The sequence below is a fragment of the uncultured Prevotella sp. genome, assembly GCF_946407605.1.
GTDB lineage: Bacteria > Bacteroidota > Bacteroidia > Bacteroidales > Bacteroidaceae > Prevotella.
In genome coordinates this window covers 57,672-108,799 of record NZ_CAMJOS010000007.1, presented here as the reverse complement: position 1 = coordinate 108,799, position 51,128 = coordinate 57,672, and the positions used below count along the sequence as shown (strand labels likewise).

Sequence of the window (51,128 nt, the reverse complement as noted above, 5' to 3'; positions counted from 1 at the left end):
GTCCAAAAACAAAGCGTCAGTAACGCCTTTCAATATGTAGTGCTCCACCCAGCGGCTCCGTCCTCCTCAAAGAACATCACAACCACCAAGGGCAGATAGCAAGTGCAAAGATACAAAAAAGTTTGGAAAGAAACAAGGTGAACAGACAATTTTTAAGTCAAATTTAACGAAAGACTTCAGAAAACATTGTAAAAACACTAAAACCACCTTAATGTCACAAAGTCACGTAGTCACGAAGTCACGCTCATGAACAAAAAGAAAATCCGCAACCTCTTGTGGGAGATTGCGGACGGAGAGAGATTAAGGTTTACAGTTCAGATGGGATTGATGGTTCAGATGGCGAGTGGGCCTTGACCCATGCAACTGGTGGTTCCGAGGGCAGTCAGGGCTGCCGTAAGGATGCTCACAATCAACTGAATGACGGTCTTCCAAGTTTCTTTCTTCATAGCATTAAATTATTAACTTTCAATTTTCAATTTTTCAATTTTCAAGAAGTAGAGGGCTGCGGCCCTCATACTTCGTTTAATTGTATCCGTCGTCACCTTCGTTGCCGCCAGAGTTGCCTCCAGTGTTGTCGCCACCGCTGTTGCCGCTACCGCTGTTCTGACCACCGTTCTGGGTGCCGCCGTTGCCTCCGTTCTGGTTATCGTCGCCGCTGGTCTCAGGGTCTTCGATGTCGCCGCTGTCGCCAGAGGTGACGCGCTTCAGCACGTTGCCGTCCTCGTCCAGACAGGTGATTTGGATGGGGGTGTTCTTCAGCTCGTCCTTCACGTCCACGCTGGGGGTGAACACGATGCGGCGGGTACTGATCAGACTGGTCTTTACATCGTCCAGACCCTCGACAGCCTTCGAGCGGACTCCGAAGCGCATGTGGCCCAGACCAGGCAGGGGTACGCTGTGACCCTCGGTAGCCCACGTGCGGATGACCTCACCGGCTGCATCCCAAGCCGCCTTGATGACTCCTGCGCTGATGCCGCTGTGGGTGGCGGCCTCCGTGAATACTTTCTTCTCGGTGAGCGACGTGTAGAGCTCAGGGCGCATCACGAACTTCTTCACTCCCGGATTCTTGCCGATTTTAAGCACTCGGCGCTGTGCAATAATACGAATTGCCATAGTTTAGTTTGTGTGTTTTTTAAGGGTTAAACATTTAGTTTAGTTCTCGTGTTTTTGCTCGGATTAATCCTCGCAATTTTTTGTCTTAATAGTAGCAGCTGCAGCGCTTAATTTTTGACAGTACAAAGGTACAAAAATTTCATTGCGCATCCAAATCCGACGTGCCCTGCAGTGTGAAAATCTGTTAAAGCAAGAATTGCTGGGGCTCCAATAGACGGACAGCCCGATTTGTGACAGTGACTTCGTGACTTTGTGACATTAAGCACATTCCAATATGCAGCGTATCCCTATAATGAATATTAATATATTATAATATATTAATATTTTAATATACTACTAAGACTGCTTTACCTTTTCATCTCCATCTGACTTCGTTGTCAATTGTGAACATCTTAAATTTGCGTGAGCAAGGTCAAGCACGCAGGGTGCTTAATGTCACAAAGTCACGAAGTCACGATGTCCTACTTTTAAAATTATTTGTACAAAATCCGTTGGGGCGAGCAAGACATTATGGATGTCACAAGCACAAAGGGGTTCCCTGTCGTTAGAATTGAGGAAGTAAGGCCATCTGTAAATAATTCATAAATTCCCGAGGAGCTGATTAGAATCTCGGGATTTCTTTGTACCTTTGCCTTCAAATAAATTTAAGATGATATGGAAACTCAGATATTGAATCTAAAAGAGCCGTATGAGTACATTCACTGTAACGGCGAGGTGGGTAAGCATATTGCCACTTTGATTGTATATGAAACCACAAAGGGGGAGGACGGAAGCTACAAGCTGGAGTCGCATAGTCATCCCATAGTGAAATATTGGAATGCACCTGGAGGTGTGGTATGGAACAACGCCGAGCTGACCGATTGTGACGTGCTATGTAGCGACGATGATAAAGAGGTAGATATTTATTACTTCTTCCGCATGGTTCGTCGCAATTGGGGCATTGAGAATGAGACCGACTATTTGGCAAAGGCCAAGTCGCTATATGAGGCACTGCTCGATAACGAGATTAAATTCATGGACTTAAGTGCTATCCCCAAGTTTCGTGGCACGTTGCTCATCAAGCAATATAATCACGAAATCTTGCTCATATTCGAGGAGAAGGACAACAAGATTATCTGTCGCGATAACGGTAAGAGTCAGTACCCAATCTATTGTGAGGCTGAGACTCGAGAAGAGTTGGAAGACAAGTTAGCTGACTTGTGCTACGATTGGGAGCACTTTACCGACCGTCGTGTAAACATCCACATAAAGACAGAGCAGAAAGAGTACGAGGAAATAATCAATCACATTGAACTTGATCGCCTAACCTGGGATCAATGAGGATAGATATTCCCACCGAAGGGATTGAGGAGTTGATTGCTTCACTGGGATTCGATGATGCAAGAAATGTGCTGGCTGGCAGAGCCATGAGTGTAGCTCAACGCAGTATCGATGCCTGGATGGAGCAGTTTGCCGAGCGACGTGAAGCTCGGCAAGGTGGGCGTATTGTCGGCAATCCGGCATCGGCTAACAACCAGTCGCGTCCATCGGAGCCATCACCAATGTATCGCCCAGACTTAAACTATTTTGCCCCGAAGAAGATTCTTCAGGATTTGCTTGCAATGGATTGGTTCAACAAAGTGTGCATGGACAAGAAACGGTTCTCGGCGGAATGGCGTAATCAGCTGATAGAAGACCTGATGAAGTCGGAGTATCGCGACGAGATTGCCGAGGCATGGGCGAAAAAAGAGTTGAGACTTCAGGTGAAGGGTCACGTAATGGGGGCACTTGCAGCAGCAGGTGTATTTTCAAAAAAAGCACTGGCTATAGCACGTATATATTATGGTACGGGCGCGGATAATACTAAAGAGGTGAAAACTTTAGCAAAATATATGGGCGACAGCCGAAAAGAGTATTATACGGACTGGATTATCGAATACGTAAAACAGCATTAGCCAATCGAAAAACAGTAAAAATCGGGCTGTTTTCAATCGAAAACAGATTACAAGCGATAAGCGGGTATTTTCTGCAAAAGAAAATGCCTGCTTTTTTTATTTGTAATTCTTTGATTATCAGTCATCTTACATTATATCCAAATAATATATAAGAAAAACACCTGCACGAAATTTTGTCGTCGCCAATCGAATTCTACCTTTGCACCAGAAAATTAAAGTTGCAGCGGCAACGGCGATGTGGCGAGCCATCCGTAGGGTTCGGACAGCGTGAGTCTTTGACATGTTGATACATTTTGAGTCCCTTGGTCGCTCGACGCTTTGCGGCGCTTATTCGAGCTTGCGAGTCTTAAGAAGGGGCGGCTATAAAGCAGGGTTATCCCCTATACACATACATTATTCATTCATAACTTAGAGGTCGCCTTAAAGGGGGCGACGTTAAATAAATCATTCATTATGAGTCGTACAAGAAATCTTATCAAAATCGCACGAGGCACAATCGCAGACAATGCACGTCGTCAGTTTTCACTGATGAATCAGTGTCGAATGCCGAACCCAAAGAAGAATGACTTTCGCTTCATGAACCACTAAGAAAAGGATAGTCAACAACAAAAGTATTAATCTGGGCGAAGTGAGCTGAAGAAATCTCATGAGTTAAAGCTGGCCAGCGTTTCCAAAGGCTTCTTCACTCGCAAAAACCCAACAAAATGAAACCAATTTTTAAGAAACAGCTTTTAGTTCAGAACGTCCAGATGGACGGCAGTATTAACTTCCAGACCAACGGCGACATCAATGTCTATCCGTGCCCTTGGGAGAGTGACAAGGAGGTGACCAATGGCAGCCGAGTGCGCTACCGTGCAGGCATTGAGGTTGATGCAGATGGTCGAACCCGAGTAAAGCGTGTTAACGACGGGTCAAAGGGCCCCAAGTACCTGACCATCTTTGAGACGGCCCACGCCGTAGTGAAGATGACGCGCGAGCACTCGAAACACAACCCCAATCGCGGTTGCCTGAAGGTGGAGTTCACTTTCCCCAAGAAGTACCCGTTGGAGCTGATGAAACAGCTTTTCCGTGACGAGACTCTCGAAGTGGCGGCTTATCTGGCTACCCGCAAGACAAACACTTTATGGACTAATAACCAATAAGAAAGGAGGACTATATTATGGAGAAATCAATGATTATGACCATGAAATTCACATGTATCGGCAAGGGACACGGCGCTCCTTGCCTCCCTGCCACCAAGGAAGACTGGGAGAATCTTCGCCGCGAATCGTGGCTAGCGCAGATGTGCGCACGTATAGAAAAAGGAGACGAGCAGTTGAAGCATCGTTTGCCAGTATGGACTCCGCATTGCGCAGAGTTTAAGGATAATCATCGAGCCATAGCTGATGCCGTGAAGCCGCTGAACCGACTGATGTTGGACTTCGACGAGAAGGGGCATACGGATGAAATCTGTGCCCGACTCTTAGAAAAGTCGCCATTGGTACCGCTGCTTATTGAGGAATCTGTTCGTCGTGGTACTCATGTGCTGGTGGAATTGCCGGAAGGGATGACACCTGAACAGGCACAGGAATTGATGAAAGAAGCTACGGGATTCACACCCGATGCGGCTGTAAAGGACGTTTCGAGGTGCATCTATATGGTGCCGGAAGATCATACGAAGTATGTTAATCCGAAGTTGTTCGAGGTGTCAAAAGAACGTGAGCTGAAATCTCAGCCGACGTCCAACGAGGGAAATTCTTCCTTGGTTGCCAACGAGCTCAAATCTGAGCCGGTTGAACAAGAGCTCAAATCTGAGCCGTCGTTCAAGGGCATTCCCTATACCTCTATTATATCTGAGTGGTGGCGTAGGAATGGTGGTGAGCCTGCCGAGGGTGAGCGTAACGTAAAGTTGCACAAATTGGCCGTCAATCTTCGAGCCATCTGCGACAATAAGAAAGAGGTGTTGATGCAGGTAATGCCTCGTTTCGGACTCTCTGACGTGGAACTGAAATCGGTTGTTGACTCAGCTTGCAAGGAAGAACCCAAGGGCGTTTCGAAGGTGATGCAGGGCATCATTGACGCCTTGGAATTTGGCATCAATCCTGATGAAATCGAGGATGCTGAAGCCGTAGCCGAAGAGACAAGCGTGAAGGTCAACGTGAAGGCTCTGCCAATCGGACTCAAAGAATCGTTGGTTGGTGTGCCGGTCTCGATGCACATGCCTGTACTTTGCGGCATTATGCCCATCTGCGCTGCTTATGCCGACCAGGTAACCGTTGAGTATTGCGACGGAAACACCCATCGATTAGGGCTGATGAGTATCATTCGAGGTGAGCAGGCCAGTAACAAATCGGTGGTGAAGAATGCCGTTGACATCTGGAAACATCAGTTGGATGAAGAGGACGCTCTTGCCCGCAAGCGCGAAGAAGAATGGAAGGAGCGCAAGAAAGGTCGCAAGGCCAATGAGAAGGCTCCCGAAGACCCACATGTGCTGATTCGCGTTGTGCCCGTAACCGTCTCTTGCTCAACGCTTTTGAAACGTTTTAAGAATGCACAGGGACATACCTTGTATAGCTTTGGCGAGGAACTTGACACCCTTCGCAAAACGAACGGTGCAGGCTCTTGGAGTTCGAAATATGACATCTATCGTTTGAGCTTTGACTACGGCGAATGGGGTCAGGATTACAACTCCGATCAGGCTGAATCGGGTGTGGTCAATGTGGCCTACAACTGGACGATGCTGGGCACCAACGGCGCCATGCGAAAGTGCTTCAAGTCGGACAACATTGAGAATGGTCTCAGCTCTCGTGTGCTTGTAGCTGAAATGCCCGATGCGTCATTCTCGAAAATGCCGAAATTCGGCAAGCGTTCAGCAGAGGACGAAGCACGTATTCAGCAGGCCGTTACCCGTCTACGTTCGTTCAGCGGACTCGTTGACACCCCTCGACTTCGCAAGGCCATAGAGGCTTGGGTAGAAGAGAAACGCGTAGAAGCAGCCAAGGACATCGACCACGTAAAGGACACCTATCGTAAGCGTGCGGCTGTCATCGGTTTCCGTTGCGGTGTTATCTTCCATATGCTGACCGGCAACACCAAGGAGAGCAAAGCCTGTCTGGACTTTGCGCTGATGATGGCTCAGTATTGTCTCGACCAGCAGATGAAAGCTTTCGGCGAGGCCTTGCAGAATCAGTATGTCGATGCTCAGGACGAGTGTCAGCGATACGGCGTCAACCACTCCATCTTCGACCAGCTGCCGCCAACCTTCACGATGGATGATCTGCGTCCTCTGAAACGGGGTTTCTGCTCAGAGGCAGCCCTCAGGAAAATCACTTCCCGTTGGGGTCGTGACGGCTGGATAGAGAAGGTGGACAAGACTCACTGGAGGAAGTTGAAAGTTGAAAGTTGAAAGTTGAAAGTTGAAAGTTGAAAATTGAAAGTTGGACAACGTGACTTCGTGACTTCGTGACTTTGTGACAATAAAGAGGTTAAGAGTTAAGAATTAAGAATTATGGAACTAATATTAACACGCATAGCAAAAAGGAAAACCTATACAATAGGCAAGCTTTACATCAAAGAGCAAGTAATGGACGAGTATCTGGGAGGTGAGAAACAGACTTACTTTTGCGATACTCTCGAACCAACGGCATTGGAGTTGAAGACAACGGTCTCGAAAGAAGCCGTGCTTCGTTCACCTAAGAAGGCAGAGTGTTTGAGGCCCTTCGCCATCCCAGAAGGCCGTTACGCCGTAGTCATCACGTGGAGTCCGAAATTTAAGATGTGGCTCCCTGTCCTGCTCGGTGGCCCCGACTTCAACCACCTTTTCAAGGGCATCCGCATCCATGCGGGTAATACTGCTAAGGACACCCAAGGCTGCATCCTCGTAGGTCGCAACCAGATTGTAGGCCAGCTCCTCGAAAGCCGCAAATGGCTCTATGAACTCAAACAAAAGATAGTCGAGGCTAAAGACAAAGGTGAAGCCGTCTGGCTGACCATCAAATAAAAGCAAGGTCGTGATTAAGTAACAGATTTCACGAATTATACGGATAATAAATGAAATTATTGGGGCAGATTGTTGGTGGTTTGAGAAAAGTTTACTAACTTTGCCCCAATAAATCATTCATTACTTAAACAAACTAAAATGGAAAACAACTCACAACTGATTGCCGAGTGCACCGCACGGGCAAAAGAATGGCTGGCTCCGGCCTTTGATGAGGAGACACGTAAGGAAGTTCAGGCTATGCTCGACGCAGAGGATAAGACAGCGCTGATTGATGCTTTCTATCAGAACCTGGAATTCGGTACTGGCGGTCTGCGTGGCATCATGGGTGCTGGTACCAACCGCATGAACAAGTACATCGTAGGTATGGCCACTCAGGGCTTTGCCAACTACATCAACAAGGCTTTCCCTGGCATCCAGCCCGCTGTGGTGGTTGGTCACGACTGCCGTAACAACGGTAGAATGTTTGCCGAGACCGTAGCCGACATCTTCTCTGCTAACGGCATTAAGGTATATCTCTTCGAGAGCCTCCGCCCCACCCCTGAGATCAGCTTCGCCATCCGTCAGCTGAAATGTCAAGCTGGTGTAAACGTCACCGCTTCTCACAACCCCCGCGAATATAATGGTTATAAAGCTTACTGGGATGATGGTGCTCAGGTACTGGCTCCACACGATAAGGGTATCATCGACGAGGTGAACAAGGTGACCATCGACCAGGTGAAGTTTGAGGGCAACAAGGACCTCATCGACATCATTGGTGGTGAGATGGACTGGGACTATATTCAGGCTGTCAAGGAGGCTATGGTAGATCAGGACGTCATCCTGCGTCAGAAGGACCTGAACATCGTTTACAGCCCAATGCACGGAACTGGTCGCGTCATCGTGCCTATGGCCCTGCGCTCATGGGGATTCCAGAATATCCACGTAGTGCCCGAGCAGATGGTTATCGACGGTAACTTCCCCACAGTAGTTTCTCCTAACCCCGAGAATGCCGAGGCTATGACGCTGGGTATGAAGCTGGGTACGAAGCTGAATGCCGACCTGGTGATTGCCTCTGACCCCGATGCCGACCGTCTGGCCATCGTTTGCCGCAATCCTAAGGGTGAGTGGGAAATCCTGAATGGTAACCAGACCGCCATGATGTTCTCGTGGTATATCATCGCCAACAAGAAGAAGCTGGGTCAGCTGAAGGGTAACGAGTTCCTGGTGAAGACCATCGTGACTACCGAGGTTATTGCCGAGATTGCCAAGAAGAACGGCGTAGAGCTGAAGGACTGCTACACAGGCTTTAAGTGGATTGCCAATGAGATTCGCGTCAACGAAGGCAAGAAGAAGTACATTGGCGGCGGCGAAGAGAGCTTCGGATTCCTGCCATTCGATAAGGTTAGGGATAAGGACTCCCCCGCTTCTATCTGTCTGATTTGTGAGATTGCTTCATGGGCTCGCGACAACGGCATGACTCTGTACGACCTGCTGATGAACATCTACAAGGAGTACGGATTCTCTAAGGAGGTGACCATCAACGTGGTTCGTCCTGGTAAGACTGGTGCCGATGAGATTAAGCAGATGATGACCGACTTCCGCAACAATCCTCCTCAGACTCTGGGTGGCTCAAAGGTTGTTCTGGTGAAAGACTATAAGACCCTCGAGGCTAAGGATGCCCAAGGTAATGTCACCAAGCTCGACATGCCCGACACCTCTAATGTACTGCAGTGGTTCTGCGAGGACGGCACGAAGGTTTCTGTTCGTCCTTCAGGTACTGAGCCAAAGATTAAGTTCTACACTGAGGTTAAGGACGCAAGCTTCTCTGGTGCAGCTGATTATGACCGATGCAGCAAGGATGGAGAGGCCAAGATTGAACTGCTGAAGAAGGACCTTAAGCTGTAGAATGTAATAATAAAATTATTGAAGCAGGGCGAGCCAAACGGTTCGCCCGCTTTTATATCTTTTATGATATAATTTAACAGATAATGGCGCTATTCTCAGAAAATCTTTGTACCTTTGCACCCAAAATGAGAAATATGAAGCCAATTAAAGCAAAATACTATCTGATTCCCGCGTTTATCTGCTTTGCGGCAGTAGCGGCTATAGTGTATTATTATTTCTTCGTGGCTTTCTCGGCACAGCAGCAAACCACCTATGTCTATATCGATAGCGACGATACCGCCGACTCGGTATATGCCAAGTTGGAGCCTGTGGCCAAAGGCAGCGCGCTGACAGGACTGCGCACACTGGCTCGCCACTACGACTACGACGAGAATATTCGTACAGGACGCTACGCCATTGAGCCCGAACAGAACACCATCCACGTGTTCCGCATGCTGAAGAACGGCAGACAGAAGCCCATGATGCTCACCATTCCTGAGTGTCGCACCATGGAGCAGATGGCAGCCCGTCTCTCTACTAAAATCATGATTGACAGCACTGAGATTATCAGGGCGCTGAGCAACAACGAGACCTGCCAGAAGCTAGGTTACGACACCTGCACCATCGCCTGTGCTTTTGTGCCCAACACCTACGAGGTATATTGGGATATCAGCATTGATAAGCTGTTGCTGCGCATGGTGACCGAGCACGACAAGTTCTGGAACACAGAGCGCAAGCAGAAGGCACGCGCCATAGGTCTGGAGCCTAACGAGGTAAGCACGCTGGCCAGCATCATTGACGAGGAGACGGCTAACAACGACGAGAAGCCCATGATAGCAGGCATGTATCTGAACCGACTGAAGAGTGGCATGCCCCTGCAGGCCGACCCAACAGTAAAATTCGCCCTGAAGGATTTCTCGCTCAAGCGCATCTATCATAACCACCTACTGGTGGAAAGTCCCTACAACACCTACAAGAACATTGGTCTGCCACCAGGTCCCATCAAGGTGGCATCTATCAAGGGCATCGATGCTGTGCTGAACCGCGTGAACCATCATTACTTATATATGTGCGCCAAAGAGGACTTCTCTGGTACTCATAACTTCGCCGTTACCTATCAGGACCACCTGAAGAATGCAGCACGTTATGCCAAGGCGCTCAACGAGAGAGACATCAAGTAAAAAAACAATAAGGTAATATATAAACAATGGAAGAGAAAATACTGAATGAAGGCACGGAAGAGAAGAAGTCCGTGAGTTTTGTGGAACAGATGGTGAAGGACGACCTGGCAGCAGGTAAGAACGGAGGAAGAATGCAGACACGATTCCCACCAGAGCCTAACGGTTACCTGCATATTGGTCACGCCAAGGCCATCGCCATCGACTTCGGACTGGCTAAGAAATATGGCGGCGAGTGCAACCTGCGCTTCGACGACACCAACCCCGTGAAGGAAGATACCGAATATATCGAGAGCATAGAGAACGACATCAAATGGCTGGGATTTGATTGGGCTCACGTCTACTACGCCAGCGACTATTTCCAGGAGCTCTGGGACTTTGCCGTATGGCTCATCAAGCAGGGCCGCGCCTATGTGGACGAGCAGAGCGCCGAGGTCATAGCCCAGCAGAAGGGCACCACCACCTCGCCAGGTACCAACAGTCCCTATCGCGACCGTCCCATTGAGGAGAACCTCAAGCTGTTTGAGTTTATGAATAGCGGTAAGTGCGAGCCCGGCACCTTGGTGCTGCGTGCCAAGATCGACATGGCCCACCCCAACATGCTGTTCCGCGACCCACTCATCTATCGCGTGCTCAACATCCCGCATGTCAAGACTGGCTCTAAGTGGAACGCCTATCCCATGTACGACTTCACCCACGGCCAGTGCGACTTCCTCGAGGGTGTCACACACTCGTGGTGTACGCTGGAATTTGTGGAGCACCGTCCCCTCTACGACCTCTTCGTAGGTTGGATGAAAGAATGGATGAAATCCCTAGAATCTCTAGAGAATCTAGGATATTTAGGTAATCTAGACAAGAACGCCCTCGACGCCTTCGAGGGTCCTCGTCAGACCGAGTTCAACAAGCTCAACTTGAACTATATCCTCCTCTCCAAGCGCAACCTGCGCATGCTGGTCAGCGAGGGACTTGTCAACGGATGGGACGACCCCCGCATGCCGACCATTTGCGGTTTCCGTCGTCGTGGCTACTCGCCCGAAGGCATCAAGAACTTCATGGAGAAGATTGGCTACACCAAGATTGATGCCCTTAACGATATGGCTCTCTTTGAGAGTGCCCTGCGCGACGACCTGAACACTCGCGCCCTCCGCGTCTCTGCCGTGCTCGACCCTGTTAAGGTTGTCATCACCAACTATCCAGAGGGACAGACCGAGCAGCTCACAGCCATCAACAACCCCGAAAACGAGGCTGACGGCACACACGAGGTGGAGTTCAGTCGCGAACTGTGGATTGAGCGCGACGACTTCATGGAGGTGGCCGAGAAGAAGTTTATGCGACTGGCTCCTGGCAAGGAGGTTCGTCTGAAGAACGCCTATATCATCAAGTGCGACGAAGAGCACCCCTGCGACAAGGATGCCGAGGGCCGCGTCACCACGATTTATTGTACCTACGACCCTGAGACTCGTAGCGGACTGCCTGGTGCCAACCGTAAGATCAAGGGTAAGACCCTGCATTGGGTCAGCTGCCACAACGCCGTCAAGGCCGAGGTACGACTCTACGAGCGTCTGTGGAAATATGAGAACCCACGCGACGAGCTGAAACGACTGGAGGAAGAGGAAGGTATCAAGGGAGCCGACGCCCTGCGCCAGATGATGAACCCTGACAACTTGCATATCCTCACCGACTGCTACATTGAGCCCTTTGCCGCCCAGCAGAAAGCCCTCAGCTATCTGCAGTTCCAGCGCATAGGATACTTCAACGTAGATCCCGACTCTACCACCGAGCATCCCGTATTCAATAAGACCGTAGGACTGAAGAGTTGAAAAATGAAAAAAACTGACGACGAATATTTCGACAGCAAGGAGTTCCAGGATTTGCTGGAAGCCTACGAGCACTCCGTAAATGCAGGCGAGCCTGTGTTTATGGATGCTGAAGAGTTGTCGGATATCGCCGACTACTATCAGTTTATAGGTCAGGCCGACGAGGCCGAGGAAGCCATCAACCTGGCACTCAGCCTCGCACCTGGAGCTATTGCTCCCCTCACCTACCGCATCCATCAGGCCCTGTATGAAGGTGACGTTGACAAGGCGCGTGAATACTATGACCAGATCATAGAGACAGACGATCCGGACTATATATACGACCGCGCCGAGATTCTCATTGCAGAGGGACGCATAGACGATGCCGACAACTATCTGCGTGAACAGTTCAAGCAGGTACCGCCCGACGAGTATCAGAACTATGTGATGGACGTTGCCAACATCTATACCGACAACGGACAGCCGCAGAAGGCCATGGAATGGATGGCGAGAGTCAGACACCAGCAGTCGCTTGACTTCAAAGAACTGATGGGCCGCGCCCTCTTCGGAATGGGGAAATATAAGGATAGCGAGCGTATCTTCAACGAGCTGGTTGACAACGACCCCTTCTCTATTCGTTACTGGAATGCGCTAGCCTCGGCACAGTTTATGAGCGAGGACTACCAGCAAGCCATACAGAGCAGCGAATATGCCATCGCCATCAATCCCAAAGACCCTGACGGGCTGATAGCTAAAGCTAACGGGCTGTTTCGCCTGAACAACTATGAAGAGGCGATGAAGTATTTCCGTCGCTATTCAGAGCAGGTACCCGACGACGAGTTTCCACTACTCTATGAAGGCATCTGTCTGCTCAACACCAACAGGCCGAAGGAGGCCATCGACATCCTGAAGAAAGCCGTCGATACGGCTCCTGCCGACTCGCCATCACTCACCGACATCTATCAGGAGTTGGCATTTGCCTATAGCGAAAACGGCCAGTGCGACGAAGCCATTCGTGTGCTCAACAAAACAAAAGATATAGACTGCGACCATGTGCAGATGGAGATTGTGAAAGGCCATGTCATGCTGACAGCAGGCAAGACCGCAGAGGCAGAGGCCTATTTCCGTACCGCCATCAGCCAAAGTGACGACGAATGCGATACATGGCTGCACATCATCCTTTCTTTTTACGACAACCACTACGTAGAGGCGGCTTACACGCTCTTTAAGAAATACTTCACCTATTGCGAGAAAGTCAAGGAACATCAGGATGACGAAGCGCCGCGGGGGTATGCCTATATGGCACTGTGCTGCTATGAGCTGAAGTATTACGGCGAGTTTCTCGACTACCTGAAGAAAGCCTGCGAAGTGAACCCCGAAGAGTGTCATCAGGCGCTGGCACATTTATTTCCCCAGGACCTGGAACCTGAGGGATATTATGAGTATATCAAGAAAAAGATTAATCGTTAAGATATAATGAATTGGATTTCAGCACTTTTAGGAAACCTGAACTACGGTACTATTCTGCTGCTCATGCTGTTGGAGAGCACCGTAATACCTGTACCCTCTGAGCTGGTGGTGGCTCCTGCCGCCTTTCATGCACATAGCGGCGAACTGAACGTCTTTCTCGTGGTGCTCTTTGCTACCATCGGTGCCGACCTGGGAGCATCCATCAATTATTTCGTGGCACTCTATGTGGGGCGTCCCGTCATCTATAAGTTCGCCAATAGCAAATGGGGCAAGATGTGTCTGCTCAACCAGAAGAAGGTGGAGAAGAGCGAGCAGTACTTTGACAATCACGGCGTGGTGGCCACACTCACCGGACGACTCATTCCAGGCATTCGCCACCTCATCAGCATTCCCGCAGGACTGGCTCGCATGACATACTGGAAGTTCCTGCTCTACACCACCATCGGCGCAGGCCTCTGGCATGCCATCCTCGCCGCCATGGGTTGGTATCTCGCCACCATCGTGCCCGAAGACCAGCTGGAAGATACCATCAAGGAATACAACCACTATATCGTGATTGTCATCCTCGCACTCGTGGCTCTCGCCATCCTCTATTTCGTCATTAAGCACGTAGTTAAGAACAAGAACGCTTAACCGACATAAGTCACGACATACACACCTATTTATAATATTTTCCGGGATTTGCTTGTCCATCTCGGAAAATTTGCGTAATTTTGCCGATTATTGAATAAAACGAGATTAATTATGCCAAAAATCAACAATCATCTGGTCATTATGGCTGGAGGCGTAGGCAGTCGCTTCTGGCCTATGAGCACTGCAGAGTGCCCTAAGCAGTTCATAGATGTGCTGGGAACGGGTAAGACCCTCCTGCAGCTCACCGTGGAGCGTTTTGGTTCGTTGGTAGCCCCCGAGCATATATGGGTGGTCACCAACGAGAAGTATGCCGACATCGTAGCAGAGCAGTTGCCCAAAATGCCTCGGGGAAATATCCTCTGCGAGCCTTGCCGCCGAAACACCGCTCCTTGCATCGCCTATGTATCGTGGCGCATCAAGGCGCAAGACCCGAAGGCCAACATCGTCGTGACACCCAGCGACCATATTGTGATGAACGTGCCTGAGTTCCAACGTGTCATCAAAGACTGTATGGACTTCACTGCCGACAGCGATGCCATCGTCACGCTGGGCATGAAGCCCTCGCGTCCTGAGACAGGCTACGGCTATATCCAGGCCGACCTCTCTGCATCGTCGCTGCGCAATAAGAGCATCTATCGTGTGGACTCCTTCCGTGAGAAGCCCGACCTGAAGACCGCCCAGCAGTATATCAAGAAGAACTATTACTTCTGGAATGCCGGCATCTTCATCTGGAACGTCAACACCATCGTCAACGCCTTCCGCGTCTATCAGCCCAAGATGAACAAGATCTTCGAGCAGATGCTGCCCATCTACGGCACACCGCAGGAGCAGGAGATGATCAACGAGAAATTCCCGCAGTGTGAGAATATCTCTGTTGACTACGCTATCATGGAGAAGGCAGAAGAGATATTCGTATGTCCAGCCGACTTCGGATGGAGCGACCTGGGCACCTGGGGCTCGCTGCTCACACAGTCGAAGCGCGACATCTACGGCAATGCCTGCATCGGCAACGATATCAATCTGTTCGAAACCCACAACTGCATGATTCACACGACTCAGGAGAAGAAGGTGGTCATCCAGGGCCTCGACGGCTATATCGTAGCAGAGAACAACGACACCCTACTTATATGTAAACTGTCCGAGGAACAGCGTATCAAGCAGTTCTCGGGCGAAAACTGATTTTTGGCATGAATAATAAAATAGCTCTCATCACTGGCATCACAGGTCAAGATGGTTCCTATCTGGCTGAGTTCCTCTTAGAGAAAGGTTACGACGTTCACGGCACCATCCGCCGAAGTAGTGTGGACTTCCGCGAGCGCATCGCACATCTTGAAGGAAAGCCTCATTTCCATCTGCACTATGCCGACCTGGGCGACTCGATGAGCGTGCTGGGCGTCATCGGCAAGGTGCAGCCCACAGAGATTTATAACCTCGCTGCACAGAGTCATGTGCAGGTCAGCTTCGACTCTCCGGAATATACGGCCGACGTCGATGCTGTAGGTGTATTGCGCATCCTCGAGGCAGTACGACAGTTAGGACTCAAGGATACCTGTCGCATCTATCAGGCCAGCACCTCCGAGCTCTATGGCAAAGTTGAAGAGGTACCCCAAAACGAGGAGACACCCTTCCACCCCTACTCACCCTATGCCGTGGCCAAGCAGTATGGCTTCTGGATTGTGAAGGAGTATCGTGAGGCTTACGATATGTACTGCTGTTCAGGCATCCTGTTCAACCACGAGAGTGAGCGTCGTGGAGAGACCTTCGTCACCCGTAAGATCACCCTCGCCGCAGCACGCATCTCGCAGGGTCTTCAGGACTGCCTCTATCTCGGTAATCTTGACAGCCTGCGCGACTGGGGCTATGCCAAGGACTATGTGGAGTGCATGTGGCTCATTCTCCAGCAACCTAAGCCCGACGACTTCGTCATCGCCACTGGTGTTCAGCATTCTGTCCGTGAGTTCACCCAGCTCGCCTTCCGTCATGCCGGCATCGAACTCAAGTTCGAAGGCGAAGGCATCAACGAGAAGGGCATTGTTGTCAGTGGTCCAGATGCTCTGATTGGCAATACCGTTGTTGCAGTCAGCGAAGATTTCTATCGTCCTACCGACGTCGTCAACCTCTGGGGCGACCCCACCAAGGCTAAGTCCAAGCTCGGCTGGAACCCCTCCAAGACCTCTTTCGAGCAACTGGTAAAGATCATGGTCGACTCCGACATCGCCAAAGTCGCCGCCGAAGGTGCCGCCGCCAAAGTCCGCACCAACCTCGCTGAATACCTCGAAAAGGGCATCGTGAAGTAATTGATAATTGAAAATTGACAATTGAGAATTGTGTTAGATAAAAACGCGAAAATATATGTAGCGGGGCATCACGGACTAGTGGGCTCCGCTATTTGGAATAACCTGCTGCGGCGGGGGTATAACAACCTTGTAGGGCGTAGTCATAAGGAACTGGACTTGACCGACCAGGTCGCAGTCAAGAATTTCTTCGATGAAGAGCAGCCTGATGCTGTGGTGTTGGCTGCTGCCTTTGTCGGCGGCATCATGGCCAATATGCTCTATCGTGCCGACTTCATCATGATGAACATGAAAATCCAGTGCAATGTCATCAGCGAAGCCTACGCCCATGGCGTCAAGAAGTTGCTGTTCTTGGGTAGTACTTGTATTTATCCCAAGAATGCACCTCAACCCATGAAGGAAGACTGCCTGTTGACCTCGCCCTTGGAATATACCAATGAGGAATACGCCATTGCGAAGATTGCCGGCCTAAAGATGTGCGAGAGCTATAACCTGCAGTATGGCACCAACTATATCGCCGTGATGCCAACTAATCTCTATGGTCCCAACGATAACTTCCATCTGGAAAACAGCCATGTCATGCCCGCCATGATGCGCAAGGTCTACCTTGCCAAACTCATTCATGATGGCGCCTGGGACAAGATAGCTATCGACCTGAACAAGCGTCCTGTTGAAGGCGTCACTGGCGATGCATCTAAGGAAGACATCCTGAAAGTTTTAGCAAAATATGGAATAGAGAATAACAAGGTGACACTCTGGGGTACAGGTACTCCATTACGTGAATTCTTGTGGTCGGAAGATATGGCCGATGCCTCAGTCCATGTACTCCTGAATGTCAATTTCAGCGACATTATTGGTATCGAGAAATACTCGAGTGTACATTATGGTGCCACCACCGATGGTGCTGTGGATCGCAATCATAGTGCAGGCCGTGGTGGTTATATCCCCAGCCTTGGTGAGATCCGCAACTGCCACATCAATGTGGGCACAGGCAAGGAACTCACCATCCGTGAACTCTCAGAATTGGTGGTCAAGGCCGTAGGCTTTGAGGGCACCGTTGAGTTCGACGCCTCAAAACCCGATGGCACCATGCGTAAACTCATCGATGTATCCAAGCTCCACTCCCTTGGCTGGATGCATAAGGTAGAAATCGAAGATGGCGTTCAGAAGCTCTTCGAATGGTATCAGGATAGCCTGCAATAAGATAATAAAGATAGGCGTTGCCCTTTCTCACCCTTCGCGCTGGAATGTGAGGAAGACCACATTCTGATTGTACATGAACTTGTACTGAATATTGGACAGCATATTGACTAGGGCAAGACCTAATCCGTCACCATCTTCATTGATGGTGGCGTTTTTTATCACAGGGTTGAAGGGCTTGCCATCGTCCTTGATCAGTACGGAGACAACATCGTCGCGACAGACGATATGCACGTCGAAGAGATGCTTGTCGGCATCTTTGTTGACGGCATAGGTAACGATATTATACATGAGCTCCTCACAGCAGAGATTGATCTGTAACGAGGTGGCTGGGTCAACATCGCAGGTCTCGAGGAAGGTGCTGATGGTCTCGAGGGCACGCTGCACATCCTCTGTCTGATACTTGACGGAGAAATTCAACGACTGGGCATCGGCAGCCTGTGGTATGAGGGTCATCACCTCGGCATCAGGGTTCTTGTGGTGGATGAACAGGGTGATAACCCAATAGACGGCCAGCAGGAACAGACTGGACACGGGGAAGCCCCACCACAGCCACTCGGGCTTGAGCCAGGCCAACAGCCCCACAAACAGCACCATAAAGGCCATCTGAACAATGCTCAACACCACGCTGAGCGACCAATAGCCCAGCACCTGATAAAGGATGCGATAGACCACCGCAACGGCGTAAGGGATGAGCAGCAGGGCATAGATGCGCAAGGCGCTGTGGAGCATACCATCTGACGGGACGCTCTCGCTGGAGAAGAGCCACCCAATACTCTCGGGGGTGATGATGACAAACAGGGTGACGGCCAGCAGGCTGAGGCAGATGTACTTCATCACCTTGTTGGTGAGCAGACGCAGACCCACGATATCTTTCTCGCCTATCAACAGGCCGCCAATGGAATAGATGGAGGTGGCCACTCCGGCCAACACCATCTGAAGGATGAGGAACAGCTGGAAACAGACGGCCCACACAAAGACGCCATCGGCACCAAGACTGCCCAGGATGATGCTGTTGACGGCATAGGTGCAGAGGCCCAGCAGCAGGGTGTTGATGCCCATGGGGAAGCCTGTCTTGGCGCCTTTCAGGATATAACGGTGACACTGTTTGTAATCAAACTGCCAATGATAGGAGTTGTTGGCACTACGGAAATGACGAACGCAATACAGCAGGGCCACAACACACCCAATGATGGAGGCCCAGGCAGAACCCTCGATACCTGTCTTGAGCACTGCCACGAAAAGGATGTCGAGCACCAGGTTGACAACGCTGCTGATGAACACAGCCTTCATCACCATCTGAGGATTGCCGTCAGTCTTGATGAAGTTGGTGAGGGTCATGAAGAGAATGGAAAGCGTGATGCCTATGAGCATGATACGCAGATAGCGCAGCGACAAGTCATAGACAACAGGCGTGTCGTTGGTGATGAAGCTGGCCACCTGGGGACTGAAGATCAGCAGCAGCACAGAGAAGAGCACACCAACAGACACAAGACCTATCAGCGTGGAGGTAAACACGCTGTTGGTGGTATTAACATCGCGCTCACCCAGCGACTTGGCCACCAGGACGGTGCCGCCCATGCCGAAGAGCATCATCAGGAAATGGAAGGTCATGACGACAGGCACCGTGAGGTTGATGGCAGAGATAGCCTCAGGACCAATGAACTGGCTGACCACGATGGCATCGGTGGTCATGGCTATCTGCGATGCCAACGATGCCAGAATGGAGGCCCACATGAACTTATGGAGGGCCTTGGCTATGAGGTAGTCTTTCTTCTGCTGCTCGTCTTTACCGCCCATATTTTCCTATTAGAGCTTGAACGATATGGTTCCCATGACAATACGTCCCGGATAGCGGTAAGGCAGATAGGAGGTGCCGCCAATCTCGTAATGGGTGTTGAACACATTGTCGCAGTCGAGCGAGAACTGCATAAAGTCGCTATAGTGGTACTTCAGGCGCAGGTCGAACAGACAGAGACCATCGAAATAGACGTCCTCGCTGTCCTTTATACGTGAATTGGCCTTGTTCAGCGTACGAGAGGTATAGCGTGCATTGCCACCCAGCCACAGCTGATGGTTGGCCTTGTTGAGCACACGATACTCGCCAGTGAGGTTGGCTATGCACCAGGGCACGCTATAGATATGGTGGTCGCTATAGTAATACTGCTCGGCACTGAGGGCGCGCTGCATGGTGGTGCTGAAACGCGAGTGGAACGAGGCTGAGTTATAGTTGAGCTCGACCTCGGCACCAGCAAGTTTCAAAGTACCAGCGTTGATATATTTTGCTACACCCATTTCGGTGCTGGGGTTATTACAGATCAAATCGGTCAGGTGGTTATAGAACAAGTTGACGTCGTAGTTGAAGTGATCGGTGATATTACCCAGGAAGTCGAGCTGGATGGCATTCATATATTCCGGCATCAAGTTTTCACTACCTCTGTAGGGATTAGTGGTATTCTGTCGGAAAAAGTATGGTGCATCAACAAATGAGCGTGAATAGGAGGCCTTGACACTGAACTTCTTCGAGGGGAGATAGACAAAGGCGACACGAGGCGAGTAGGCCTCGACAGTCATATCGTTGCTACGGAACTTCTTATCATAGCGCAGACCTGCATTTAAAATAAGGTTGTCAGAAAAATAGTGTTTACACTGAACGAATGCAGAGAAGCTCGTCTCTTGTCCATTATTAATTGGATTCTTAGACTCCCTTATCACAGTAGTAAAACGATCATAGTCTTCACCTATGAGAGCCTCATTGTCATAAAGTGTAAAGTATTCATAATGAATGCCTGCCAGCAAGTTTCCTTTCATAGCGCCAACTTTGTATGAAGCATCGCCCTTTAATACGCCACCAACCGTGTATTCTTCCCAATTACCGTCCTGATAAAGGTGATGGAATGTCTTGTTAATGAGATTGCCCTGGTCGTCGCGTTTAGGAGTGTAATCATCGGCAATGATGACATTAATTGTTGAATCAGAAACGACGGCATAGTCATAAAATCGGTATTTGTCGCCATAGACAGATGCATTTAAATTGAAGGAGCCAAAATTCTTGGAATAACCCAAATCAATGTGTGTCTCATCTATAGCGTATCCGATAGAGTTGCCCTGGAAGTGACGATAATTATCATAGTCATATACCTCGCCGAACCAGGAATACTGAGGTACCTGCTTGCCATATTTTTGGGAGAACATTAAGGTAAAATCACTAACGGTTAAATTCATACCAATGTCATAGGATGGTTTTCCTTCATAACGGCCTACGTAGGCATAGCCATCATGAGGCGTTTGTGAATAGCCAGTACCTGCGGGGATATTCAGTTTCTCACCCTGTGAGGTGTAGATTGAAGCCCATGCCAAAACGTCAACACCCATCAAAGAGGTTCCTGCAGTAAGGTCGGCTCGATGGGTGCCAAACGAACCATAACCGTATTTTCCCTTGACGCCATTGATCTCGCTGCCTTTTCTGGTGATGATATTGACCACAGCCGTCAAAGCCACGTTACCATACAGCGAAGAGGCAGGGCCTCGCAGCACCTCGATATGGTCAATCTTCTCAGTACTGATGGCGTAGTCGAGCTTGCCGTTGTTAGTGGAACGGGCATTCAGTCGGTGGCCGTTCTCCATGACGAGAATCTTCTCCTGACCAGAGGTATAGACGCCATGCATGGCATAGTTACAAAAAGAATAGCTGCACACATCGCTCATGCCAGGCACATAGGCTGCCAATATCTGTCCAATACTTCTGTTATTACTCAGCATGTCAATCATCTCGCGGGTGATGATGGTGACAGGCACAGGGGCCTCCTCGATCAACTCTTCCTGACCAGATGCCGTCTTAATGGTGGTGCCTCGGCCTTCGCGCAAGCGGTTGATCATATCGACAAAGCGCACAGGGTCTTCCAGCGAGCCGAAGAAATACTTGTTCTCCTGCAGCAGCAAGCTGGCATAATGCTCTGACTCCTCCGTCTGGTCGAGCGCCAGACAGCAAAGCGACATGAGGCGATAGGCTTTCTGCTTATCGGTACCATGGAAACTGCTCTCATTGTTTTTTAACAAGACGAGTGCAGAATCAAGCCGTCCAATATTATATGCATTCTCCGCTTGGGTATAGACATCTTGTGCCGTTGCCAATACCACCTCAAGCATCAGTGCGATAACTGCAATGTATCTTTTCATCATGACAGACAGTTTTTTATATTTTTTCTAAGTATAAGTTCGCGTATTGTGGTTCAAGCATTGTAAAATTATTTGCTGCGATAGTAACAACTTCGATTTGAGGCTGCAATTCATGCCAACGCTGCATATTGATTGAATCGCGACGGGCAAAACCTTCTTCATCAATTGTTAGCAGATTGACTGCCAGGAAAGGCTCTGGAGCTCTAAAAATAACCACATCGCCCTTGAATGACGGCATTGGGACATTATCAAGCGTTTTAGTGACTCTTTCGTGCTGGACCAGCCATTCATTGAATTTCTCTTGACGTTCGGGAGACATTTGATTAACAACAGCTTTTGGAGGCAACATCTGATGTACTTCTTCGTCAGTACGGAGAAGCGTATTCAGAACAACAATTTTTGGTGATTGCCCCGTCTCTGCCTGCCACTTAGCAGCACAACGGTAGGCCAGCTCACCACCAACGCAGTGACCTGTAAAAGCATGAACATGTGCATCAAACGGCAACACCTCATGGAGTAGCTTTACGTATCTTGCAATGATTTCAGACTTTAATTGATAATTAAACATCTCATCATAGTAATCGTCAAGAGAAGCAAAAATGAATACAGAGAATCTCGAGCACAATGCATCAAAATAAGTTTGCACCTGGTGAGGCGAGAAACCCTGAACAGCAACCACGATGGGTTTATTGGGATCGTATTTGTTCAGCCAATGCCCAAAAGACAACCCACGATTAACGATACTACGAATAGTCTTATAATTGAGGATATCGTTGACTTTCAGTCTTATGCCTTTCTTGTCTGCCATAGATGACAATTTGATGGCATCAAGAGAAGAAAGACCAAGTAGCGTCAGGTCGTTAGTTACACCAATATTGTTGATTCTCAACAGTGTTTTTGTCAAGTCGAGAAGAATTTTTTCTTTCTGGTTTGATGGTTCTACGAGAGTTCCAGTATTATCAAGTAGACTACTAACAGATTCATTCAGTTGTCGACGGTCTATTTTACCATTGGGCGTCTTAGGCATTTGATCTATTCTAATCAATTGGCTAGGTACCATATAACTGGGCAACTGTTCCATCAGCGTTTTCTGAATGTCAGGCAACTCTTTATTACTTTCAGATGTATAAAAAGCAACAAGAAACTCGACATTTTCCTGTTTATGTACAACAACAGCTGTGGAAATCACTCCAGGACAGAGACTGATCTTGTTTTCTATCTCCTCAGGCTCTATCCTATAACCATGTAGTTTAACTTGATTATCAATGCGGCCTATGTATTCCAGCAAACCGTCCTCGTTCCAACGGACCAAATCACCAGTGCGATACATTTTCTGGTCACTTAGGAAAGAACAGTCAACGAAGCGTTCCTTTGTCAGTTCTTCCTGTTTCCAATATCCGCGGGACATCTGCCGACCAATGAGACAAAGTTCACCAACAGTTCCTTGAGGAACTAAACGCCCCTCGTGATCAACAACGACAGAGATGCTGTTGGGAACGGGCCTTCCGATAGGAATATTACTATACTTTTCATCCTGATCCAGTATATAATAAGAGGAACAGACAGTAAATTCTGTTGGGCCGTAGCCATTAATGACTTTGGTAGTTCCTGTGGGAATATGTTGCATTTTCGAGCCTCCCAACATCAGATATCTGAGAGAAAGACTGTAATTACTTAGTATCTCTATGCCAAGTTGCGTACTTAAAGTGAGACCCGTTATTTTGTACCTCACGAAATAGTCATTCATTCCTTTTATGTCGTGACGCAAATCAGAAGAGAGAATATGAACTTGCGCACCCTTGACAAGAGGTGGCAACAGATCGTCGAGCGATGCGTCGAAACTAAAACTAGCATGCTGTGCACAACGCTCCTCTTGAGTCAGATGCAGAAGGTCAATACGGAATTGCAAGAATGCACTCAAGTTTTTATGATCAATCATCACTCCCTTAGGCTTTCCTGTCGTTCCTGATGTATAAATCATGTAGGCAAGACCTGATGGCTGCGAGAAATTGACGGGATAATCCGACGACTCATTGAAATCAAAATCATCGATGAGCAACTGCTTTTCTCTTGGGAAATATGGCTCTGTCTGACTTTCCTTCAACATGGTGTCTGTAGTAATTAACAGGTGAGCATCGGAATCTTTCAGCATAAAGGCAAGACGCTCCTTGGGATAATCACTGTCAAGTGGAATGTAGGCGCCACCAGCCTTGAACACAGCGAGCACAGCGATGAGGAACTCTTTGCGTCTGGGAAGCATAATAGCTACAAAGGTATCGGTGTTGACTCCCGCCTTTCTTAGTGCTGTGGCCAACAGGTCAGATCTGCGATCCAGTTCGGCATAGGTGATTCCTGAAACCTCATCAACTACAGCAATGTTATTAGGTGTAAGTTGGGCTTGACGATGGAAAAGATCTACAATTGTCTCTGTTTGGTCGTAATCTAAATGTTCGCCAGTTCCTAATGACAGAATGGCCTGTTGCTCATCATCGGACAGAATAGGAAGTTCGCAGAGACGTTTGCTCTCGGATTTAGAATTGAGGAAGCCTTCAAGAATGGTATCATAACAATGCATCAGTCTTTGGATATATGACTGAGTGTATTCGTTGCTATGGTATTCGGTGCGCAATATTAATTTGTTATTGTTGCATATGATTTCAAAAGCCAAATTCTCTCCAGTGGCATTCTCAATCAAGGGCTGATAGGTGAACCATTCACTATCACTTGATTTCAAGTCGCCTTGGTAAGCGAACAGGATATGGCTGTTGATAGCATTATTCATGGCTTTGATTTCAGCAAAAGAGAAAAGACTATTGCTCATACTACCCATCAGCTGTTGTTTTGCATCATGAAGCAAATCCTTAACAGTCGTTTCCTTATCCCATTTGGTATAGACTGGTAAGGTCTTGACGAGCATGGCCACCGTCCGCTGGGTCTTTAAATCTTGTCGCCCTGAATAGATTGTAGCGAAAAGTGATTCCTGTGCATGTGTGTTGATACCTAACAGATAGCCAAACACGGTGGTTGTCAGCACGTTAGGCGTGGCATTTAAACGATTGCATGCATCCTCCAATTGCTTGTAGTCAACAGTTAGTTCAAGATATTCTTGTCCAAAAGTGATTGGCGAATCCTGCTTCTCTGATATAGGAAGAGATGAAACCTTTATATCTTTGAAATGTTCCTTGTACCACGTTTTAGCAGAAAGGTATGCATCAGTCTTACGTGATGACTCCTCTTCTAAAGCAACTTCATATCCTGAAAAATCTTCCTTTTTGACAGGTAATTGCTCGTAAGCATCCTTTAAGTCTTGAAGGAGAATATTATAAGACATACCATCAAATATGATATGATGGAAGTCCATAAACAAATACTGTGTTTCAGGTGTCTTTAGGATACGCATGCGATAGAGGCGGTCATTGAGCAGGTCGAAAGGACAAATCAGTTTCTGCTCCAACTTTTCGAACTCTTGCTGAGTCAGAGTTTCCACGCTCTGATGGTATGGTTCAGCGTCATTCCGCAATTGTCTTGGATTACCTTGGCTATCAACAAATAATCGGGTCTTGACGAATGGATGGGCCTCAACAACCGTTTCACATGCTTTGGAAAGTCGGTCAATGTCAATTGTCGGCTTTAGTTGAAAAAGCATTCCATTATTATAAGCCACTTCTCCTTGACGCGACATGCACTCCACGTAAATACCTAACTGGGTCTGGCTAAGCGGATAGTCTTTCTGTAGTGCGTAACTGACTTGCTCATAGTGTGCGCAGACATCTGCAATATTCTTCGGCGTGCGATTCTCATATATCATCTGCGAAGAAAGAGCCAGTTCCGGACACAGAGACTGGACTTCCATCACTCTAATACTATCACCGCCAAGTTCAAAGAAATCGTCCTCAATACCAACATGGTCAACTGATAATGTCTTTTCAAAGGCTTCGCAGAGTTGACGCTCAGTATTATTGGTAGGTGCAGCGTATGGAGCCCGTACGTTATCTTCTGTCTTATTGACAGGAGAAACCAGTGACTTACGGTCTGTCTTTCCATTGGGAAGAAGAGGGAAGCTATCCATCTTCACAAAATAAGCAGGAACCATATATGCTGGCAGCTTAGAGCGCAAATACGCACGAATAGTATCTTCCGTAACGTTGTTATTGGCAATAAAATAGGCACACAGGAACTGCCTGTTCTTAGCGGAAAAGCCCTTGACAATTGCGTTTTCCACGCCTTCAACCTGCTTAATGACAGCCTCAACTTCACCTGGTTCTACACGCTGGCCATTGATCTTTACCATCCAGTCCTTACGATTAACATAAATGACATTGCCATCAGGTTGTTGATAAACAATATCACCTGTGTGTAACCATCCACCACTATAGAGTCTCTTAGTTAGTTCTGGTTCTTTGTAATAACCAGTGGTAAATTGTCCTCGAACACATAATTCACCTTCTTCCCCTTGTGCGACAGGCTTGCCCTTCGAATCCAAAATACAATACTCAACATCTTTGTCTGGCTTGCCGATAGGTGTGTTTTCGTATTCTTTATCTACGAGAAATGAAAAAATAGCACCACCAGTCTCTGTCTGCCCATAACGATTATAAATCTTAAAATCAGAAGATGCTATTCTTGAGAGCCTCTCAGATGCTGCAATTACAACTTTTAGATAGGGTGACTTGTTGTGAAAATAGGCGAGAGCATTGGGAGGAATGAAAACAAACTCTATTTGGTGTTTTTTTAGATAAGTTTCAAACAGACGGATATCTTTAATGATTTCTAACGGAATGATGTTGGCTGTACCACCTTTTAGAAGAATTGTATATAGTTGTTTACAAGCAACAAAATACATGGGAGCCGTGATTCCCATGACGGTAATATTCTCCTCGTCGATTATTGACTCATCTGAAGGAGGAATTCTAAAAGATGCGAAGGTGTCTATCACGCCTTTAGGAGTTCCAGTACTACCAGAAGTATAGAAAAGCGCATTGATATCATCCTCGTTAGGAAGAACATAGTCTTCTATTGGTTCTGTCTTCATCATTGCTTGAACAACATCGTCATTAATTAATAATGGCGATTCACAATGATGCATGATATAGTCGATGCGGTCTTGGGGATATTTATCACCCATAGGAACGATAGCATGTCCTGCTAACCAAATGCCAATTTCTGAAGCTACATACTCCATTGATGTCGGCAAGCAGATACCTATAAAGGAGTGAGGGGAATATTGTTTTTGCTGTAAATATGCTGCTACTCTGCAGGCATTCGTGAATAATTCTTTATATGTGGTCTGTCGCTGGCCATTTTGGTCAACGACAGCTACCTTGTCTTCATTCGCCTTGAATGAATCCAAAAGCCTAAGAATAAATTTAGCTTTGTTTGGTTGTAACATGTATTACTTCTTGATAGGTATCTCAAATGTGAAGCTGGTACCTTGTCCGAGCTTGGAATCGAAGGAAAGTTTGCCTCCATGTTTGTTCTCAATAATATCGCGGGTGATGCCCATGCCGAGTCCAGTACCCTGCCCTACAGGTTTGGTGGTGAAGAAATTATCGAAGAGACGCTGCTTCACCTCGTCGCTCATGCCTGTACCATTATCCTTGATGACGATTCTCAGCATATCGCTGGCTGACACCTCAACTTCTATCGTGGGCTGATAGTCGGACTCCTGCTGACTGCGCTGACGGACGGCATAGCAGGCATTGTTCATGATGTTGAGAACAGCACGACTTAGGTCCTGGGGAATGACCATCATCTGGGGGATGCCCTCCTGATAGTTCTCCTTGATGCTGATGTTGAAGCTCTTGTCATTGGCACGCATAGCATGATAGGCCAGCCACACATACTCCTTCACCAGACGGCAGACGTCTGTAGGCAGGTACTCGTTGTCCTTGCCTCGCGACATAAGCAGGATGCCACGGATGATGCTGATAGCTCGCTCGCCGTGTTCCACAATCTTTGCCATATTCTCTTTCAGGTCGGCTACGATATCTTCCACTTCCTCGCGGTCATCGTCAGACAGCTTATCCTCATTGTCCTCAACAATATCTGTCAGGTCGCCCAACAGCTTATCGGACATCTTGCTGAAGTTGATGACAAAGTTCAGCGGGTTTTGAATTTCATGGGCTATGCCTGCACTGAGCAATCCCAGCGATGCCAGTTTCTCCTGTTCCTTCAGTTTCTGTTGCAGGTCTTCCATTTGCTTCTCCATAGTCGTATCAGTTTTGAAGAATTGGTAATGTGATTGTGAATTCTGTATAAACGTCCTTCTCTGACTTCACGCTGATATCGCCGCCGAGGTTCTGAATAATCTCACGGCTCAGATACAGACCTACACCAGCGGCCTCGCCAGTAGGTTTCGTGGTAAAGAAGGGGTCGAAAATCTTGTCTATGATAGTATCCTCGATGCCAATACCATTATCGCAGATGACAATGATGTAATGGTCATCGGAGGTGCTGACGCTGACACTTACCTCTGGGGCATACTGCTCGCGCTGTGCCTTCTTGACGACAGCATAGACGGCATTGCCCAGCATACTCATCATCGTCATGCTCATCTGCTCGGGATTACCTTTGATGTTAATAACATCCATAGGAATATTGAACAGAGTCTTGATGCCATATTTCTTGATATCAGCGTCGAAATAGTTATGAACCATCTCCTCGTCCTGATTTAACACAGGAACAAGATCCATAGCGATGATGCCACCACTACGGTCTTTCAGCATCTCCTCCATAGCCTTCAGCGTGCGAGTGGTGTTGACACCGTGTTGTTCCACCTTCTGCAGGTTCTGGTCAAGCATATCGATGACATCCATCGTATCCTCAAAGGTATCCTGAGTCATGTGCTCTTCCTCGTCCTCGATGTTGGCTTTCAGGTCTTTCAGCAAACCACACGACAGTTTGGAGAAGTTGTTGATATAGTTCATGGGGTTGAGGATGCGGTCGATAAGACCTTGGGTCAGCTTACCTGCCGTAGCCATCTTCTCCTGACGGATGAGCTCTTTCTGAGCCTGGGCCAGTTCGTCGAGTGCTGCCTGTAAGCTCTTTGACTTCTCTTCAATCTCGTCCTTCTGTTTTACCACCTCGGCAGTACGCTCCTGCACGATATTCTCCAGACGAATTTTATCCTTCACCAGCTGTCGCATGCGCCACATGACGATGAGATAGATAATAAAGGCGAATATCAAGGCGTAGAGTAGCACCATGTACCAACGCATGAAGAACGGATAGCGGATTCTGAAGTCAAGCTTCACGGAATCCGTAGTCCTGCCAAAGGCATCAACGGCCTGCACCTCAAAAGTATAGTAGCCATAGGCTATGTTGGTGAAAGTGGTAGAAGTGTTGGTAGACCATACTGACCACGCGCCATTATTGACACGGTGACGATAGCGTGCATCACCAGAAAGGGGCGGATAGTCAAGGGCATAGGAGATGGTGATATTACGCTGGTCACTATCGAAAGTCGACAACTTCTCGGGCTGCGGACCAAAACCTCCCCAGATAACACTGTCGGCATTGAGCACCACAGAACGAATAAACAACTGCGGTGTCGTCGTCATAGAGACATCAGTAAACTGATGTCCTATGGTAATCAGGCCGAACTCACCACCAAACCAAAGGAAGTCCTTTTGGTGAAGCAGGGCCTTGATGACATAATTGGAGAAAGGAGCAAGTTCCTGCTGGTAGGCCTCAACGCGCTTGTTGTCCTTCAGGGCATAGAGATGCCTACCTTCATAGTTGGTCATCCAGGTGTAGCCATACTTGTCGGTGATGGTAAACAGAGGATAGTCGTTGCCCTCGGCAGATGTGATGACGTCAACCATTCCGTCTTTGATAACCATAGAGGCCACAGTCTGACTATCGGATACCAATTTGAAGTTGGACTCGTCCTTGCTCCTGTTCCATACCTGTCCGTAGATATCCTGAATCCACAGGCAGTCGTTATTGTCGAGATGGATATCTGTGGCTTTCTCTACATCGGCAACAAGAGTGCCATCGCCATTTGTATAAAGCATCACTTGGTTCAGCTCACCACAATAGAACCTGTCAGGAGTACCCATCACGGAGATAGCACTCTCGTGAGACAATTGACGCGCAGTGCCGTATTTGGGAATACTATAGACACCCACACCAGTAGCAGCCAACAGACTCTTGCCTGTCTGATACAACTGCGAGCAGCCGTGAGTGACACCTTCCACAGGTTCGAAAAAGTTGCCCATACGACGGAAGACACCATTAGAGGTGCTGACGAAGATGACAGAGTCTAACTGCTCGATGTCAGAAATCTCACCTTTAATACCTTCTGTGAGGCCATAGTGAGCATATTTCGACGGGATGGCCATCGCAAAGAGACCCTTGTTGGTAGCTCCCCAGAGGGTGCCGTGTCCATCGTAGCTGATACTGTTGATGGTATTGCTGCTAAGACCGTTGTCCTCACTATAATGACAGACGACCTTACCTTTATTATCTTCGATGAAGAGTCCGTTACCCTCCATGATGTTGACACGCAGTTCATCGTCCAAGGTAATCTGATGGGTATAGTTGTGGATTTCTTCCAGGTTGCCCGTCTCAACAACGGACTCACCCTTCACCAGATAGCTTTTGCCGTTAGACAGACGGAAGCCCAACTGCCCATTGACCTCACGAAGCTGCCCCACCTCACCACGAATGTTGCCTAAATTGATAGCATGAAGCATCGGCGAACCCTGGTTGTCGGTATCCAGATAGCCCAGGAAGTTATATCCAGCAGCCCAAAGACGGTCCTGCTTGTCACAGTAGAGCGAGGTAACACGCGTGATACCTGGCGTATGGATGATGTGCCAATTGGCTTTGTCGTAATAGAGCAGACCTTCAAAGTTGGCCACATAGACTATACCGTTCTTACCTGCATAGATATCGAAATTGATATTATGCGCCTTGTAGTCCTCTGCCATATATGCTTTCAGCAGAGGAATGCCCTGTGCCCAGTTTGCTGTGGGAATAGCAGACAGCATGGCAATGATGATATGTAGTGTAAACCGTTTCATTTGCCTTTGTTTATAAACGTCTCGAAGGGTATCTGGTTACCAATATAGTACTCCCATTCCTCTTGAGTGAAGTTACGTTTCAGGTTGGCAAGCACCTTGTCTGCCATCAGCTCCACAGAAATGGTGGTATAGTTCAGGTTACCGTTCTGGTCGCCTGTCCATATATGCTCTTTGTCTTTAGAGACGGTGAAGGTGCCTATCCACTGGTTGGTGTTCATCACCGTGATGGGCTCAATCTTATCGTAACTGGTATTCCAGAACTTCACCGTACCATCGTAGCTGGTTGAGAAAAGCAGGTCGTTCTCGAATCTCACTCTTGAAATCCTGGAGCGGTGGCCCACTAGTCGATGCATCTGTCCTGAAGGTTCGAAATAATAGATGGTACCATCACTGGTGCCGAAAGCCTTGTCGCCCTTATCGGTATTAAAGTTACAGGAAGTGACGGGCTGACTGAACGGCAGCTTCTCGGATGTTACCTTACTCAGTTGGAAATCAACGCTATACATACCTCCCTTGACACCAAACAGATAGATATGGGAGGCATCATTACCAGCAATTCTGCACTCGAAGTTCAGCGGCAGGGTCTTTATCACCTTCAGCGTATTGGCGTCAATGAGAAGCATATTTCTCTCTGCCGTCACAATCAACTGATTGTCAACCTTGCTGAATAGTCTGAAGGGATGGCTAACTCCTTCCAAGAAAACCTCCTGTATATCATTACCCTTGACTTTCAACAGATGGCCCGTATAGCTTATAATATAATAGGTGTCATCACGGACAATGATATCACGGAAGTCATACTTACTGTTAGCATAGATAGTACGCGTATGATGACGGCCGTCCTTGAATTCGTTATAGGTTATCTCACCATAGTTTGAGAGGGCAAGGATATTGTTGGTATTAGGAACCTTCAGACTCTGCGTGATGGTGCCTCTACCAACCGACCATTGTACGTTGTTCTCACTGGTCAGCGCAAGCGCCTCATAGATGGCGGGGTTATAGACATCGCCATTATAACGCTTGGTGAAGAGATAGGAGGCATAGGACAGAAGAGCTGCCAACTCGCGGTTGCCTGTGTTCTGCTGGTTGACAGCCTGGGCACCAAGACTTCGTGCCAAGGCTATATAACTCAGCGTGTCAGCCACACTACGAGAGTATTCGGCTTCCTGCTGACGCTGCACAGCCAGCTGACGCTGTGTCTCTGCCACATCAGAAGCCTCCACAGCCTTACGCTCTGACTCTCGGGCTGCCAACTCGGCTTGATGGGCCCTCTGCTGCTCCTGCTCAGCCTGCATTCGCATCTCGTTAGCTACGATGGTCTGCTCCTCAGCTTCCTTGCGCCGCTCATCGCTGATAATCTGCTGTTCACGGGCAATCTCCTCCATCTGTGTGCTGATGTGCTGGACAATCACAGACTGTTTCTCTTTCTGGCCCAATTCGGCCAGCTGCTGTTCCAACGACTCTGTCTTTTCCAACTGCGAATAGTAAAAGCCAAAGCCCGCAAGACATCCTGCCCCAAGAACGACACAGGCAAGTCCCCACAGCAAATTATTCCTAACCTGTTCTTTCAAAACCTATTACTTACGTTTAAAGGATAATATGGTGATATCATCGCTCTGAGGAGCGCCATCGACGAAAGTCTTCACGCTGCTAAGCAGACCGTCAACAGTCTCGTGGCAGGTCTTGCCACTCAACTGGTTCAATGCCTCCTCCAGGCGTGGGTCTCCAAATTCTTCAAAGCTATTGTTGACAGCCTCGTTCACACCGTCGGTATACGTCACCAGCATGTCGCCCTTCTCCATCTGAAGGGAGCCAGCGTTGAAGCTAAGGCCCTCAATGGCACCAATCATACAGTTGGTGCTGGTAGGCAGCGCCTCCACCTGTCCATTGGCATGAATCAGGTAAGGAGAGTTGTGGCCTGCATTACAGTACACCACCTCGCCAATCTTGGTGTTATAGATGGCATAGAACACGGTGACGAACATACAGTTGACCGACTCCTTACAGAGCAGGTCGTTGGAACGGGTAATGGTGTCTTCAGGCGCATTTCCCTGCATGCCGATGGCACGGATGAGGGTACGGCTGACAGCCATGAAGATAGCAGCAGGAACACCCTTGCCGCTAACGTCGGCCATCACGAAGCCTATGCGGTCTTCATCGATACGGAAGAAGTCGTAGAAGTCACCACCCACATCCTTGGCTGGAGTCATCGAGGCAGCCACGTCGAGAATATCATCAAACTCTGGGAATGGCGGGAACACACGAGGCAGGATGGCCTGCTGTATCTCGCCAGCCACAGCGAGGTCGGTCTTCAGCGACTCCAGCTGGGTGTGCTCCTGTTGCGACTGCTTGATGTAGTTAATCTGCTCAATAGCCTTCTCAATGGTAACACTCAGGTCATCGAGGTCGATAGGCTTTGTGGCGAAGTCAAAGGCGCCATTGTTCATAGCCTGTCGGATGTTACCCATATCGCCATAAGCCGATACCATGATGCACTTCAGGGCAGGGTTCTGCATCTCGTTGATTTTCGTCAGCAGGGTCAGTCCGTCCATCTCAGGCATGTTGATATCACTGAGGATGATGTCGATGTCCTTGTGCTGCAACATCATGGTCAGCGCTTCCACACCGTTATGTGCGAAATAGAACTCATACTCTCCCTTACGGATCTTTCTTCTAAAGTATTGTGTCAAGAGCAACTCGAGATCGTTCTCATCATCGACACTAAGAATCTTTGTTGGCATATAAATGTGATTTAGTAGTTATTTCTTGTTATTATGAACAGAGCACCGTCAGACCAGCCATCACGATGCTGACCATTGACATGAGCTTGATAAGGATGTTCAGACTCGGACCACTGGTATCCTTGAAGGGGTCGCCTACGGTGTCGCCTACGATAGTAGCCTTATGGGCAAACGAGCCCTTGCCGCCAAAGTGACCTTCCTCAACCATCTTCTTGGCATTGTCCCAGGCACCTCCGGCATTAGCCATAAAGACAGCTAACGTGAAGCCACATGCCAGTCCGCCCACCAAGAGACCCAGCACACCGGCAATGCCGAGCACACAGCCTACAATAATGGGGATAGCGATGGCAAGCAGCGAGGGAACCACCATCTCGTGCTGGGCAGCACGGGTAGAGATCTCTACGCAAGAGCCATAGTCGGGAGTGCCCGTTCCTTCAAGGATACCCTTGATCTCACGGAACTGACGACGCACCTCTTCCACCATCTTCTGAGCAGCACGACCTACGGCCTCCATGGTGAGTCCGCAGAACAGGAAGGCAGCCATAGCACCAATAAAGGCTCCCACCAGAACGCGGGGGTTCATCAGGTTCACCTGGAAATAGTTCATGAAATCAGGAATGGTGGCATTCATCGCATCAATCTGCTGTCCTGCCAGATTCACGATAAAGTCACCAGAACGGTGCATCGCAATCTTCACCTCTTCTATATAAGAAGCCAGCAGTGCCAGGGCGGTGAGGGCGGCAGAGCCAATGGCAAAGCCCTTACCAGTGGCAGCAGTAGTGTTGCCCAGGGCGTCGAGGGCATCAGTACGATGACGAACCTCCTCACCCAGCTCACTCATCTCGGCATTACCGCCAGCATTGTCGGCAATAGGTCCATAGGCGTCAGTAGCCAGCGTGATGCCCAGCGTAGAAAGCATACCCACGGCAGCGATACCAATGCCATAGAGTCCTTGAGAGAGGGCTGCGGCATTCATATCCATCACAAAGCCGTTGGCACAGAGGTAACTCAGCATGATGGCCACACCAATGGTGACCACAGGGATGCAAGTCGACATCATACCTGTGCCGATACCCTTGATAATCACGGTAGCAGAACCTGTGAGACCAGCCTCAGAGATTTTCTGTGTGGGCTTATAGGAATGCGAGGTATAGTATTCTGTGGCCTGTCCGATGATGACACCAGCAGCCAGACCTGTGATGACTGAGAACGAGAGTCCCAGCCAGTTATCAATCTGCAACAGATAGAGGATGCCAAAGGTGGCGGCTGCGATGAACAAAGCCGACACATTAGTACCCAAGGACAGCGAGCGAAGCAAGTCTTTCATCGTGGCACCTTCCTTGGTGCGGACGAGGTAGATACCCAAGATGCTGAGGAACACACCTACAGCAGCAATCAGCATAGGAGCGATGACGGCCTTGAGCTGCATCTCGCCTGAAGCGGCAAAGGCCACAGCACCCAGGGCAGCTGTCGACAGGATAGAACCGCAATAGCTCTCATAGAGGTCAGCACCCATACCAGCCACGTCGCCTACGTTGTCACCAACATTATCGGCAATGGTAGCAGGGTTGCGGGGGTCGTCCTCAGGGATGTCGGCTTCCACCTTACCTACGATGTCGGCACCTACGTCGGCTGCCTTGGTGTAGATACCACCACCCACACGGGCAAAGAGTGCCTGTGTGGAAGCACCCATACCAAAGGTCAGCATAGTGGTGGTGATGGAGATGAGTCCATCGGGATCGAAAGCATTCAAGACTAGGAACCACACAGCAATATCGAGAAGACCCAGGCCTACGACGGTGAGACCCATCACAGCACCAGAGCGGAAGGCTATCTTCAAGCCACCATCCAGGCTCTGACGGGCCGCATTGGCAGTACGGGCTGAGGCATAGGTGGCCGTCTTCATACCAAAGAAACCAGCCAGTCCACTGAAGAATCCTCCTGTGAGGAAGGCACCTGGCACCCAGGGGTTCTGTACGCCAAAGCCATAGGCCATAATCGAGAAGATAATGGCAAGAACGACAAACACGATGAGCACGACCTTGTACTGCTGCTTCAGGTATGCCATTGCGCCACGACGCACATGCCCTGCAATTTCTCGCATTCTGGGTGTGCCTTCATCGGCTTGCATCATGCTACGGAAGAACAGAAAAGCCATGCTCAGGGCTACGACTGAGGCTACTGGAACGAGCCAAAATTCAAATGGAATGGTCATATTGTTTTTTAAAAAATTAAAAGTTTTGTTTGTTTTCGAGCGCAAATTTACGAAATAATTCTTAAATGATGAACATAAAACCCTATTTTTTTGTAACTTTGCACCATATTAATTATAAAATGAAATGAATTTGCATATTTTTAACCCAGAACACGACATTGCACTGGCATCAAACCTCAGCAATTTCACAGCTCCCCATGCAGGCAGGCAACTGCGTCATGACTTAGGATTCCTGCCAGAGGTGTGGGCCGAGGAAGGTGACTGCATCCTGGTCGATGACGTGGAACTGGCACAATATGAGGGTAAGAAGTTCCTGCAAGCAATAACACGACAACTCGGCAGAAGTGCGAGCCGACCAAGCTACCAGTTTGTGCCGTATAAGCCATCAGCATGCCTTCAGCAGACTACCAGTGTGATGCCTTGGGGCTGGGACAGGGCACTGAAAGCCCGACTGAATAGAATCGGCATTGCTCAAGAACTAATGCCCTCTGACCAGCAACTCGACGATATCCGCAACCTTTCTCATCGACGTACCTCGGCCATGCTGCTGCCACAACTGCAAACAGACGGCACCATTGGCGAAGCCTTTGAATGCACAACGCCTGACGAGGTAGAAGGTCTGCTGAACTGCTATGGACGTGTCATCATGAAAGCCCCGTGGTCGTCAAGCGGAAGAGGCTTGCGCTTCCTCGACGTGCAACATACGCCCCTGCAGATGCAGGCTGGTTGGCTGAAGAACCTGCTGGCAGCACAAGGGTCGGTCATGGTGGAGCCATATTACAACAAGGTAAAGGATTTCGGCATGGAATTCACCTGTACTGCTGAGGGCGAGATTCGCTACGAAGGCCTCTCACTTTTCCATACTGCCAATGGTGCTTACATCGGTAATATATTGGCCACAGAGAACGCTAAACTAGAAACGATAAGTCGTTATATATCAATAGATTTAATTAATGTCATAAAAGAAAAGATTTGCCATCTACTCTCCCCTATCCTCACTGGTCGCTACGAGGGTCCTTTCGGGGTCGACATGATGATTACCGAGGGTGGTCTGCACCCCTGTGTCGAGATTAATCTGCGTCTCACCATGGGTCATGTGGCGTTGTCATTATCACCCCACGATGATGATATTCTGAGGGTGATGCGCATCGAATATTCGGGCAATAAATACCAGATGAAGATACAGAAAATGAAATAATTGCAAATATTCTTGCAGTAAACAGATTTTTTGCTTATCTTTGCGGTCTCGAACTAAAAACTTTTTATAATAATACATTATTAACTATGTCAAACAACAAAGAAAAACTCTTTACCGAGTTTACAGCGCCAACCAAACAGGAATGGTTGGACAAGATTGAAGTGGACCTGAAAGGTGCCGACTTCCAGAAGAAACTCGTGTGGAGAACAAATGAAGGTTTTAACGTACAGCCCTTCTATCGTCGCGAAGACCTGGCTGACATGAAGACACCTGACGCTCTGCCAGGCGAATTCCCGTTCGTTCGTGGCAACAAGAAGGACTCTAACGAGTGGTATGTCCGCCAAAACATCGTGGTAGGCGGCGACCCTGTAGCTGCCAACAAAAAGGCGCTGGACATCCTGATGAAGGGTGTCGACAGCATCGGCTTCAAGCTGGGACACGATGAGGTCAACGCCGAGTATATCGACGCCCTGTTGAAGGACATCTGCCTCGATTGTGTCGAGGTGAGTTATCGTGCCTGTATGCGCCATACCCTCGAACTGGCCGACCTGCTGGTGGCCTATTTCGAAAAGAAGGGCTACGACAAGGAGAAGATTGTCGGTGGTGTAGGCTTCGACCCCATCGAGCGTATGCTGATGAAGGGCAAGGACTCCACGTTCCTGCTGCCCAACATGCCGAAACTCGTGGAGAAGCTGAAAGACTATCCCAACCTGCGTTGTGTTATGGTTCACAGCGACCTGCTGAACAATGCAGGCGCCTATATCGTACAGGAAATGGGTTACGCCCTGGCCTGGGGTAATGAATACCTGCAGCAGCTTACCGATGCTGGTATCGATGCCGATCTTGCTGCCAAGAAGATTAAGTTCTACATGGGCATCTCTGAGAACTACTTCATGGAGATTGCCAAGTTCCGCGCCTGCCGCATGCTGTGGGCACAGATTGTGAAGCAGTACGAGCCCAAGTGCGACTGCGCCTGCAAGATGATCATCAACGCCTCTACGTCTACCTATAATCAAACAGTATTCGACTCTTACGTCAACCTGCTGCGCTCACAGACCGAGGCTATGAGTGCCGCCCTGGGTGGTGTTCACTCCATGGTGGTCACGCCGTTCGATGCGCCCTATGAGAAGCCGACAGACTTCAGCGAGCGTATTGCACGCAACCAGCAGCTGATTATCAAGGAGGAGAGTCACTTCGACCGTATCGTCGACCCAGGTGCTGGTTCTTACTATATCGAGCACCTCACCAACGCGCTGGCACAGGAGGCTTGGAAGTTGTTCCTTAAGATTGAGGACGAGGGCGGATTCCTCGCTGCTGTGAAGGCTGGTACCGTCCAGGCCGACATCAACGCCACCAACGACAAACGTCATGGTGATGCTGCCAAGCGTAAGGAGTTCCTGCTGGGCACCAACCAGTTCCCCAACTTCACCGAGAAGAGCGAGGGTAAGGAGCCAGTATGTTGCGACTGTGTCGCAACCCACGCTGGCGACGCCGACGTCCCCGCCCTCAAGATCAGCCGCATGGCTTCTGACTTCGAGACCCTGCGTCTGACGACGGAGAAGGCCAAGAAGGTGCCTGTGGCCTTCATGCTGACCATTGGTAACCTGGCCATGCGTCAGGCTCGTGCACAGTTCTCGTGCAACTTCCTGGCTTGTGCTGGTTATAAGGTGATTGATAACCTTGGATTCAAGACCGTTGAAGAAGGTGTTGATGCCGCTTTAGAGGCTAAGGCCGATATTGTGGTTATCTGCTCTAGCGACGATGAGTATGCCGAGTATGCTATCCCAGCCTTTAAGTACTTGAATGGTCGTGCGATGTTCGTAGTAGCAGGTGCACCAGCTTGCATGGAAGACCTGAAGGCCGCTGGCATCGAGAACTTTGTTCACGTTAAGTGCAACGTGCTCGAGACTTTGAAAGAATATAATCAGAAACTTGGTATTTAAAGAATAGGAGACTTGAATTATGCGTAAACAGTTTAAAGATATTGATATCTATGCAGGCATCAAGGCTCAGGATGGTGCCAAGTGGATTAAAGATAATGGTATTGAGGCCAACTGGAAGACCCCCGAGCACATCGATGTTCGTCCTGTCTACACGAAAGAAGACCTCGAAGGTATGGAGCACCTCGACTTCACAGCCGGTATCCCTCCCTATTTGCGTGGTCCGTACAGTATGATGTATCCGTTCCGCCCGTGGACTATCCGTCAGTATGCCGGATTCTCTACTGCCGAGGAGTCGAATGCATTCTATCGCCGTAACCTCGCTTCTGGTCAGAAGGGCCTTTCTGTAGCCTTCGACCTGCCGACGCACCGTGGTTACGACCCCGACAACCCCCGTGTGGTGGGCGATGTAGGTAAGGCTGGTGTATCAATCTGTAACGAGGAGAACATGAAGGTGCTCTTCAGCGGTATCCCCTTGAATAAGATGTCGGTTTCTATGACCATGAACGGTGCCGTGCTGCCTATCCTGGCATTCTACATCGTAGCAGGTCTGGAGCAGGGCGCTCAATTAGAAGAAATGGCTGGAACCATCCAGAACGATATCCTGAAGGAGTTCATGGTGCGTAACACCTATATCTATCCCCCTGCATTCTCAATGAAGATTATCGCTGATATCTTCGAGTATACCTCACAGAAGATGCCTAAGTTCAACAGCATCTCTATCTCTGGTTATCACATGCAGGAGGCAGGCGCTACAGCTGATATCGAGCTGGCTTACACTCTCGCTGATGGTATGGACTACCTGCGTACTGGTGTTAATGCTGGTATCGATGTTGATGCTTTCGCTCCACGACTCTCGTTCTTCTGGGCTATCGGTATGAATCACTTCATGGAGATTGCTAAGATGCGTGCTGGTCGACTGCTGTGGGCTAAGATTGTTAAGAGTTTCGGCGCTAAGAATCCTAAGTCTTTGGCTCTGCGTACCCACTCGCAGACTTCTGGTTGGAGTCTTACCGAGCAGGATCCATTCAATAACGTAGGTCGTACCTGTATTGAGGCTATGGCTGCTGTATTGGGTCACACCCAGTCGCTGCACACCAATGCACTTGATGAGGCTATCGCTCTGCCTACCGACTTCTCTGCCCGTATCGCTCGTAACACTCAGATCTACATCCAGAATGAGACTAAGGTGTGCAAGCAGATCGACCCATGGGCTGGTTCGTACTATGTTGAGACACTCACTAACGAGCTGGTTCACAAGGCTTGGGAGCACATTCAGGAGATTGAGAAGCTTGGCGGTATGGCCAAGGCCATCGAGACTGGTCTGCCAAAGATGCGTATCGAGGAGGCTGCAGCCCGCACTCAGGCTCGTATCGACTCAGGCTCACAGACCATCGTTGGTATCAACAAGTATCGCTTGGATCACGAGGATCCTATCGATATCCTCGAGGTCGACAATACCGCTGTACGTAAGCAGCAGGAGGAGTGCTTGAAGGAGGTTCGTGCAGCTCGCGATGAGGCCGCTTGTAAGGAAGCTCTCAAGGCTATCACAGAGTGCGTTCGCGACTTCAAGGAAGGTCGTAAGAGCAAGAACAACCTGCTCGACTTGGCTGTAAAGGCCGCTCAGCTGCGTTGTACTCTTGGTGAGATTTCAGATGCCTGCGAGGAGATCGTAGGTCGTTATAAAGCAGTAATCAGAACAATTTCAGGCGTGTATAGTTCAGAATCTAAGAACGATAAGGACTTTGAGTTGGCATGTAAGCTGACTGATGAGTTCGCTGAGAAGGAAGGTCGCCGTCCTCGTATCTTCATCGCCAAGATGGGACAGGATGGTCACGACCGTGGTGCAAAGGTTGTAGCAACGGGTTATGCTGACTGCGGTTTCGACGTAGATATGGGACCGCTGTTCCAGACTCCAGCCGAGGCTGCTCGCGAGGCTGTTGAGAACGATGTTCACATCGTAGGTGCTTCTTCTCTGGCTGCTGGTCACAAGACGCTTATTCCACAGCTCATCGAGGAACTGAAGAAGCTGGGACGTCCCGACATCATGGTCACCGCTGGTGGCGTGATTCCCGCCCAGGACTACGACTTCCTCTATAAGGCTGGTGTGGCTTGCATCTTCGGCCCTGGTACCCGCATCCCCTACTCTGCTATCGAGATGATGAAGATTCTGCTCGACAAAGAGTAATCACAAGCAATAATCAAAGAGAGGGTGTGTCATTCATTTGGCGCACCCTCTTTTTAAAGACCTATAATACCTTTCTTGCTATCCAGGTACAGGCGAGGGCATGATGGTGATACTCCAGGTTATTGCCACAGACAGCAGCTATGGTATAAAGTGGAAGTTATGCAATTAGGTAACAGCGACTTTCCAATTAATTTGCAGCCTTATTTAACAAACAATTTGAAGACAACGCCTACGACCAACATTCGGCCAGGAGAGTACAATGCATATCTGCGATTAGTAGAGTCGATGCGACGATCAACCTTATTAAAGATATTGTCGATGCCGATGCTGGGCTTGAACGATGCCCATTTCAGGCAGTTGAAACTGTGGGTGGTGTTCAGGTTCCAGATGCCATAACCCGGGGCATCCTCGTAGTCGGGATAGTAGGTCTTGGACTGCAGGCGTCCATTCAGGTTGACGTTCAGTCCGTAGTTCCTCCATGCGTGGTGGTAGTTCACGACTATGGTGGCAGCATGGCGTATGCTGCGCTCCAATGTAGTCCATTCGTCGCCGCTCATGGTGCGGGCATAGGTATAGACATAGTTGGCAGAGATGTTCAGGTCCTTAGTGACATTAGCCGACAGATTGAGCTGGACGCCATTCACATCACCTTTGTCGCTGTTCTGATAGAGGGCATAGGTGGCCAACTTCGAGGCTTCGGCATCGGTCATCTCTGGGAACTCGCTCCGCAGCATGGCGAGCGAGGTGGCATCAACGTCGATGTTCTGCTTGACCACCATATCGTTGATACGGTTCAGATAGCCCGTCACGCTAACGGCAATCTGCTGCGTGCGGTATTCGGCATTCAACGAGAAGTAATGACTCTTCTCGGGTTTCAGGTCCTGATTGCCGAAACTGATCTGTGGCTTGCCGCGATTGACGGAGTAATAATGATAGTAAAGCTCGTCGAGACCTGGGGCACGGAAGCCAGCGGAATAAGTGGCTCGGACGTTGACGGGCCCAAGACTGTACATCAGCGTGGCCTTGGGAGTGAGATGGTTGTTGAAAGTCTCATGATGCGTCAGACGCAAGCCAACGGTGGCCGAGACAGAGCCTTGCCCTACCCTCACCTTCGCTTCGTGCTGGGCATAGGCGGCCAGCGTATAGACGTTCTGGTCGATGTTGCCCGAGGTGGCTGTGAGATAGTCCTTGCGCCAGTCGGCACCAACGATGGTGGTTGAATTGGATGTCAGTCCGAGAATGGTCTTGAGTCCGCCTTCCATCATGCGCTGCTTCTTCGACTGAATGTAGTCGCCCACGGCATAGTCATTTGTTGCTACATCGTATTCCTTACCATAGCGGAAGCGGTCGACGGTGAAGTCGGCCTGCAGGGAGTTACGGCTTGTGAACTTATAAATGCCGACCACATTCCAGCGCAGACCCTTGTAGCGCATCTCATAGTCGGTGCCACCAGTGGGGGCCTTCGTTCCCGATGGAGAACCTTCAGGCACGGTGGCTGTTTCGGGGCGGTCGGTGATTTTACATGAATAGTCTAAGCCCGCATTCAGCGCCAAGTGCTGAGTGGGAGCATAGGTGAATTTCTGTCCGAAGATGTTAGAGCGATAACCCGTAAAGTAAGGGGCTATCGTCCGTTGTGTTTCTGTATCAGAGCCCTTGACGTATTCCAGATCATTGTTCTGATAGCTGTCGGCTTGGTCGTGACTGAACGAGGTGTACGAGCCAAAGCCGTCTTTGTAGATATCAAGGCTGACAGACTCGGTCAGTACGCCGTGGCCGCTGACTTTGCTGTCGCTGGTAATGCTGACCATATCCTGTGTGGGCTGGTCGGTAATGATGTTGATAACACCCGCAATGGCATCGCTGCCATAGAGTGAGGAAGCGGCGCCGTCGAGCACCTCGATACGCTTGACGCGACTCATGTTGATGCGGTTCAGGTCAACATTGTTGGAGATGTCGCCAGAGAGCTTCTGTCCGTTGATCAGAATAAGGATATACTTATTGCCTAAGCCATTGAGGCGGAGGAACGTTCCCATGGAGTTGGGCGACATCGAGGCCTGTGGCATCATGCGGGTCAGGGCACCATCGAAGGTGGTGATGCCTTGTTCGCTAATTTCCTGTGACGAGAGCACACGAACGGGCGTCGCCGTGCTTTTCAGACGCTGGTGATGACCAGAGCCCGTCACTACCACAGGGTTCAGGTTATAACTACGACTCACCGATGAGGAGTCGATACGTTCCATCTTATGAATCTGTGCCTGGACACCGATGCTGCCCAAGAACAAAAAAAGGAGGAAGATACTGCCTCCCGGCAGCACCTTCTTCCAAAAACTTATATAATAATACATTGGAAAATTCATCGAGTATTTACTCTTCAGGCTCTGTGGTAGGAGTAGAGAGCGCATCCTCGGTGCCCAACTTCTTGATGGCATCCTCGGTGTGCTTCATCCACAGCTTGCGCACAGCCTTACGCTCGGCCAGGCCAGGGATATAACCGTTCTTCTTGATTTCCTCGGTGTTCTTCCAGCAAGGCTCAGTGAAGTTGGTCTCGTAGGCCTTTGCATCGATGCCTGCTTCGTTGAACATTGAGAACCAGCTCTCTTCGTCATCGGCATCAGCCATGTCGTTGTGAGCGTGGTCACCAGCGATAGACATCAAGGGGAAGAGCTGAGCTTTCTTGTTGGTGTTGGGCTCGTAATAGGTTGTAACCTTAACGTCGCCAACCTCATAGGTAACCTGACCGCCCTCAAGGATATTGTTCAACACGTCATCAACATAGGTCTGGTCCATATCTACAGTACCTACGTAATAGTTCTCACTCTTCTCGCGGAGTGCCTGTTCCAGCTGCACATAACGGATGTTACCACCATAATAGTCCTTGCTCTCGGGGTTGCCGTGACCCATGAAAGCCACGATGCCGTTAGCAACTGCTGCCTTCACGTCGCTTTCCTTGTCGAGAACATCAGCCAGAGACTGCACATCCTCTTCCTCTGCCATAAGGGGAACACCGATAACCACGTTGCGATCGAGGCTCTTCATGTATTCCTTGGTGAAGCGCTGTCCGCGGTTGTTCATGAAGTTCTTCACGAAGAGGTCGCGCACATTACGATACTCCTCGCCAGGGATGACCTGCAGCGACTGCACTACAATCTGCTTGTAGCCAGCCAGACCAATGGCGTTGAGCCAATGCTCGGGGTCATAGTAAGTCTTTGATGCGCCGTGCTCACCATCCTTACCATCGCCATAGGCGTTGTTGATACAGATGGCTGACGAGAAGCCCAGATAGACATCCCATCCCTTGGGACCGAACTCTGCCTTAAAGTCATTCTCTACCTTTTCGAAGGTGTCGAAAGCCTGCTCCCATGTAGAACCGAAGGCTACAATCAGAATGACCTTGTCGTTCTGCTTGTTCTGCTTCACATAGTCGGTTACTTCCTGCTGGAAGCGAGTGTCGTTGTACGATGTGCTGTTGTCATCGTCGCTGCTGCATGATGCCATGCTCATGCCCATCATGATGGCCAGAGAAGCCATCATCAGATACTTAATCTTCTTCATTGCTTTGTTGTTTAAAGTTAGACTTAATATTATTAGATAATTTTTTTCCTCTGTTGAAGCGCAGAATCAGCGAAGCATAGAAGGTGCGGCCTGGCGTGGTGGTTCCAAGGTGCAGACCGTGATAGGTGCGGTCTACATAATCGAAGATATTGTCTACGCCAACTTCTATGTTCAGACTTGACTCCTTGTCTTGTAAGATGTCGTGAGTGGTGGACAGACGCCACAGTTGATAGCCCTTGCCATCGCCGTTCAGCTGATAGTAGCGTTTGCTGGAGATACGTCCATAGAGTCCCACGCCAAGTCGATAGGCTGATGATATGTTGTGGTTCCACATGACGAAGCAACTGCCTTTGTGGTGGGCCATACCGTCGATGATGACATTCTGCAGTACATCGTTCTCCGTGTCGTAGAATTGTGCATCAGTGTCCAGATAACTATAGGCCATTCCTGCCGTCCATTCCTTGCCAATACGATAACGTACGTTAACGTCGCAGCCCCAGGTCTTGGCCGACTCAAGATTCTTGTATTGCCTGGTCTTGATAGGCTGATACTGGGTGTAGAGGTCTATAGGCGCATCGGCGTTGGGGATGGTTACCAGAGCAATCATCTTGTCCACCTGGTTATGATAGGCCGTTGCCGATGCCGTCAGTCCTCCCCATGTGTATTCAGCACCAAACGAGAAGTAGTTACTGGTCTGTGGCTTCAGGTCGGTGTTGCCCAGGAAGAGATAGGTGCCGTTCATATCACGCACATAGCGGTAATGCAGCTCCTTAGGTGTGGGACTCTTGAATCCCTGACTCCATGTGGCGCGCAGTATCAGGTCGCCCATACTGGCCATAGCCGACAGCTTTGGCGTCAGATAGAGGCCGAACTGCTCGTTGCGGTTCAGGCGCAGACCTCCTGTGATGTTCAGCCATGAAGCCGCATTCCATTCATCTTGTGCATAGAGGGCCTCCGTATTGTCTGTCGCCTTTCCGCCTTCCACGCGGTTTGGGGCCTTCAGCCAGTCGTAGCGATATTCTGCACCAAGGCTCAGCCTGTTTTGCTTGGGCAGGGTGAACACACCTTTTAGGTGAGCCATTATCCTGCGCTGGTCGCTTTGTAGTTGCGCCTGTCCAGGATAATATGGGAAATAGTGGGTGAAGTAGCCATCGACATAGCCATCAGTCAGTGTCAGGGCTGTGAAGTCGTAGTAGTAGGCATGGCGATTCCAGTCCACATCGAGTGTCACCGTGTTTCCTTTCGAGGGTTGCCACTTGCCTCCAACAGACGCCGAAGCATTGTTGTAGCGCATATCGTAGGTGCGCTTGTCCACACCAGGATGGGTGCCGTTGGTAGGACGGTAGATACGTTTCCAGTAGATGCTTCCGTCAGCGTAGAGTTCCAGATCCTTGTTTGCCTGATATGTCAGTCGCTCTGAGAGTTGCATCTTGGCATTCTTGTTGACGGTCTTGTTCTTGGAGTCTGTAATCAGATACTCCGTCTGGTGAGGGTCTTCCGTCGATGTGTTCTGCCAGCCATCCGACTGCTGTGACTGGAAGTTGGTATAGCTCTTCCACTTGCCCCACGAGAAGCCTATCCCGTCGTGCAGTTGCAAGCCGTTGTAGATGTCGTAACGGGTGGTGCTTTCCAGAGACAGGCCCTCGTCGTGTTTCTTAGTGATGATGTTGATGACACCCGCTATGGCATCGCTGCCATAGAGCGCACTCGAGGCTCCCTTCACAATCTCTATCTTCTCGATGTTATGAGGGTCGATGAGTCCCAGGTCGTTCTCGCCGCCATTGTCACCATGCAGACGTTTGCCATCCACCAATATTAATATATAGGAATTGCCCAGGCCGTTCATCTGTATCTGCGAGCCCATATCGCCCTCGCTGAAGGCAAACGAGGATGAGAGCCCGCCCAAGATGTCAGCCAACGAGTTGCCGCCATATTGTCGCAGCATCTTGCTGGTGATGACCTCGGTCTGCACAGGCGCATTCTTCAGAAGGTGGCGGGTACCAGTACCCGTCACGACTACTTCCTGTAAACTGTCAGAACGCCAGATATCATCCTGCGCCTCGACAGCCACCACTGCGCACAGAGCCAGCAGTCCTACTGTCAGTCTTTTCTTCGTCATAAGCATTTCCGTCCCGTATCTTCCTGTACGGTCGTACTTTTTAGTTCTCGGCATAACTTAAGCGAGCTTTGCTCTACTCTCTTCTTCAGCAGGCTTGACCTAACGGTCGAGCCCTGCCTTGCCTTGGCATAGCTTAAGCAAGCTTAGCTCTGCTCTCGCCTACGGCAGGTCTTCTGACTTTCCCCAGTCTGCTTTACCTTCCCGAGTATTCTCAGTGGCGTTATACAAGCAGGCCTCTTAAATGGGGATTACAGCTGCAGGTACAGTTCCGGACTCTCACCGGATTCCCTTTCATCATGGCGGCATCAGCCACCAGATTGCCTTATTCGGCTGCAAAGATACGAATAATTTACAAATAAACAATCATTTTCCAAAATATTTTGTAATTTTGCAGCATGAAGCCGGCTTTTCTCATAGCAGCACCTACCAGCGGCTCTGGCAAAACAACGATTGCCAGGGGGTTGATGGCGCTCTTCACACGGAAAGGCTACAAGGTGCAGCCATTCAAGTGCGGGCCCGACTATATCGACACGAAGTTTCATGAGGCGGTATGCGGCAGACCCAGCATCAATCTCGACACGTTTATGGCCTCGCCAGAGCATGTACGCTGCCTCTTTGCCCATTATGGCAAGGATTCCGATATCTGTATTGTGGAGGGTATGATGGGCCTCTACGACGGTTATGATCGCGACCTTGGCTCGTCAGCTGAGATAGCCCGTGTGCTGGGACTTCCTGTCGTCTTGGTGGTCGACGCCAAGAGTGCAGCCTATTCGATGGCGCCGCTGCTGCAGGGCTTTATGAACTTTAATAAAGAGGTACGCGTAGCGGGCGTTATTTTTAATAAGGTGGGATCACAGAAGCACTTCGAGATGCTGCGCCAGGTTTGCGACGATTTGCATCTCGCCTGCTTTGGCTATCTGCCAAAGAGCAGTAGTCTTGAGACGGGTTCGCGCTACTTAGGCCTCGACTTCTCCCAGCAGTCAGAGAGTGAGGAGTTGGTCCAAATGCTGGAGCGTTTTATCGACATAGAACAATTGAATACTGTTTCCAATTTGTTTCCTTGGGAGAAACAAGTTGTTTCGATAGGGGAAACAAGTTGTTTCGATAGGAGAAACAAACTGTTTCCACTGGGGAAACAAATGAGAAACACCAAGGCTTTGATTGCTCGCAATGCGGAGGCCTTCTCGTTCCTCTATGCCGAGGTGGTGGACGGCTTTATTTCGCCCCGCTTTTTCGACCCCGAGAAGGACGTGCCCGCATTGGAGGATATAGGCTTGCTCTACCTGCCTGGCGGCTATCCTGAGAAGCATCTCGAGGCTCTGGTCAGAAACGAAGCCTGTCGCGAGGCCATTCGCCACTTTGCAGAGCAGGGCGGACATATCGTGGCAGAATGCGGCGGCATGATGTATCTCTGCGAGAGCATCGTGACTGACGATGGCGAATATCCTATGTGCGGCGTGCTGCCCTACTCTATCACGGCCCGCAAAGCCGACCGCAAGCTGTCACTGGGTTATCGTCGCTTTGTGCTTGACGGCAAGGAGTATCGAGGACATGAGTTCCACTACACCCATTTCTTAGGCCAGACACCGCCCTCCGCCTGTCAGGTCTATAATGCCAAAGGCGAGCCTGTCGATACGCCCGTCTTCAGATACAAGAACGTTTTAGCCAGTTACACCCATCTCTATAACTATGAACTCTAAACTATACCTTCACCCTATCATGTTCGCAGGCACAGGCAGCGATGTTGGCAAGAGCATCGTGGCTGCCGCCTTCTGTCGCATCTTCCGTCAGGACGGCTATCATCCTGCCCCTTTCAAGGCGCAGAACATGGCGCTGAACTCTTACGCCACGCCAGAGGGACTGGAGATTGGTCGTGCTCAGGCCGTACAGGCCGAGGCGGCAGGCATTCCCTGTCATACTGACATGAACCCGCTGCTGCTCAAGCCCAACTCAGACCATACCAGTCAGGTGGTGCTCAACGGCAAACCCCTTGGCAACAAAGACGCCTATGATTATTGGCGCAAAGGTTGTGTGCAGCGAGGTGGAGCCTCGCTGTCTGGTCCAGATTTTCGCGCTGAGGTCCACGCCGCCTTCGATCGCCTGGCTTCGCGCTATAACCCTATCGTGATGGAGGGCGCAGGCAGCATTGCCGAAATCAACCTGAAGGACAGGGACTTGGTAAACATGTCGATGGCGCAACATGCCAAGGCCGACGTCATCCTGGTGGGCGATATAGATCGAGGTGGCGTCTTTGCCTCTGTCTATGGCAGCATCATGTTGCAGTCGCCCGAGGACCGCAAGCTTATCAAAGGCATCATCATCAATAAGTTCAGGGGCGACATGCGGCTTTTCGATGAGGGTCGGCGAATGCTGGAGGATATCTGCAGCGTGCCTGTGTTGGGTGTCATACCTTATTATAAAGACATCTATATCGACGAGGAAGATAGTGTCAATCTCGCTAAGAAGAACTCTCAACTTTCAACTCTCAACTCTCAACTAAATGTAGCTGTCATCCTATTGCGCCATATCAGCAATTATACCGATTTCGATACACTGGAGCGCGACCCCCGCGTCAACCTCTTCTATACCAACAACATCAAGGATATCGAACAGGCCGACATCATTATACTGCCTGGCACGAAGTCAACGCTCGACGACCTGTTGGAGCTGCGACGCAACGGTTGTGCTCAGGCCATTCTCAGGGCTCATCGAGACGGAAAGATGGTGATAGGCATCTGCGGCGGCTATCAGATGTTGGGACAGACTGTCGAAGACCCCGAGGGCATCGAGGGCAGCATCAAGCGTCTGCCTGGCCTCGGCCTGCTGCCTATCCACACCACGATGACGCAGGAGAAAACCACTCGTCAGGTCACCTTCCAATTTGAGGGGCAGAAGTGTCAGGGTTACGAGATACACCAGGGCGTGAGCGATACCAATGAGATAATTCTCCAGACTGATCATTGCATCGGCACCTATATCCACGGTTTCCTGGATAATGCCCCCGTCATTGAGCACATTTTGAGGGAAAAAGGAAAAGTGAAGAGTGAAAAATTTGCTTCCGCTCAGGATCCCCAAGTTTTCAAAGAAACACAATACGATAAGCTGGCTGCCCATGTACGACAATATGTTGATATAGAACGAATTTACCAAATACTCTCAAGTAATGATTAAGGGACACGGCGACGATGCCTATAGATACGAAGACATCAGAAGCGACTTCTCGTCGAATATCTGTGTTCACGAAGACCACCAGGACTTGATGGCTCATCTTGCCAGTCATCCTGAGCTGATAAGCCATTATCCAGAGCCAGAGGCATGGTCGCTGGAAAAGATGATTGCCAAGCATTTGGGTATCAAGCCTGAGCAGGTCATCGTAACCAATGGGGCTACGGAGGCCATCTATCTCATTGCCCAGACCTTCCCCTTCGAATATATTATCCTTGGACCAACGTTTAGCGAATACGAAGACGCATGTAAGATGTTCTACTCAGAACCAGAACAGACGTCATTATGGTTGTGCAATCCCAACAATCCCAATGGCCATGTGTACTCGAAGAGTGAGATGAAGATGTTTGCACGCAACTTTAACCTGGTAGTCATTGACCAGTCGTATGAATATTCTACCTTGCAGCCAATGCTCAGCGCCAAAGAAACTGTCAGGATGAACAACGTTATTCAGATTCATTCCATGACGAAAGCCTATGGGGTACCAGGCTTGCGGTTGGGCTTTATCACGGCTCGTGAACCGTTTACAGAGAAACTTCGCCAGAACCTGCGCCCTTGGTCTGTTAATGCGTTGGCCATCGAGGCAGGAAAGTTCTTGCTGGAAAACAAGAAGCCTTGTAAGCCAGATCTCAACGAGACATTACAGTTGTACAAATCGCTGAGAGCCTTGAAGGGAGTCTCCGTGGACAGCACATCAACTAACTTCATGCTTTGCAAACTGTCGAAGCGTACTGCTGCCGAACTGAAGGATTATTTAGTGCGCGAACATCGTATGCTCATTCGCGATGCTTCCAATTTCAATGGCCTTACGGCTCGTCACTTCCGCGTTGCATCCCAGACGCCAGAAGAGAATGATGCCCTCGTTGCAGCAATTAATCAATTTTTAGCAAATGGATAGCTGCATCGTCGCCATAGTATCCCTGCTTGTAGGTTGGCTGCTCGACCTTCTCTTTGGCGACCCAGCCAGACTGCCCCACCCTGTGGTGTGGTTTGGCAAAACCATCGCTTTCTTCGATCACAGATTAAACAAAGGGAATCATCGACAACTCAAGGGAGCCCTCGTTGCCGTTGGTCTCATTGTATTTGTATATGCAGCCACTTATCTTATCCGTCATTACATCTATTTACTCCCCTCCATTACAGGGAGGGGTTGGGAGTGGGTCTTTGATTCCATTATCATTTTCTACTGTCTAGCAGGAACCACCTTGATTCGTGAGGTCAGGGAGGTGTTTCGTGCCGTAGATCGTTCGTTGGAAGAGGGACGCAAGCAAGTGGCACGAATCGT

Annotated in this window: 33 protein-coding genes and 1 riboswitch (1 of these 34 only partly in view); of the genes, 20 read left to right on the top strand and 13 right to left on the bottom strand. The window is 49.5% G+C overall.

Annotated elements, in window-relative coordinates; all coding sequences use genetic code 11:
• Positions 1-332: 332 nt before the first annotated feature.
• Positions 333-446 (bottom strand): smalltalk protein, encoded by a 114-nt coding sequence (locus tag Q0R57_RS05170; protein ID WP_294744341.1) that lies wholly within the window; start codon positions 444-446, stop codon positions 333-335.
• A gap of 76 nt (positions 447-522) precedes the next feature.
• Positions 523-1,113, bottom strand: a complete 591-nt coding sequence (locus Q0R57_RS05165; protein WP_294744340.1) for a DNA-binding protein — start codon at positions 1,111-1,113, stop codon at positions 523-525.
• Between the two features lie 654 nt (positions 1,114-1,767).
• Here Q0R57_RS05165 and Q0R57_RS05160 point away from each other — a divergent pair.
• The 13 genes from Q0R57_RS05160 to Q0R57_RS05100 all read left to right on the top strand — a co-directional run bounded on the left by Q0R57_RS05160 (position 1,768) and on the right by Q0R57_RS05100 (position 17,463).
• Positions 1,768-2,433, top strand: coding sequence for a hypothetical protein (locus tag Q0R57_RS05160; RefSeq protein WP_294744339.1), 666 nt, complete (start codon positions 1,768-1,770; stop codon positions 2,431-2,433).
• Between the two features lie 86 nt (positions 2,434-2,519).
• Positions 2,520-3,047, top strand: a complete 528-nt coding sequence (locus Q0R57_RS05155; RefSeq protein WP_294744338.1) for a hypothetical protein — start codon at positions 2,520-2,522, stop codon at positions 3,045-3,047.
• A 704-nt stretch (positions 3,048-3,751) separates the two neighbouring features.
• Positions 3,752-4,189, top strand: coding sequence for a hypothetical protein (locus Q0R57_RS05150; protein ID WP_294744337.1), 438 nt, complete (start codon positions 3,752-3,754; stop codon positions 4,187-4,189).
• Between the two features lie 17 nt (positions 4,190-4,206).
• On the top strand, positions 4,207-6,432 hold the full coding sequence (locus Q0R57_RS05145) for a DUF3987 domain-containing protein (protein WP_294744336.1): 2,226 nt from the start codon (positions 4,207-4,209) through the stop codon (positions 6,430-6,432).
• 102 nt (positions 6,433-6,534) lie between these two features.
• A complete protein-coding gene (locus Q0R57_RS05140) occupies positions 6,535-7,026 on the top strand; it encodes a DUF5675 family protein (protein ID WP_294744335.1) in 492 nt (163 codons plus the stop codon).
• 138 nt (positions 7,027-7,164) lie between these two features.
• Positions 7,165-8,910: a phospho-sugar mutase gene (locus Q0R57_RS05135; protein WP_294744334.1), complete on the top strand. Its 1,746-nt coding sequence runs from the start codon at positions 7,165-7,167 to the stop codon at positions 8,908-8,910.
• A gap of 134 nt (positions 8,911-9,044) precedes the next feature.
• Positions 9,045-10,070 (top strand): endolytic transglycosylase MltG, encoded by a 1,026-nt coding sequence (mltG, locus tag Q0R57_RS05130; RefSeq protein WP_294744333.1) that lies wholly within the window; start codon positions 9,045-9,047, stop codon positions 10,068-10,070.
• 26 nt (positions 10,071-10,096) lie between these two features.
• The gene (locus Q0R57_RS05125; RefSeq protein ID WP_294744332.1) at positions 10,097-11,887 is read left to right on the top strand and encodes a glutamine--tRNA ligase/YqeY domain fusion protein; all 1,791 of its coding nucleotides are present in this window, start codon (positions 10,097-10,099) and stop codon (positions 11,885-11,887) included.
• Positions 11,888-11,890: 3 nt separating this feature from the next.
• On the top strand, positions 11,891-13,333 hold the full coding sequence (locus Q0R57_RS05120; protein WP_294744331.1) for a tetratricopeptide repeat protein: 1,443 nt from the start codon (positions 11,891-11,893) through the stop codon (positions 13,331-13,333).
• Between the two features lie 6 nt (positions 13,334-13,339).
• The gene (locus tag Q0R57_RS05115; RefSeq protein ID WP_294744330.1) at positions 13,340-13,966 is read left to right on the top strand and encodes a DedA family protein; all 627 of its coding nucleotides are present in this window, start codon (positions 13,340-13,342) and stop codon (positions 13,964-13,966) included.
• Positions 13,967-14,077: 111 nt separating this feature from the next.
• Positions 14,078-15,145 carry a mannose-1-phosphate guanylyltransferase gene (locus Q0R57_RS05110; protein WP_294744329.1) on the top strand — a complete coding sequence of 356 codons (1,068 nt, stop codon included), beginning with the start codon at positions 14,078-14,080 and terminating at the stop codon, positions 15,143-15,145.
• Positions 15,146-15,153: 8 nt separating this feature from the next.
• Positions 15,154-16,263: a GDP-mannose 4,6-dehydratase gene (gene gmd, locus Q0R57_RS05105; RefSeq protein ID WP_294744328.1), complete on the top strand. Its 1,110-nt coding sequence runs from the start codon at positions 15,154-15,156 to the stop codon at positions 16,261-16,263.
• Positions 16,264-16,293: 30 nt separating this feature from the next.
• The gene (locus tag Q0R57_RS05100; protein ID WP_294744327.1) at positions 16,294-17,463 is read left to right on the top strand and encodes a GDP-L-fucose synthase; all 1,170 of its coding nucleotides are present in this window, start codon (positions 16,294-16,296) and stop codon (positions 17,461-17,463) included.
• Positions 17,464-17,490: 27 nt separating this feature from the next.
• Here Q0R57_RS05100 and Q0R57_RS05095 read toward each other — a convergent pair whose 3' ends face one another.
• The 8 genes from Q0R57_RS05095 to Q0R57_RS05060 are packed head-to-tail and all read right to left on the bottom strand — an operon-like array spanning position 17,491 to position 35,621.
• Positions 17,491-19,260: an MATE family efflux transporter gene (locus tag Q0R57_RS05095; protein WP_294744326.1), complete on the bottom strand. Its 1,770-nt coding sequence runs from the start codon at positions 19,258-19,260 to the stop codon at positions 17,491-17,493.
• A 9-nt stretch (positions 19,261-19,269) separates the two neighbouring features.
• Positions 19,270-21,642: a TonB-dependent receptor gene (locus Q0R57_RS05090; protein ID WP_294744325.1), complete on the bottom strand. Its 2,373-nt coding sequence runs from the start codon at positions 21,640-21,642 to the stop codon at positions 19,270-19,272.
• 13 nt (positions 21,643-21,655) lie between these two features.
• Positions 21,656-27,028 carry a non-ribosomal peptide synthetase gene (locus Q0R57_RS05085; RefSeq protein ID WP_294744324.1) on the bottom strand — a complete coding sequence of 1,791 codons (5,373 nt, stop codon included), beginning with the start codon at positions 27,026-27,028 and terminating at the stop codon, positions 21,656-21,658.
• A 3-nt stretch (positions 27,029-27,031) separates the two neighbouring features.
• Positions 27,032-27,847, bottom strand: coding sequence for a HAMP domain-containing sensor histidine kinase (locus Q0R57_RS05080; protein WP_294744323.1), 816 nt, complete (start codon positions 27,845-27,847; stop codon positions 27,032-27,034).
• Positions 27,848-27,854: 7 nt separating this feature from the next.
• Positions 27,855-30,665, bottom strand: a complete 2,811-nt coding sequence (locus Q0R57_RS05075; RefSeq protein ID WP_294744322.1) for an ATP-binding protein — start codon at positions 30,663-30,665, stop codon at positions 27,855-27,857.
• On the bottom strand, positions 30,662-32,236 hold the full coding sequence (locus Q0R57_RS05070; RefSeq protein ID WP_294744321.1) for a hypothetical protein: 1,575 nt from the start codon (positions 32,234-32,236) through the stop codon (positions 30,662-30,664). Before Q0R57_RS05070 ends, Q0R57_RS05075 begins: the two co-directional genes overlap by 4 nt.
• Before the next feature lie 6 nt (positions 32,237-32,242).
• A complete protein-coding gene (locus Q0R57_RS05065) occupies positions 32,243-33,406 on the bottom strand; it encodes a SpoIIE family protein phosphatase (RefSeq protein WP_294744320.1) in 1,164 nt (387 codons plus the stop codon).
• Between the two features lie 31 nt (positions 33,407-33,437).
• A complete protein-coding gene (locus Q0R57_RS05060) occupies positions 33,438-35,621 on the bottom strand; it encodes a sodium-translocating pyrophosphatase (protein WP_294744319.1) in 2,184 nt (727 codons plus the stop codon).
• A 124-nt stretch (positions 35,622-35,745) separates the two neighbouring features.
• Between Q0R57_RS05060 and Q0R57_RS05055 the strand changes: the two genes are divergently transcribed.
• From Q0R57_RS05055 to scpA, 3 genes are all read left to right on the top strand, one after another.
• A complete protein-coding gene (locus Q0R57_RS05055; protein WP_294744318.1) occupies positions 35,746-36,819 on the top strand; it encodes a hypothetical protein in 1,074 nt (357 codons plus the stop codon).
• Positions 36,820-36,905: 86 nt separating this feature from the next.
• On the top strand, positions 36,906-38,762 hold the full coding sequence (mutA, locus tag Q0R57_RS05050) for a methylmalonyl-CoA mutase small subunit (protein ID WP_294744317.1): 1,857 nt from the start codon (positions 36,906-36,908) through the stop codon (positions 38,760-38,762).
• A 19-nt stretch (positions 38,763-38,781) separates the two neighbouring features.
• Complete coding sequence (gene scpA / locus Q0R57_RS05045; RefSeq protein WP_294744316.1) at positions 38,782-40,947, top strand: methylmalonyl-CoA mutase; 2,166 nt, start codon at positions 38,782-38,784, stop codon at positions 40,945-40,947.
• 200 nt (positions 40,948-41,147) lie between these two features.
• Here scpA and Q0R57_RS05040 read toward each other — a convergent pair whose 3' ends face one another.
• The 3 genes from Q0R57_RS05040 to Q0R57_RS05030 are packed head-to-tail and all read right to left on the bottom strand — an operon-like array spanning position 41,148 to position 46,618.
• Positions 41,148-43,304, bottom strand: a complete 2,157-nt coding sequence (locus Q0R57_RS05040; RefSeq protein ID WP_294744315.1) for a TonB-dependent receptor — start codon at positions 43,302-43,304, stop codon at positions 41,148-41,150.
• Positions 43,305-43,311: 7 nt separating this feature from the next.
• Positions 43,312-44,499 carry a sirohydrochlorin cobaltochelatase gene (locus Q0R57_RS05035; protein WP_294744314.1) on the bottom strand — a complete coding sequence of 396 codons (1,188 nt, stop codon included), beginning with the start codon at positions 44,497-44,499 and terminating at the stop codon, positions 43,312-43,314.
• Positions 44,486-46,618, bottom strand: a complete 2,133-nt coding sequence (locus Q0R57_RS05030) for a TonB-dependent receptor (protein WP_294744313.1) — start codon at positions 46,616-46,618, stop codon at positions 44,486-44,488. Before Q0R57_RS05030 ends, Q0R57_RS05035 begins: the two co-directional genes overlap by 14 nt.
• Positions 46,619-46,763: 145 nt before the next feature.
• Positions 46,764-46,958: riboswitch (cobalamin riboswitch) on the bottom strand.
• A 55-nt stretch (positions 46,959-47,013) separates the two neighbouring features.
• On the opposite strand from Q0R57_RS05030, the gene Q0R57_RS05025 reads away from it, so the two are divergent.
• The 4 genes in view from Q0R57_RS05025 to cbiB are tightly spaced (each overlapping or abutting the next) and all read left to right on the top strand, a layout consistent with a single transcriptional unit that may run on beyond the window.
• Complete coding sequence (locus Q0R57_RS05025) at positions 47,014-48,318, top strand: cobyrinate a,c-diamide synthase (RefSeq protein WP_294744312.1); 1,305 nt, start codon at positions 47,014-47,016, stop codon at positions 48,316-48,318.
• Positions 48,308-49,789, top strand: a complete 1,482-nt coding sequence (locus Q0R57_RS05020) for a cobyric acid synthase (RefSeq protein ID WP_294744311.1) — start codon at positions 48,308-48,310, stop codon at positions 49,787-49,789. The genes Q0R57_RS05025 and Q0R57_RS05020 overlap by 11 nt, the downstream gene beginning before the upstream one ends.
• A complete protein-coding gene (locus Q0R57_RS05015; protein ID WP_294744310.1) occupies positions 49,782-50,741 on the top strand; it encodes an aminotransferase class I/II-fold pyridoxal phosphate-dependent enzyme in 960 nt (319 codons plus the stop codon). The genes Q0R57_RS05020 and Q0R57_RS05015 overlap by 8 nt, the downstream gene beginning before the upstream one ends.
• Positions 50,734-51,128: the 5' end (the start) of an adenosylcobinamide-phosphate synthase CbiB gene (cbiB, locus tag Q0R57_RS05010; RefSeq protein ID WP_294744309.1), read on the top strand. It continues 565 nt past the right edge of the window; 395 of the gene's 960 nt are visible here — the first part of the coding sequence; it begins with the start codon at positions 50,734-50,736; the stop codon falls past the right edge of the window. The genes Q0R57_RS05015 and cbiB overlap by 8 nt, the downstream gene beginning before the upstream one ends.

Bases quoted from the DNA above. Each gene is read 5' to 3' on its own strand.
- Q0R57_RS05060 (WP_294744319.1), bottom strand. From the start codon at position 35,621: ATGACCATTCCATTTGAATTTTGGCTCGTTCCAGTAGCCTCAGTCGTA.
- Q0R57_RS05020 (WP_294744311.1), top strand. From the start codon at position 48,308: ATGAACTCTAAACTATACCTTCACCCTATCATGTTCGCAGGCACAGGC.
- Q0R57_RS05035 (WP_294744314.1), bottom strand. From the start codon at position 44,499: ATGAAGAAGATTAAGTATCTGATGATGGCTTCTCTGGCCATCATGATG.
- Q0R57_RS05155 (WP_294744338.1), top strand. From the start codon at position 2,520: ATGAGTGTAGCTCAACGCAGTATCGATGCCTGGATGGAGCAGTTTGCC.
- scpA (WP_294744316.1), top strand. From the start codon at position 38,782: ATGCGTAAACAGTTTAAAGATATTGATATCTATGCAGGCATCAAGGCT.
- Q0R57_RS05120 (WP_294744331.1), top strand. From the start codon at position 11,891: ATGAAAAAAACTGACGACGAATATTTCGACAGCAAGGAGTTCCAGGAT.
- Q0R57_RS05145 (WP_294744336.1), top strand. From the start codon at position 4,207: ATGGAGAAATCAATGATTATGACCATGAAATTCACATGTATCGGCAAG.
- Q0R57_RS05090 (WP_294744325.1), bottom strand. From the start codon at position 21,642: ATGATGAAAAGATACATTGCAGTTATCGCACTGATGCTTGAGGTGGTA.
- Q0R57_RS05125 (WP_294744332.1), top strand. From the start codon at position 10,097: ATGGAAGAGAAAATACTGAATGAAGGCACGGAAGAGAAGAAGTCCGTG.
- Q0R57_RS05080 (WP_294744323.1), bottom strand. From the start codon at position 27,847: ATGGAGAAGCAAATGGAAGACCTGCAACAGAAACTGAAGGAACAGGAG.
- gmd (WP_294744328.1), top strand. From the start codon at position 15,154: ATGAATAATAAAATAGCTCTCATCACTGGCATCACAGGTCAAGATGGT.
- Q0R57_RS05110 (WP_294744329.1), top strand. From the start codon at position 14,078: ATGCCAAAAATCAACAATCATCTGGTCATTATGGCTGGAGGCGTAGGC.
- Q0R57_RS05160 (WP_294744339.1), top strand. From the start codon at position 1,768: ATGGAAACTCAGATATTGAATCTAAAAGAGCCGTATGAGTACATTCAC.
- Q0R57_RS05165 (WP_294744340.1), bottom strand. From the start codon at position 1,113: ATGGCAATTCGTATTATTGCACAGCGCCGAGTGCTTAAAATCGGCAAG.
- Q0R57_RS05085 (WP_294744324.1), bottom strand. From the start codon at position 27,028: ATGTTACAACCAAACAAAGCTAAATTTATTCTTAGGCTTTTGGATTCA.
- Q0R57_RS05040 (WP_294744315.1), bottom strand. From the start codon at position 43,304: ATGAATTTTCCAATGTATTATTATATAAGTTTTTGGAAGAAGGTGCTG.
- Q0R57_RS05140 (WP_294744335.1), top strand. From the start codon at position 6,535: ATGGAACTAATATTAACACGCATAGCAAAAAGGAAAACCTATACAATA.
- Q0R57_RS05115 (WP_294744330.1), top strand. From the start codon at position 13,340: ATGAATTGGATTTCAGCACTTTTAGGAAACCTGAACTACGGTACTATT.
- mltG (WP_294744333.1), top strand. From the start codon at position 9,045: ATGAAGCCAATTAAAGCAAAATACTATCTGATTCCCGCGTTTATCTGC.
- Q0R57_RS05150 (WP_294744337.1), top strand. From the start codon at position 3,752: ATGAAACCAATTTTTAAGAAACAGCTTTTAGTTCAGAACGTCCAGATG.
- Q0R57_RS05135 (WP_294744334.1), top strand. From the start codon at position 7,165: ATGGAAAACAACTCACAACTGATTGCCGAGTGCACCGCACGGGCAAAA.
- Q0R57_RS05075 (WP_294744322.1), bottom strand. From the start codon at position 30,665: ATGAAACGGTTTACACTACATATCATCATTGCCATGCTGTCTGCTATT.
- Q0R57_RS05025 (WP_294744312.1), top strand. From the start codon at position 47,014: ATGAAGCCGGCTTTTCTCATAGCAGCACCTACCAGCGGCTCTGGCAAA.
- mutA (WP_294744317.1), top strand. From the start codon at position 36,906: ATGTCAAACAACAAAGAAAAACTCTTTACCGAGTTTACAGCGCCAACC.
- Q0R57_RS05065 (WP_294744320.1), bottom strand. From the start codon at position 33,406: ATGCCAACAAAGATTCTTAGTGTCGATGATGAGAACGATCTCGAGTTG.
- Q0R57_RS05170 (WP_294744341.1), bottom strand. From the start codon at position 446: ATGAAGAAAGAAACTTGGAAGACCGTCATTCAGTTGATTGTGAGCATC.
- Q0R57_RS05095 (WP_294744326.1), bottom strand. From the start codon at position 19,260: ATGGGCGGTAAAGACGAGCAGCAGAAGAAAGACTACCTCATAGCCAAG.
- Q0R57_RS05015 (WP_294744310.1), top strand. From the start codon at position 49,782: ATGATTAAGGGACACGGCGACGATGCCTATAGATACGAAGACATCAGA.
- Q0R57_RS05030 (WP_294744313.1), bottom strand. From the start codon at position 46,618: ATGACGAAGAAAAGACTGACAGTAGGACTGCTGGCTCTGTGCGCAGTG.
- Q0R57_RS05055 (WP_294744318.1), top strand. From the start codon at position 35,746: ATGAATTTGCATATTTTTAACCCAGAACACGACATTGCACTGGCATCA.